This is a genomic window from Dactylosporangium sp. NPDC049140 (assembly GCF_040648435.1).
Map to the genome: position 1 here is coordinate 154401 of NZ_JBEZDS010000009.1, position 55864 is coordinate 210264.

51 protein-coding genes, 1 tRNA gene and 1 pseudogene (2 of these 53 only partly in view) are annotated in these 55864 nt (G+C 71.3%); 24 read left to right on the plus strand and 29 right to left on the minus strand.

Annotation, left to right across the window (positions count from 1 at the left end; all coding sequences use genetic code 11):
• Both AB0B76_RS17495 and AB0B76_RS17500 read left to right on the plus strand, forming a co-directional pair.
• Window positions 1–64 carry the final stretch of a DUF695 domain-containing protein gene (locus AB0B76_RS17495; RefSeq protein WP_360375751.1) on the plus strand. Its footprint begins 965 nt before the window's first position, so the window shows 64 of its 1029 coding nt (coding positions 966–1029); its start codon lies beyond the left edge, outside the window; its stop codon occupies window positions 62–64.
• A 17-nt stretch (window positions 65–81) separates the two neighbouring features.
• Window positions 82–1305: a cytochrome P450 gene (locus tag AB0B76_RS17500; protein ID WP_360375753.1), complete on the plus strand. Its 1224-nt coding sequence runs from the start codon at window positions 82–84 to the stop codon at window positions 1303–1305.
• On the opposite strand, the gene AB0B76_RS17505 is transcribed toward AB0B76_RS17500, so the two are convergent.
• A complete protein-coding gene (locus AB0B76_RS17505; RefSeq protein WP_360375755.1) occupies window positions 1271–1555 on the minus strand; it encodes a TfoX/Sxy family protein in 285 nt (94 codons plus the stop codon). The two genes, AB0B76_RS17500 and AB0B76_RS17505, sit on opposite strands and share 35 nt — an antisense overlap.
• An 18-nt stretch (window positions 1556–1573) precedes the next feature.
• Between AB0B76_RS17505 and AB0B76_RS17510 the strand changes: the two genes are divergently transcribed.
• From AB0B76_RS17510 to AB0B76_RS17520, 3 genes are all read left to right on the plus strand, one after another.
• Window positions 1574–2155 carry a phosphoesterase PA-phosphatase gene (locus tag AB0B76_RS17510; RefSeq protein WP_360375757.1) on the plus strand — a complete coding sequence of 194 codons (582 nt, stop codon included), beginning with the start codon at window positions 1574–1576 and terminating at the stop codon, window positions 2153–2155.
• Between the two features lie 111 nt (window positions 2156–2266).
• On the plus strand, window positions 2267–4291 hold the full coding sequence (thrS, locus tag AB0B76_RS17515) for a threonine--tRNA ligase (RefSeq protein ID WP_360375759.1): 2025 nt from the start codon (window positions 2267–2269) through the stop codon (window positions 4289–4291).
• Between the two features lie 50 nt (window positions 4292–4341).
• Window positions 4342–4815, plus strand: coding sequence for an HIT domain-containing protein (locus AB0B76_RS17520; protein ID WP_360375761.1), 474 nt, complete (start codon window positions 4342–4344; stop codon window positions 4813–4815).
• Between the two features lie 334 nt (window positions 4816–5149).
• Here the strand turns inward: AB0B76_RS17520 and AB0B76_RS17525 are convergent, their stop codons facing one another.
• Both AB0B76_RS17525 and AB0B76_RS17530 read right to left on the minus strand, forming a co-directional pair.
• Window positions 5150–7570 (minus strand): VIT domain-containing protein, encoded by a 2421-nt coding sequence (locus tag AB0B76_RS17525; protein ID WP_360375763.1) that lies wholly within the window; start codon window positions 7568–7570, stop codon window positions 5150–5152.
• Window positions 7567–8529 carry a MerR family transcriptional regulator gene (locus AB0B76_RS17530; RefSeq protein ID WP_360375765.1) on the minus strand — a complete coding sequence of 321 codons (963 nt, stop codon included), beginning with the start codon at window positions 8527–8529 and terminating at the stop codon, window positions 7567–7569. The genes AB0B76_RS17525 and AB0B76_RS17530 overlap by 4 nt, the downstream gene beginning before the upstream one ends.
• 59 nt (window positions 8530–8588) lie before the next feature.
• On the opposite strand from AB0B76_RS17530, the gene AB0B76_RS17535 reads away from it, so the two are divergent.
• The gene (locus AB0B76_RS17535) at window positions 8589–9143 is read left to right on the plus strand and encodes a cysteine hydrolase family protein (protein ID WP_360375767.1); all 555 of its coding nucleotides are present in this window, start codon (window positions 8589–8591) and stop codon (window positions 9141–9143) included.
• A 457-nt stretch (window positions 9144–9600) separates the two neighbouring features.
• Here AB0B76_RS17535 and AB0B76_RS17540 read toward each other — a convergent pair whose 3' ends face one another.
• Both AB0B76_RS17540 and AB0B76_RS17545 read right to left on the minus strand, forming a co-directional pair.
• Window positions 9601–10950: an ATP-binding protein gene (locus AB0B76_RS17540; protein ID WP_360375769.1), complete on the minus strand. Its 1350-nt coding sequence runs from the start codon at window positions 10948–10950 to the stop codon at window positions 9601–9603.
• A gap of 85 nt (window positions 10951–11035) precedes the next feature.
• Window positions 11036–11692: a response regulator transcription factor gene (locus tag AB0B76_RS17545; RefSeq protein WP_360375771.1), complete on the minus strand. Its 657-nt coding sequence runs from the start codon at window positions 11690–11692 to the stop codon at window positions 11036–11038.
• Window positions 11693–11790: 98 nt separating this feature from the next.
• Between AB0B76_RS17545 and AB0B76_RS17550 the strand changes: the two genes are divergently transcribed.
• Entirely contained in the window at window positions 11791–12909 is a 1119-nt protein-coding gene (locus tag AB0B76_RS17550) for a hypothetical protein (RefSeq protein ID WP_360375773.1), read from the plus strand.
• Between the two features lie 24 nt (window positions 12910–12933).
• Here AB0B76_RS17550 and AB0B76_RS17555 read toward each other — a convergent pair whose 3' ends face one another.
• The gene (locus AB0B76_RS17555; RefSeq protein WP_360375775.1) at window positions 12934–13785 is read right to left on the minus strand and encodes an MHYT domain-containing protein; all 852 of its coding nucleotides are present in this window, start codon (window positions 13783–13785) and stop codon (window positions 12934–12936) included.
• Between the two features lie 86 nt (window positions 13786–13871).
• Between AB0B76_RS17555 and AB0B76_RS17560 the strand changes: the two genes are divergently transcribed.
• On the plus strand, window positions 13872–14081 hold the full coding sequence (locus AB0B76_RS17560) for a hypothetical protein (protein ID WP_360375777.1): 210 nt from the start codon (window positions 13872–13874) through the stop codon (window positions 14079–14081).
• 6 nt (window positions 14082–14087) lie between these two features.
• On the opposite strand, the gene AB0B76_RS17565 is transcribed toward AB0B76_RS17560, so the two are convergent.
• On the minus strand, window positions 14088–14279 hold the full coding sequence (locus AB0B76_RS17565; protein ID WP_360375779.1) for a hypothetical protein: 192 nt from the start codon (window positions 14277–14279) through the stop codon (window positions 14088–14090).
• Window positions 14280–14345: 66 nt separating this feature from the next.
• Between AB0B76_RS17565 and AB0B76_RS17570 the strand changes: the two genes are divergently transcribed.
• Entirely contained in the window at window positions 14346–15446 is a 1101-nt protein-coding gene (locus AB0B76_RS17570) for a winged helix DNA-binding domain-containing protein (protein ID WP_360375781.1), read from the plus strand.
• Window positions 15447–15662: 216 nt separating this feature from the next.
• The gene (locus AB0B76_RS17575) at window positions 15663–17570 is read left to right on the plus strand and encodes a CocE/NonD family hydrolase (protein WP_360375783.1); all 1908 of its coding nucleotides are present in this window, start codon (window positions 15663–15665) and stop codon (window positions 17568–17570) included.
• A 325-nt stretch (window positions 17571–17895) separates the two neighbouring features.
• On the opposite strand, the gene AB0B76_RS17580 is transcribed toward AB0B76_RS17575, so the two are convergent.
• Entirely contained in the window at window positions 17896–19335 is a 1440-nt protein-coding gene (locus AB0B76_RS17580) for a DUF6745 domain-containing protein (protein WP_360375784.1), read from the minus strand.
• Window positions 19336–19369: 34 nt separating this feature from the next.
• Window positions 19370–19690, minus strand: a complete 321-nt coding sequence (locus AB0B76_RS17585) for a hypothetical protein (protein ID WP_360375786.1) — start codon at window positions 19688–19690, stop codon at window positions 19370–19372.
• Between the two features lie 331 nt (window positions 19691–20021).
• Here AB0B76_RS17585 and AB0B76_RS17590 point away from each other — a divergent pair, with 331 nt between their 5' ends.
• Together AB0B76_RS17590 and AB0B76_RS17595 are read left to right on the plus strand one after the other, a co-directional pair.
• Window positions 20022–21038, plus strand: a complete 1017-nt coding sequence (locus AB0B76_RS17590) for a TerC family protein (protein WP_360375788.1) — start codon at window positions 20022–20024, stop codon at window positions 21036–21038.
• Between the two features lie 82 nt (window positions 21039–21120).
• Window positions 21121–22113 carry a hypothetical protein gene (locus tag AB0B76_RS17595; RefSeq protein WP_360375790.1) on the plus strand — a complete coding sequence of 331 codons (993 nt, stop codon included), beginning with the start codon at window positions 21121–21123 and terminating at the stop codon, window positions 22111–22113.
• A gap of 155 nt (window positions 22114–22268) precedes the next feature.
• Here the strand turns inward: AB0B76_RS17595 and typA are convergent, their stop codons facing one another.
• A complete protein-coding gene (typA, locus tag AB0B76_RS17600; RefSeq protein ID WP_360375792.1) occupies window positions 22269–24134 on the minus strand; it encodes a translational GTPase TypA in 1866 nt (621 codons plus the stop codon).
• Window positions 24135–24235: 101 nt separating this feature from the next.
• Here typA and AB0B76_RS17605 point away from each other — a divergent pair, with 101 nt between their 5' ends.
• The gene (locus AB0B76_RS17605) at window positions 24236–25108 is read left to right on the plus strand and encodes a transglycosylase SLT domain-containing protein (protein ID WP_360375794.1); all 873 of its coding nucleotides are present in this window, start codon (window positions 24236–24238) and stop codon (window positions 25106–25108) included.
• Between the two features lie 4 nt (window positions 25109–25112).
• On the opposite strand, the gene AB0B76_RS17610 is transcribed toward AB0B76_RS17605, so the two are convergent.
• Window positions 25113–25442: a hypothetical protein gene (locus AB0B76_RS17610; protein ID WP_360375796.1), complete on the minus strand. Its 330-nt coding sequence runs from the start codon at window positions 25440–25442 to the stop codon at window positions 25113–25115.
• A gap of 37 nt (window positions 25443–25479) precedes the next feature.
• Between AB0B76_RS17610 and AB0B76_RS17615 the strand changes: the two genes are divergently transcribed.
• Window positions 25480–26031: a TIGR03086 family metal-binding protein gene (locus tag AB0B76_RS17615; RefSeq protein WP_360375798.1), complete on the plus strand. Its 552-nt coding sequence runs from the start codon at window positions 25480–25482 to the stop codon at window positions 26029–26031.
• Here the strand turns inward: AB0B76_RS17615 and AB0B76_RS17620 are convergent.
• The 7 genes from AB0B76_RS17620 to pnuC are packed head-to-tail and all read right to left on the minus strand — an operon-like array spanning window position 26009 to window position 32631.
• A complete protein-coding gene (locus AB0B76_RS17620; RefSeq protein WP_360375800.1) occupies window positions 26009–26869 on the minus strand; it encodes an STM4011 family radical SAM protein in 861 nt (286 codons plus the stop codon). The genes AB0B76_RS17615 and AB0B76_RS17620 overlap by 23 nt on opposite strands.
• Window positions 26866–28161 carry an STM4012 family radical SAM protein gene (locus AB0B76_RS17625; protein ID WP_360375802.1) on the minus strand — a complete coding sequence of 432 codons (1296 nt, stop codon included), beginning with the start codon at window positions 28159–28161 and terminating at the stop codon, window positions 26866–26868. Before AB0B76_RS17625 ends, AB0B76_RS17620 begins: the two co-directional genes overlap by 4 nt.
• Window positions 28155–28949: an STM4013/SEN3800 family hydrolase gene (locus AB0B76_RS17630; protein ID WP_360375804.1), complete on the minus strand. Its 795-nt coding sequence runs from the start codon at window positions 28947–28949 to the stop codon at window positions 28155–28157. Before AB0B76_RS17630 ends, AB0B76_RS17625 begins: the two co-directional genes overlap by 7 nt.
• On the minus strand, window positions 28946–29980 hold the full coding sequence (locus AB0B76_RS17635) for an STM4014 family protein (protein WP_360375806.1): 1035 nt from the start codon (window positions 29978–29980) through the stop codon (window positions 28946–28948). Before AB0B76_RS17635 ends, AB0B76_RS17630 begins: the two co-directional genes overlap by 4 nt.
• A complete protein-coding gene (locus AB0B76_RS17640) occupies window positions 29977–30912 on the minus strand; it encodes an STM4015 family protein (RefSeq protein ID WP_360375808.1) in 936 nt (311 codons plus the stop codon). The genes AB0B76_RS17635 and AB0B76_RS17640 overlap by 4 nt, the downstream gene beginning before the upstream one ends.
• Before the next feature lie 10 nt (window positions 30913–30922).
• Window positions 30923–32017: an AAA family ATPase gene (locus tag AB0B76_RS17645; protein WP_360375810.1), complete on the minus strand. Its 1095-nt coding sequence runs from the start codon at window positions 32015–32017 to the stop codon at window positions 30923–30925.
• Entirely contained in the window at window positions 32002–32631 is a 630-nt protein-coding gene (gene pnuC / locus AB0B76_RS17650) for a nicotinamide riboside transporter PnuC (protein WP_360375812.1), read from the minus strand. Before pnuC ends, AB0B76_RS17645 begins: the two co-directional genes overlap by 16 nt.
• Before the next feature lie 16 nt (window positions 32632–32647).
• Between pnuC and AB0B76_RS17655 the strand changes: the two genes are divergently transcribed.
• Window positions 32648–32941: an antibiotic biosynthesis monooxygenase family protein gene (locus AB0B76_RS17655; protein WP_360375814.1), complete on the plus strand. Its 294-nt coding sequence runs from the start codon at window positions 32648–32650 to the stop codon at window positions 32939–32941.
• Here AB0B76_RS17655 and AB0B76_RS17660 read toward each other — a convergent pair.
• On the minus strand, window positions 32938–33861 hold the full coding sequence (locus AB0B76_RS17660) for a hypothetical protein (protein ID WP_360375816.1): 924 nt from the start codon (window positions 33859–33861) through the stop codon (window positions 32938–32940). The genes AB0B76_RS17655 and AB0B76_RS17660 overlap by 4 nt on opposite strands.
• 91 nt (window positions 33862–33952) lie before the next feature.
• On the minus strand, window positions 33953–34153 hold the full coding sequence (locus AB0B76_RS17665; protein ID WP_360375818.1) for a hypothetical protein: 201 nt from the start codon (window positions 34151–34153) through the stop codon (window positions 33953–33955).
• 185 nt (window positions 34154–34338) lie between these two features.
• Between AB0B76_RS17665 and coaE the strand changes: the two are divergent.
• Window positions 34339–34908, plus strand: a pseudogene (gene coaE, locus AB0B76_RS17670) (dephospho-CoA kinase); the annotation flags it as partial.
• A 306-nt stretch (window positions 34909–35214) separates the two neighbouring features.
• A complete protein-coding gene (uvrB, locus tag AB0B76_RS17675) occupies window positions 35215–37374 on the plus strand; it encodes an excinuclease ABC subunit UvrB (RefSeq protein WP_360375820.1) in 2160 nt (719 codons plus the stop codon).
• A gap of 384 nt (window positions 37375–37758) precedes the next feature.
• On the opposite strand, the gene rpsA is transcribed toward uvrB, so the two are convergent.
• Window positions 37759–39255: a 30S ribosomal protein S1 gene (gene rpsA, locus AB0B76_RS17680; protein ID WP_360375822.1), complete on the minus strand. Its 1497-nt coding sequence runs from the start codon at window positions 39253–39255 to the stop codon at window positions 37759–37761.
• 262 nt (window positions 39256–39517) lie between these two features.
• Between rpsA and AB0B76_RS17685 the strand changes: the two genes are divergently transcribed.
• Window positions 39518–40333 (plus strand): class I SAM-dependent methyltransferase, encoded by an 816-nt coding sequence (locus tag AB0B76_RS17685; protein WP_360375824.1) that lies wholly within the window; start codon window positions 39518–39520, stop codon window positions 40331–40333.
• Window positions 40334–40943: 610 nt separating this feature from the next.
• On the opposite strand, the gene polA is transcribed toward AB0B76_RS17685, so the two are convergent.
• Window positions 40944–43643: a DNA polymerase I gene (polA, locus tag AB0B76_RS17690; protein ID WP_360375826.1), complete on the minus strand. Its 2700-nt coding sequence runs from the start codon at window positions 43641–43643 to the stop codon at window positions 40944–40946.
• A 297-nt stretch (window positions 43644–43940) separates the two neighbouring features.
• Here polA and AB0B76_RS17695 point away from each other — a divergent pair, with 297 nt between their 5' ends.
• The gene (locus tag AB0B76_RS17695) at window positions 43941–45203 is read left to right on the plus strand and encodes an ABC transporter substrate-binding protein (RefSeq protein ID WP_360375828.1); all 1263 of its coding nucleotides are present in this window, start codon (window positions 43941–43943) and stop codon (window positions 45201–45203) included.
• A gap of 411 nt (window positions 45204–45614) precedes the next feature.
• On the opposite strand, the gene AB0B76_RS17700 is transcribed toward AB0B76_RS17695, so the two are convergent.
• From AB0B76_RS17700 to AB0B76_RS17720, 5 genes are all read right to left on the minus strand, one after another.
• Window positions 45615–46436 (minus strand): ABC transporter ATP-binding protein, encoded by an 822-nt coding sequence (locus tag AB0B76_RS17700; protein ID WP_360375830.1) that lies wholly within the window; start codon window positions 46434–46436, stop codon window positions 45615–45617.
• Window positions 46433–47443, minus strand: a complete 1011-nt coding sequence (locus AB0B76_RS17705) for an ABC transporter ATP-binding protein (protein ID WP_360375832.1) — start codon at window positions 47441–47443, stop codon at window positions 46433–46435. Before AB0B76_RS17705 ends, AB0B76_RS17700 begins: the two co-directional genes overlap by 4 nt.
• A complete protein-coding gene (locus AB0B76_RS17710; protein ID WP_360375834.1) occupies window positions 47433–48434 on the minus strand; it encodes a branched-chain amino acid ABC transporter permease in 1002 nt (333 codons plus the stop codon). Before AB0B76_RS17710 ends, AB0B76_RS17705 begins: the two co-directional genes overlap by 11 nt.
• 10 nt (window positions 48435–48444) lie before the next feature.
• Window positions 48445–49737, minus strand: coding sequence for a branched-chain amino acid ABC transporter permease (locus AB0B76_RS17715; protein ID WP_360375836.1), 1293 nt, complete (start codon window positions 49735–49737; stop codon window positions 48445–48447).
• A 153-nt stretch (window positions 49738–49890) separates the two neighbouring features.
• A complete protein-coding gene (locus AB0B76_RS17720) occupies window positions 49891–50502 on the minus strand; it encodes a response regulator (protein ID WP_360375838.1) in 612 nt (203 codons plus the stop codon).
• 83 nt (window positions 50503–50585) lie between these two features.
• Here AB0B76_RS17720 and AB0B76_RS17725 point away from each other — a divergent pair.
• Window positions 50586–50662: transfer RNA gene (locus AB0B76_RS17725), tRNA-Leu, on the plus strand.
• Window positions 50663–50742: 80 nt separating this feature from the next.
• Here the strand turns inward: AB0B76_RS17725 and AB0B76_RS17730 are convergent.
• Entirely contained in the window at window positions 50743–51558 is an 816-nt protein-coding gene (locus AB0B76_RS17730; protein ID WP_360375840.1) for a fused MFS/spermidine synthase, read from the minus strand.
• A 24-nt stretch (window positions 51559–51582) separates the two neighbouring features.
• On the opposite strand from AB0B76_RS17730, the gene AB0B76_RS17735 reads away from it, so the two are divergent.
• From AB0B76_RS17735 to AB0B76_RS17750, 4 genes are all read left to right on the plus strand, one after another.
• Window positions 51583–51939 (plus strand): hypothetical protein, encoded by a 357-nt coding sequence (locus tag AB0B76_RS17735; protein ID WP_360375842.1) that lies wholly within the window; start codon window positions 51583–51585, stop codon window positions 51937–51939.
• 71 nt (window positions 51940–52010) lie between these two features.
• Window positions 52011–52904 (plus strand): hypothetical protein, encoded by an 894-nt coding sequence (locus AB0B76_RS17740; RefSeq protein WP_360375844.1) that lies wholly within the window; start codon window positions 52011–52013, stop codon window positions 52902–52904.
• 66 nt (window positions 52905–52970) lie between these two features.
• Window positions 52971–55058 (plus strand): hypothetical protein, encoded by a 2088-nt coding sequence (locus AB0B76_RS17745; RefSeq protein ID WP_360375846.1) that lies wholly within the window; start codon window positions 52971–52973, stop codon window positions 55056–55058.
• Between the two features lie 42 nt (window positions 55059–55100).
• Window positions 55101–55493 (plus strand): DUF5713 family protein, encoded by a 393-nt coding sequence (locus AB0B76_RS17750; RefSeq protein WP_360375848.1) that lies wholly within the window; start codon window positions 55101–55103, stop codon window positions 55491–55493.
• 66 nt (window positions 55494–55559) lie between these two features.
• On the opposite strand, the gene AB0B76_RS17755 is transcribed toward AB0B76_RS17750, so the two are convergent.
• Window positions 55560–55864: the 3' portion of a hypothetical protein gene (locus tag AB0B76_RS17755; protein WP_360375850.1), read on the minus strand. Its footprint extends 277 nt past the window's final position; the window shows 305 of its 582 coding nt (coding positions 278–582); its start codon lies beyond the right edge, outside the window; it ends in the stop codon at window positions 55560–55562.

The window sequence follows — 55864 nt, forward strand, 5'->3', positions numbered from 1 at the left end:
CGGCCGGGCCCGCGTCGAGCGGCACTTCGACCCGGCCCTGGAGCGCATCGGCCACTTTCGCTGAGCCGTTAAGGTGGACGCGTGGCGGACATCGTGCAGGACGACGAGGTACTCCGGATCCTGGACGAGCTCACCACGATGACCGGGCGGGCCGACCCGTACCCGCGCTACGCCCGCCTCCGCGAGATCTCCCCGATCGTGCGGGCCGAGGACGGCGCCCTGGTCGTGACCGGCTACGGCGACTGCCAGACCGTGGTCCGCGACGGCCGGCTCGCGCACCTGCCGCCGGACATGCTGGCCTTCATCGGCTTCCCCGACTGGCGCGAGCGCCCGGCGCTGATGCAGCTGTTCACGAGCATGCTCACGCTCAACCCGCCGGACCACACCCGGCTGCGCCGCCTGGTCAGCTCGGCGTTCACGGCCCGGCGGGTCGCGGCGCTGCGGCCGGCGATCGAGCGCCTGGTCGCCGAGCTGCTCGACGGGCTCTCGTCCTCCGGCGAGCCGGTCGACTTCGTCGCCCATTTCGCGTTCCCGCTGCCGGTCGCCGTCATCGGGGAGCTGCTCGGGGTGCCGGCCGCGGACCGCGCCGGCCTGCAGCAGCTGGTCGGCGACTGGACCCGGGTGCTCCAGGTGATCACGCCGGAGGTGCTGGCGAAGGCCGATCCGGCGGCCGCCCGGCTGCGGGAGTACCTCGCCGGCCTGCTCGACGAGCGGCGCAAGGAGCCGCGCGACGACCTGCTCAGCGCGCTCGCTCAGGCCCAGGCCGCCGACGACCGGCTCACCGACGACGAGGTGCTCAGCAACGCCGCGCTGCTGTTCGCGGCCGGCTTCGAGACCACGACCAACCTGCTGGCCAACGGGCTCGTGGCGCTGCTGGAGCGCCCCGGATCGCTGGCCCGCGTCACCTCGCGCGCCGCCGACCCGGCGGTCGAGGAGCTGCTGCGCTTCGACAGCCCGGTGCAGATCGTCAGCCGGATCGCCACCGCGCCCGTCGAGCTGGCCGGGCGCACCATCGACGAGGGCGAGCGCGTGGTGGCGTACCTCGGCGCCGGCAACCGCGACCCCGAGCGCTTCGAGGCCCCGGACGAGCTGCGACTGGACCGGGACAACAACGCGCCGCTGTCCTTCGGCGGCGGGATCCACTACTGCCTCGGCGCGCCGCTGGCCCGGCTCGAGGCCCAGGTCGCCCTGCCGGCGCTGGCCGCGCGGTTCCCGGACCTCGCCCTGGCCGGCCCGCCGGAGCGGCGCGACAGCCTGAGCCTCAAGGGCTTCACCCGGATGCCGCTGCGGGGTACCACTCGTTGATTCGATCCGGCTCGACGAGTACAAAACCCCGGGTTTTTCGCTCTGCCATGGCGAACGGGCGCACGCCGGGCCGCGCCAGAGCCTCGGCCATGCCCTCGGCGCCCACCCGGACGAGCAGGTCGGACCCGTAGACCCCGGCGACGATCTTGCCGTCGCGCAGGTAGACCAGGCCGCCGAACATGCGCTTGGCCGTCACCCCGGCGCCGAGGCGCGGCCGGAGCCGCGCGGCCAGGGTCTCGTCGTACGTCACCCCCGGTAGTGTGCCCCCGTGGTCAAGCAGCGCGTTGCCCGGTGGCTGACGGAGGCGTTCGCGCCCGCGGTGCTCGTGTCGGTGCTGCTCGTGCTCCTCGGCGTGCACACGGAGCCGGGTCTTGCGCGGGGGCTGGCCCTCGGATCGGTGGCCGCGCTGTTCGAGAGCGTGCTGCCCTACCTCTACATCCTGCGCGGCGTCCGCTCCGGGCGCATCACCGACCACCACATCGGCGACCGGCGGCAGCGACTCGTGCCGCTGCTGGTCGGGATGGGGTCGGTGCTGGCCGGGCTCGTGGTCCTGCTGCTCGCCCACGCGCACCGCGAACTGCTGGCCGCGGTCGGGGCCGGGGGCATCGGGCTGGTCGTGGCCGCCCTGGTCAACCACTGGTGGAAGATGTCGATCCACGCCGCCGTGGCGGCCGGGTCGGTGGTGATCCTCTGCCTGGTGTACGGCTGGATCCTCATCGTCGCCGCCCCGCTCGTCGGCGCCGTGGGGTGGTCGCGGGTGGTGCTCAAGGACCACACCGCGGCACAGGTGGCGGTCGGCACGGTGGTGGGCGCTCTGGTCGCGGGTCTCGTCTTCGCGGCCTTGCGCTGAGCGCTGCGTCTTTGCGTTGCGGGTCTGGTCTTCGCGGCCCTGCGATGAGCGTCGCGGCGCGCTCGATAGCATCGGTGTGAAAACCGACCCTTTTGATGCTGGGAGCAGCCCGTGTCCGCAGTGCGCTCGAATACCGAAGCCCCACCGCGCATCGTGGTCACGGCGGGCACGACGGCGGCCGCCGCGGTCGCCGCGGCCGGGCTGCCCACCAGCGGCCCGAAGGCGATCGTCGTGGTCCGCGACGGCGACCGGCTGCGCGACCTGGACTGGACGCCTTCCGTCGACACCGAGGTCGACGCGGTCGACATGTCCAGCCCCGACGGGCTCAACGTGCTGCGCCACTCGACCGCGCACGTGCTCGCCCAGGCCGTACAGGATGTGTTCCCCGACGCCAAGCTCGGCATCGGCCCGCCGATCGAGAACGGCTTCTACTACGACTTCATGGTCGACAAGCCGTTCCACCCCGACGACCTCGGCAAGCTCGAGAAGCGCATGCAGGAGATCATCAAGACCGGCCAGCGCTTCCGCCGGCGGCGCTTCGACTCGGTCGAGCAGGCCAAGGCGGAGCTCGCGAACGAGCCGTTCAAGCTGGAGCTCGTCGACGTCAAGTCCGACGTCGACACCTCCGAGGTGATGGAGGTCGGCGGCGGCGAGCTGACCATCTACGACAACCTCGACGCGCAGTCGGACAAGGTCTGCTGGTCCGACCTGTGCCGCGGCCCGCACCTGCCCTCGACGCGCTTCATCCCGGCGTTCAAGCTCATGCGCAGCGCCGCCGCCTACTGGCGCGGCTCCGAGAAGAACCCGCAGCTCCAGCGCATCTACGGCACGGCGTGGCCGACGCGCGACGCGCTCAAGGACTACCAGAAGCTGCTCGAGGAGGCCGCCCGGCGCGACCACCGCAAGCTCGGCTCCGACCTCGACCTGTTCAGCTTCCCGGACGAGCTCGGCTCCGGCCTCGCCGTGTTCCACCCCAAGGGCGGGATCATCCGGCGCGAGATGGAGCAGTACTCGCGGCAGCGCCACCAGGAGTCCGGCTACGAGTTCGTCAACACGCCCCACATCAGCAAGGCGAACCTGTTCCAGACCTCGGGGCACCTGCCGTACTACGCCGACACCATGTTCCCGCCCATGGAGATGGAGGGCGCGGAGTACTACCTCAAGGCCATGAACTGCCCGATGCACAACCTGATCTTCCGGGCCCGCGGCCGCTCCTACCGTGAGCTGCCGCTGCGGCTCTTCGAGTTCGGCACTGTGTACCGCTACGAGAAGTCGGGCGTGGTCCACGGCCTCACCCGCGTGCGCGGCATGACGCAGGACGACTCGCACATCTACTGCACCAAGGAGCAGATGGGCGGCGAGCTGCGCTCCCTGCTGCAGTTCGTGCTCGACCTCCTGCGCGACTACGGCCTCGACGACTTCTACCTGGAGCTGTCCACCCGCGACGACTCCCCCAAGTTCATCGGCGACAACGCCGACTGGGAAGAGGCGACCGAGGCCCTGCGCACCGCGGCCGAGGCCTCCGGTCTCGACCTCGTGCCGGACCCGGGCGGCGCGGCGTTCTACGGACCGAAGATCTCCGTGCAGGTGAAGGACGCGATCGGCCGCACCTGGCAGATGTCCACGATCCAGGTGGACTTCAACCAGCCGAAGCGCTTCGGCCTCGAGTACCAGGCCTCCGACGGTTCCCGCCAGCAGCCGGTCATGATCCACCGCGCGCTCTTCGGCTCGATCGAACGCTTCTTCGGCGTCCTCACCGAGCACTACGCGGGCGCCTTCCCGGCCTGGCTCGCCCCCGTCCAGGTCGTCGGCATCCCGATCCGCTCCGACCACGCCGACTACCTGTTCGTCTTCGCCGACCTCCTGCGCAAGGAAGGCATCCGCGTCGAGGTCGACCACTCCGACGAGCGCATGCAGAAGAAGATCCGCAACGCCCAGCAGCAGAAGATCCCCTTCATGGCCATCGCCGGCGACGACGACGTCGCGAACGGGACGGTGAGCTTCCGCTACCGCGACGGCTCCCAGCGCAACGGCGTACCCCTGGCCGAGGCCGTGGCCCACGTCGTGGACGTGGTCCGCTCCCGCGTGAACGTCGGCCCGTCCGCCCCCGCACCCACGCCAGGGGCGCCCGAGTGACCAACCCCGGCGAACCGGACGAACTCGACCGCTTGTGGACGCCGCATCGCATGGCGTACATCAAGGGTGAGGACCGGGCCGACGACCACGACCAGCCGACCGGGTGCCCGTTCTGCCGGGCCCCGGGCCTGCCCCCGGACGAGAGCCTCGTCGTGGCGCGCGGCGAGGTCGTGTACGCGATCCTCAACCTCTACCCGTACAACCCGGGCCACCTCATGGTCGTCCCGTACCGCCACATCGCCGACTACACCGACCTCACCCTCGCCGAGACGTCCGAGGTGGCATCGTTCACCCAGACGGCGATGCGAGTGATCCGCCGCGTGAGCGGCGCGCACGGCTTCAACCTGGGCATGAACCAGGGCGCCGTGGCGGGCGCCGGGATAGCGGCCCACCTGCACCAGCACATAGTCCCGAGATGGGGCGGCGACACGAACTTCATGCCGGTGGTGGGCCGCACAAAGGTCCTGCCGCAGCTCCTGACCGACACGCGCAAACTCCTGGCCGAGGTCTGGCCGACGGCCTGACCCCCCGCCTTCATCTCTCCCACCCGCAGGCCGAACTCATCCCCGACAGCACATCACCACACATCACCGAGGTCTGACCGCCGGCCCGCCCGTCATCTCCCACTCACAAGCCGCTCGCACCGACGGTCTGGCTCTCCTCTGCCGCAAGCCGCTCACATCGACAGCCAGGCCGAGGTCGGACCACCGGCCCGACCCCATCTCCCCCGCTTACCACTCCTCGCGGCGGCGGTCTGACCCTCATCTCTCTCCCCCGCCGGTCCGTTTATACCGACAGCAGGAAGGTCCGGGCGCCCAACGACACCCGGACCCTTCGCCATCTCGCACTACCTCGGCATCAGCGCTTCCAGAACGCCTTACGCTGCGGCCGGCCCCCGCCACCGCCACCCGCAACCCGGTCCAGCTCCGCCAGCGCGAACTCCCACAGCTCAGCCAGCGGACGAGCGGCGATGGACTCCGCGGTCAGGGCCTCAGCCAGCGCCCGAAGCTCCGGCAGCGACAGCGCGGCCAGACGCGACCCGAGGTCCTCGAGGAGCTCCCGCCGCTCGTACTCCGGCCGCCCCTCCGCCTCCCGCAACCGCGCCGCCTCCTGCGTGGCCAGCGTGCGCGCGTCCAGGCCCCCGCCCGCGAAGCCGTCATCGTCCTCGTCCACGTCCTGCATGAAGACCTGCCGGGCGCGCCCGCGGTGCAGCGCCGCCTTGCGCTGAACCGGCCCGCCACCCCCTGGCCTGGCCATCGGCGCTGGGGCCATCGGAGGTGCGGCCATTGGAGGGGCGGCCATCGGACGCGGGGCCGAGAACTGCGGCGCCGCCGAGACCGCGAACGGCACCCCGCCCGCGGCCGTCCCATACCCCGTCGGCATCGAGGCGAGCGTCGGCCGGAGCGGCGGAGGCGGCGCCGAGCGCGCCATCTCCCACCCCGCCGGGCTCTCCACCGGCTGGGTCACCTTGCGCGGGTCGCTGCCCTCGGTGACGACCCGGCTGTCGACGGCCACGAAGGCGGTGAACCGGCAAAGCACCCCGAACCGCAGCGAGATCTCGGTGATCCGCTGCTCCAGCGGGGCGCCGGTGACGTACTGGTCCTCCAGGTCCCGCAGTACGGAACGCGCCCAGACCGCCGTCAGCGCCGTGGAGTCGTGCCGCTCCGCGGTGACCGTCGCCGACCAGGGGCTGCCGTCGCGAGTCGTGCCGCGGACCGCCAGCGCACCCGCGACCGGGCCGCGATAGCGCCCGGTGACCACGTACGGCACGCCCGGGAACACATCCGCCAGCCGCGCCGGCGTGCGGGTGTCGTCGAGCAGGGCCAGCCCCTCCGCGGCGATCGTCACGCCGCTGACCACCGGCGCGCCGATGCGCCGATGGATGCTGTCCATCGCGTCGTCCAGCCGGTCCTCGCTCTCGACCAGCTCGCAGCGTCCCCCGCCGGCGATGGCGAGACGGCCGAGGAAGCCGGCGTTGACGGCCTGGTCGATGCCGACCGTGTGGACCCGAACCCCGTGCAGCGCCGACGACACCGTGCGCAGGATCTGGTCCTCGTTGCCGACCTGACCGTCGGTGACCAGCACCAGAACGCGGTCGCGAGTGCCGTCGGAGCCGAGCAGGCGCAGCCCCTCGAGCAGCGGCTCCAGCAGCTCGGTGCCGCCGCGGGCGTCGACGCGCGCGAGATGCTCCACGGCCCGATAGCGATTCCGGTCGGTACCGCCGGAAAGCCCCGCCCCCAACGACTCCGGCGTCTCGATCCGGTCGTCGAAGGCCAGCACCGCGAAGCGGTCCTGGGACCCGAGGGTGTCGACGATCCGGGCCGCGGCCCGGCGGGCCGCCACCATCTTCCAGCCGCCCATGCTGCCCGAGCGGTCGAGCAGCAGCACCACGTCCCGCGGTCGCGGCGGTGCGTCGGGCTCGGGCGGCAGCACCGTCAGCCGATACGTGCCTTCGTCGCCCTCGGCATCGGGGGCCAGCACGAGGCTCTGCGCCCCCGCGCCGTACGCCAGTCGAAGCACGAAGTCCCGGTTCGCGCGCTCACCGGGGTGTACCGACACATGGTTTTCCGCCTGTTCCACCGCGTGCAGGCTGGACCGCACGTCACCGAGCGGCAGTCCCGCGGGGTCGATGTCGACGTCGATCGACAGCCGCAGCGGGTTGGGGAAGCCGGGCAGCAGCACCGGCGGGCTGATCCGGGAGGCGTCGGGAACCGCGTCGGTGTCCAGCGCGTGCCCGTCGCCGACACTGTCACCGTCGAGCGGCGCCCCGGGGATGTACCGCGGCGCCACCACGAGCGGGAAGCGGAACGTCGCCTCGCCGTCCTCGAACGCGAGCGGCCCCACGAGGGAGAGCTTCACGCTGACCCGCTCGCCGGGCAGGATGTTGCCGACCCGCATGGTGAACACGTCGGGCCGCTCCTCCTCGGCGATCGAGGCGCGCTGCCCGGCAGCGATGGCGTTGTCGTACGCCTCCCGAGCCGCGCCCCGCTCCTGCAGCTCCGCCTCGACGGTCCGGCCGTCGGCGGTCATCGCCATGCTGATCACGGCCGCGCGGTCGGGCAACGGGAAGACGTATGTCGCCTCGAGCGGCTCCCGGTGGACGTTCACGAACTCCTGGGTGAGATCGGTGCGGGCGACCAGGCCGGTGATCGAGGCCCGCACCTCGAGCCTGTCGAGCGGGAGGTTGCCGCGCTCGGTGCGCAGCGCACCCAGCCCGGCCTCGTCCGCGGGCGCGGCGGCCGTGCGCGCCTCGTCCTCGGTCATCGTCGCGAGTCTCATTTTGCGTTCCCTCTCCTCGTCGTCGTCTCGTCCGGTGTGACAAGTCCCCGGGTTGCGAGCAGGTCCATGAGCTCGCGGGCCGCGCCTTGAATGGCCTCGAGGTCGCCCTCGGTCGGTGTCGTGTTCAGCAGCAGTACCGCTCCTCCGCCCAGCGGCACCCCGCTGAGCAGCCCCGCAACGGCCGGCCCCGCTTGCTGGTCCGGCCTCCCCCGCTCCGGAGGCACGCGCTCCACCGGCCCAGAGCCCGACTCCGGCCCGACGTGACCCGGCTCGATCCGCATGCGCCCAGCCTCGGGCCGCTCCAAGTCCGACTCCGGCCCGAGGTGACCCGGCTCAATCCGCACGCGCCCCACCTCGGGTCGCACATGCCCCAGTTCGGGCCGCTTACGACCCAGTCCGGGCCGCACGCCGTCCAGTTCGGGCCGCACATCCCCGGGCTCCGGCCGTGCATGCCCCGGCCGTGCCGGTTCGGACGGCTTCCGCCGGGCCAACTCAGGTCCGTCCCCGTCCCCGTCCCCGTCCGCGTCCCCGTCGTCCCCGTCCTCGTTGTCTTCCTGTTCCAGGCCCGGCTGGGTTCGTGCGTAGTCGGCGGGCCGCTGCACCCAGAAGCGGCGCGGGGTGGCCGTCGACTTGGCGTTGACGTCGGTCAGATCCGCGATGCGCTGGAGCACCTCATCCGGAGCCTCGGCCAGTTCCGCCTGGATCTCCGCGATCTTGAAGCCCTGCGACTGCCGCCGCTTGATCGCCACCAGTTGGGCCAGGTGCCGAGGCCCGTACCAAGCCGTCCGTCCGCGCATGACGGGCCGGTCAACGAGGCCGATCGTGGTGTACCACCGGACGGCTCGGGCATCGGGAACCTCCCGCACCCTGCCGTTCGGCGCGCCCGCGTAGGCGGTGTCGTCGAGCCGCTCGGCAACCTTGCCGATCAGCTCGTCGAGCGTCCATTCCTGTGCGGTCATGCTGTAATACTGACACTGTCACCTTGACACTGTCAAGGTCTGGGTCTAGGTTCATTGGCATGACGACATTGCCTGACCGGCCGCACACCGCGCTCCTCGTCATCGACGTTCAGAACGGCACCGTCAACGGCGCGCACAACCGTGACAGCGTCATTGCCAACATCAACGCACTGCTCGACAAGGCCCGCGCCGAGAACGTGCCGGTGGTGTGGGTGCAGCACTCCGACGGCGAGCACCTCCACCGCGACACGGAAGCCTGGCAGATCGTCGCCGAGCTGGTGCGGCAGGAGTCGGAGCCCCTGGTGCACAAGGGGTATTCGGACGCGTTCGAGGACACGGATCTGGAACAGCGGCTGGCCGAGCGGGGTGTCGGGCGGCTCGTGGTCACCGGTGCGCAGACCGACACCTGCATCCGCGCGACGCTCCACGGGGCACTCGTGCGCGGCTACGACGCGACTCTGGTCGGGGACGCGCACACGACGGAGGACCTGACGGAGTGGGGCGCGCCGGCGCCGGCGCTGGTGATCGCCCACACCAATCTGTACTGGGCGGACGAACGGGCCCCGGGGCGGCGCGGCGGAACCGCGGCGACGAAGGAGGTCACCTTCGGCTGAGGAGGGGGACCGCGCCGAACGGGTCAGGTAGCGCTGCCGGACCGCGGACTTCGTGGCGACCGCAGAACGCGCGCTGTACGGAGTTATCAGGCAGACAACGGCAGGTGGAGCAGAGATACGCAGGCCGGCGAAGTGTGCCATGCATGGTGCTGTTCGGCAGGCCCGGCAGGCGGAGCACTGACCTGCACAGCGCAGGACGTGCGCTGCCTGGTGCTGTCGGGTAGGCGGGGCAAGTGGAGCACCGACCTGCACACCGCAGGACGTGCGCTGCACGGTGCTGTCGGGTAGGCGGGGCAAGTGGAGCACCGACCTGCACACCGCAGGACGTGCGCTGCACGGTGCTGTCGGGTAGGCGGGGCAGTGGAGCACCGACCTGCACACCGCAGGACGTGCGCTGCCTGGTGCTGTCGGGTAGGCGGGGCAGTGGAGCGCCGACCTGCACTCCACAAGGCGTGTGCTACATAGTGCTGTCGGGCAGGCGGGGTAGGCGGACCTCGGCACGTACGCCGGGGCGGGCGTCGTTCAGGCGAACTGTGCCGCCGTGGCGGCGGGTCAGTTCGCGGACGATCGCCAGGCCCAGGCCGCTGCCGCCCGCGTCGCGGGCGCGGCCGTCGTCCAGGCGGGCGAAGCGGTCGAAGACGCGTTCGCGCAAGGGAGCCGGAATGCCCTCGCCGTCGTCGGTGACCGTTACCAGGACCTCTGACGTGCCCTCCGGTACGGCGGCCAGGGTTACGCGGCTGTGGGCGTGGCGTACCGCGTTGTCGACGAGGTTCAGCACGATGCGGAGCATCGCGTCCGGGTCGCCTTCGGTCCACAGGGACTCGCCGGGCTCGACGGTGACAGTGTCGTAGCGCTTGGCCAGGGAGTTCAGCAGCGTTCGCAGCTCGACCGGCTCCACGGCCGCCCGGCGTGGGTCCGAGGCGTCCGCGCGGGCCAGGAGGAGCAGGTCCTCGACCAGGCGGGCCAGGCGGTCCAGGTCGGCGATGACGTCGTCGGAGACCGCGGCCCAGTCGCCGAGCTTCTGGGCCACCTCGATCTGGATGCGGATCGAGGCCAGGGGGCTGCGCAGCTCGTGGGCGGCGTCGGCGATGAAAGAGCGCTGGCGGGCGCGGGAGACGGCCAGGCGGTCGAGCATGTGGTTCAGGGTGATCGCCAGGCGCTGGATCTCGTCGCTGGAGGGCGGGACCGGGAGGCGCTCGTCGGTCGCGGCGCCGGTGATGCGCTCGGCACCTGAGCGCAGGCGGTCCACCGGGGACAGCGCGACGCCCACCACGCGCCAGGCCACGGCGACCAGGACGGCGATCAGGGCCGGGTACGTGACCCAGAGCGCGTTGCGCAGCAGTTCGAGGCTGCGGTGGTAGTCGGCGAGCGGGACGGCGACGAGGATGATCCGGCCGTCGGCGGCCTGACGGGCGGTTACGCGCAGGCTGTCGGGCTGGACCGCCCGGTCGCCGGGGACCTCCACGCGCTCCCCGCGCAGGGCGCGCTCGACCTCCGGTCCGCGCAGGATGGGTACCAACAAATCGGCATTTCGATCACCGGCCACGACGCCGCGCCGCTGGGGGTCGAGGATCTGCACGACCTGGTTGGCGGGGGCCGGGAGGGCCTCGGGGAGCTTGCCGCCCTCGTCGAGCAGCGAGGCGATCTCGGCCACCGTCGCGTCGGCGGAGCGGTCCAGGGAACCGCGGAAGCTGTACGTCATCGCGAACGCCATCGCCGCCCCAGCGATGCTCAGGCCGACGACGAGGCCGGTGGTGCCGAGCAGCACCAGGCGACCGCGCAACGAAAGTGACGCCCACCACCTCATGCCGAAACCTCGCTTCGCTCGGCAGCGGCCTGAGGTCCACCCCGTGCTTCCAGGCGCCCAGCCCCGTCGCTCCGCTCCGGACTGGTCACGTGCGCAGCCTGTAGCCGGCGCCGCGGACGGTCTCGAGGAGGTCGCGGCCGAGCTTGCGCCGCAGGTACCCCACGTAGACCTCGACGGCGTTGGGCGCGGTGTCGACGCTGGCGTCCCACACGTGGTCGAGCAGCTCCGTCTTGGAGACCACCTGGCCGGGGCGGCGCATGAGGTACTCCAGCAGCGCGTACTCCCGCGCCGTGAGCACGATCTCCTCGCCCGCGCTGGCCACGCGGCGCCGGGCGGGGTCGAGGGTCAGCTCCCCGACCGTGAGCACACTCGGCCGCTCGGGCGCGCCGCGGCGCAGGAGCGCGCGCAGGCGGGCCACGAGCACGACGTAGGAGAACGGCTTGGTGAGGTAGTCGTCCGCGCCGCAGTCGAGCCCGTCGGCCTGGTCGTACTCTCCGTCCTTGGCCGAGAGCATGAGCACCGGCACCCAGTTCTTCTCGGCGCGCAGGGTCTGCACCACCCGATACCCGGACAAGCCGGGCAGCATGATGTCCAGGATCACCGCGTCGTACCCGCCGTGCCGGGCCATCTCGAGCCCGTTCGGGCCGTCGCCGGCCACGTCCACGGCGAAGCCCTCCGCCTGCAGGCCACGCTGGAGCGCGTTGGCCATGCGCATCTCGTCCTCTACTACCAGCAGCCGCACGCGGTACAGCGTGGCATGCTCAACTGAGTCACGGCACAGACGGTCTCAGCGATGTCACAGCCGTATCACCGCACCATGGTTGGCAGGAGGTGCAACCAATGTCGAACTTCACGTCACGACCCGTCCTTCGGTGGGCGGTGCCCGCGGCTGCTGCGGTCGCTGTGGTCGGTGCTGGCGTGGCAGCGAAGACGCTCGCCGTCGCCGCCGAGCCGAACCTGCCGCCGCGGACCGCGGCGCAGTTGCTGGTCGACCTGCAGACGGCCACGCTGGACGGACTGTCCGGCACCGTGGTCGAGCGGGCCGATCTCGGGCTGCCGGCGATTCCGCTGCTGACCGGCGACCAGAGCGCCAAGCTCACGTCGCTCGTTTCGGGCAAGCACACCCTGCGCGTGTGGTACTCGGGCCCCGACAAGGCCCGCGTCTCACTCCTGGGCACGCAGGGACAGAGCGACATCATCCACAACGGCAACGACACCTGGGTCTGGGACTCGCAGGCCAAGGAGGCGCAGCACTTCACCGGCAAGCCCGGGGAGAGCGAGGGGGGCGCCCAGCCGTCGCCGACCGACCTGCCGAAGTCGCCGCAGGAGGCCGCCGACCTGGCGCTCAAGGCGATCGACCCGACCACGCAGGTCTCCACCGGCACGTCGGCGAAGATCGCCGGCCGTGACGCCTACGAGCTCGTGCTCCGGCCCCGCGACACCTCGTCGCTGGTCGGGGAGGTCCGCCTGGCGATCGACGCCAAGGAGAAGCTGCCGCTGCGGGTGCAGGTCCTGCCCCGCGGTACCGCCAACCCGGCGTTCGAGGTGGCGTTCACCTCGGTGAACTTCGCTCGCCCGGACAGCGCCGAGTTCTCGTTCAACCCCCCGGCCGGCACCAAGGTCACCGAGGGGAACTCGGACGAGAAGGCGGATCAGGCGAAGCAGCAGATGCAGCAGAACGGCAAGGCCGCTGACAAGCCGAAGACCGCCGTCATCGGTACCGGCTGGGCCTCTGTCGTGGTGCTGCGGAACTCGAACGGGGCCTCGGGGGCGGCCTCCGACGACGAGAAGAAGGCCCAGGACGCCATCTCACAGCTGCCCACCGGCAACGGGGGCCGCACGTTCAACAGCAAGCTGGTGAGCGTCCTGTTCACCGACGACGGCCGGGTGCTCATCGGCTCGGTCACGCCGGAGCGGCTCGTCCAGGTGGCCGCCGACCCGGCCGCCGCGCTGAAGTAACGCTCGGCGCCGGGCTCAACGGTGTCAGGGGACCGCGGTCTGACCGCGGTCCCCTTCGCGTTGCCGGCGGCGGTGCGCGGCGGCGCGGCTGAGGGTCGCGATCGGGTACATGTCCCGGGCCCGGCGCAGCAGCGCCTCCTCGCCGGCGGTGTCCTGACGCACGGTGAAGCCGACGGTACTGTAAGCAAGCCCCGCCAGCACCAGACAGGCGGCGACGCACACCGGCGCCAGCATCGTGAACAGCGTGACGCCCTCGACCCCGGCGCCACTCGGCGCGAGCTGCACCCGCAGCGCGGCCATGACCAGGTAATGCGTGCCGCACACGGCCAGCGCCATGATCACCGAGGCGCAGAGCATGGCGGCGGTACCCCGGACGACGCACGCGCACCACAGCGTCATGATCGCCCCGACGATCGCCGCGCCGGCCGCGACGAGCAGCGTGTGGGCGTCGTAGGCGATGGTCGCGGCGACGCGCATGGACAGCGGCCCGGTCGCGTACACCGCGGTCAGCCCGATGCCCGTGAACAGCCCGGCCGGGAGGATCTTCCACACGCTCGGGCGGCCCCAGCCGACGATGTAGAGCCCGAGGCAGTAGACGACCACCGCGATGCCGAGCCCGAGGGCCGTGATCGGGATGTCGTACCGCACGTCGGTGCCCGGCACGTCGACGCCGAGCATCGCCATGAAATGGGGCACCCAGGTCCCGGTACCCCCGATGGACAGCGCCGAAAGGGTCAGCCAGCGGGCCCGGCTGCCGCCGTTGGACGACCGGGAGCGGCTGGTCAGAAACGTGCCGAGCAGGCAGCCCAGGATCGACATAGCGAGGGCGAGCGTCGGCGTGATCCAGCCATAGGCAAATTGCTCAACCGAAGTCACCCGGCGATTCAGCCAGGCCGGGTGTACCGCCGGTCGGACAATCTGTGCGCGGTTTGCCCGTTCGTGGCACGGGTAGGCCTGCAGGTATGAACGAATTCAACCACTCGCTCATCGGCTCCGGCGCGGCCGGGCGGGCCACCCAGGGCGAGACCGACGAGGCGCTGGACGACGAGCGCAAATCCGAGTGGGCGCCGCCCGACTCGACCCCGCCGTCGGCCGCGACGACCCCGCCGGACACCGACATGACCGACGACCCCGAGATGCCTGACCCCGACGGCTCCCATCACCGCATCTGACGCGGACTACGAACTGCCGGCGCCCGGCTGCAGGGCACGTTGCTGCTCGATGCTGTCGCCGACGTCGATCCACGCCCGCGGCGGGTCGGTCTCCTCGAGCTCGACCCGGTCCTCGGGCCGCACGCGCGCCGGTAGCTCACCGAAGCGGGCGTGGCGCAGGAACGCCATCTCGGCGTCCGTGAAGGTCTCCTCCGCCATATATCGATCGTGCACCCGCGCGGGGGTGGCGGGCAAGGGCCCGGCGCGGCGGGCGAGAATGGCGCCATGAGCAGTGGGCCGGTGATCGGGCGGGCGCAGGTCATGCGGTACCGCAGCGTCATGAACGGCCTCCACGAGCGCCTCGGCGGCGACCCGGCCGGCCTGGGAGTGCTCGACCTCGGCGTGCCCAACGTGCCCGCGGGCACCGCCCGGCAGGCGCTCGCGGCGCGCTGCACGGACCCGCTCGCCGGCGACCTGACCCTGGCCTGGACCACCCGCGGCGCCCCGCACCTGCACCGCCCGGCCGACCTGCCCGCGCTCGCCCGTGCCCTCTGGCCGCTCTCCGACGCCGACGCGGCGGCCCGGTTCGCGACCGGCCAGCTGCCGAAGGGCGCGTTCGAATTGGGCCTGGAGGCGTTCCGCGCGACGGCGGCCGCGCTCCGCGAGGTGGTCCGCGCCCCGACGGCGAAGGGCGACGTGAGCCGCGCGGTCAGCGACCGGGTCCCGAAGGAGCTCACCTACGACTGCAAGCCCTGCGGCGCCCGCCACATCTCGGGCGGCCTGTTCCAGCAGGCGGGACTGGGCGGCGGGGTACGCCTGGAGGAGGACGCGGCCAAGACGGTGCTCGCCCCGCTCGACCCGCGCCCGCCACTGCCCGGGCCGGCGTCCGGGACGGCCGGGTTCGTGCGCGCGTACCTGCGCATCCTCGGCCCGGCGACGCCCGGGGACGTCGCGAAGTACCTCGGGACGACGGTCACCGCGCTGAAGCCGATCTGGCCGTCGGACCTGGCGCCGGTGTCCGTCGACGGCCGCAAGGCCTGGCTGCCGCCCGAGAACCTGGACGCGCTGCTCGACCCCCCGCCGGTGCGCGGCGTCCGGCTGCTGCCGCCGTCGGACCCGTTCCTGCAGGCGCGCGACCGCACCGTGCTGGTGCCGGACAAGGCCCAGGCCAAGGAGGTCTGGCGGATACTCGGCAATCCGGGCGTACTGCTGCTGGACGGCGACATCGCGGGAACCTGGCGCGCCCGGGCGGCGGCTCGCAGGCGCCTCGACGTGACGGTGACACCCTGGGTTCCAGTTACGGCCGCGACACGAACGGCACTCGATGAGGAGTCCACCAGACTCGCTGGAGTGCGCGGCCTGGAGTCCGCCGCGGTGCACCTGTAGCCGTGTGGCCCCGAAAAGTCGGGCGCTCCGCGCCACGACTTTTCGCATTTATACCCCGCCAGGGCATAAATCCGACATGTCGCGGCGCGGAGCGCCCGACATGTCGTTTTGCGTGGCCTGCACGCGGCGTCGTGCGTGGACTCCGGGCTGCTGAGGTACAGCCAAGCCGTGGTCACGTCGCGGGGGCGGTTGGGGCGGGCACTACGCTCGGGACGCATGAGGCTGGATCCCGTTGGTCGTCTGCTCAAGCTGCCGCCCGCGGTGTCCGGGCGGGTCCGGGTGACGCGAGGCGTCCCGATCCGGATGCGCGACGGAGCCAACCTGCGCGCCGATCACTACGCGCCCGCGATCGACGGCGAGGTGCCGACGGTGCTCGTGCGCACGCCCTACGGTCGCGGGGCGCCGGTCAACATCCTCTGCCGGGCCGTCGCGCAGCGCGGCTTCAACGTGCTCATCCAGTCCTGCCGGGGAACCGGCGACTCCAGCGGTACCTTCGAGCCGCTGCTCCAGGAGCGCGAGGACGGGCTCGACACGCTCGACTGGCTGCGCCGGCAGCCGTGGTACGACGGGCGGCTGCTCACGTACGGGCCGAGCTACGTCGGGTTCGTGCAGTGGGCCCTCGCCGCCGAGGCCGGCGACGAGCTCAAGGCGATGGCGACCATCGTGACCGCCTCGGACTTCGGGCCGCCGACGTACGCGGGCGGAGCGTTCTCGCTCGACACGGTGCTGACCTGGTCGGCCCTGCTGGAGGCGCAGAGGGGCCCGCGGCTGGAGAACGCGGTCGAGCTCCTGCGCGGCCAGCCCCGGCTGCAGCGCGGCCTCGCGCGCGTGCCCATGGCCGAGGCCGACCGCGTGACCGTCGGCGCCGAGATCGAGTTCTTCCAGCGCTGGCTGGCCGAGGCCGACCCGGCGTCGTCGTACTGGACGCAGCGCGGCCACGCCCACCGCCTGCCACACGTAGCCGCCCCGGTGCTCATGATCGGCGGCTGGTACGACATCTTCCTGCCCTGGCAGCTCGCCGACTACACGGCGCTGCGGGCGGCCGGGCAGCGGCCGCACCTCACGATCGGCCCCTGGCACCACGGCAGCGCCGGCCTCTTCCAGCACTCCGCGGCCGAGGCCGTCGCCTGGTTCCGCGCGCACACCGGCGGTCCCGAGCAGATTCGCGACCGTCCGGTACGCGTCCACGTCGGCGGTGCCGAGGGCTGGCTCGAGCTCGCGGACTGGCCGCCCCCGTCGAGCACCCCGCAGCGCTGGCACCTGGCCAAGTCGGCGGCCCTGACGCCCGACGACCCGGACCTGCTCACGCCCGACGAGCTGGGCTGGCCGACCCCCTCCCCCGCGACGGCACCCCGCTCCGCCGACCCGGCGCCGGCCCTCTCCCCCGCTCCGGCCCAGGCCCTGTCGCCCACCTCGGCGCCGACCCTTTCTCCGGCCATCTCGCGCGCGTCGCTGCCCGACCCGGACGAATCGGACTGGCCCACCGCGACCCCGGCGCCCGCGAACGGGACAGACCCCGACGAACTGGACTGGCCCACGCCAACCGCGTTCGTCGCGACGCCGGCCCGGCACAGCGAGGGCGACGTGCTCGACTCCTTCGTGTACGACCCGAAGGACCCGACGCCGGCCCTGGGCGGCCCGAGGCTCATCGGAAAGATCGCCGGGCGGCGGGACAACCGGCCGCTCGAGGCGCGGTCCGACGTGCTGACGTTCACATCGGCGCCGCTGGTCGAGGCGCTCAACGTGGTCGGCCCGGTCTCGGCCCACATCACGGTGCGCGCGACGACGGCGGGACGGGACGAAGACGCTCCCGCGGCGTACTTCGACGTGTTCGTCCGGCTCTGCGAGGTCGACGACCAGGGCCGCTCCTGGAACATCTGCGACGGACTGGCCCGCGCCACCACCGACCGCGACCCGGCCGCGCCGATCCATGTGGACCTGTGGCCGACCGCGTACCGGTTCGCCGCGGGCCGCCGCATCCGCATCCAGGTGAGCGGCGGCGCCCACCCGCGCTTCAGCCGCAACCCGGGCACGGGCGCGCCGCTGGGGCACGAGCTCGAGCTGCGCAAGGTGCGGCAGGAGATCCTGGCGCCCTCGTACGTCCTGCTGCCCGTCGCACCCTGATCGGACGCGCTGCCGGGCCGACTCCACGCCGGCGTGCCGGCAGCGTGCGCAGGCCGGGGTCAGATGGCGCCGCAGGGCCGTGACCGGAGTGCGCGACCTGGCCGGAGCGGCTGCCGGCCGGCGCGCTCGAAGCGGTGCCAGGGGTGCGCGACGTGGGCGAGACCGACTCCACGGCAGCGACATGGCCATCCCCGACTCTGCGCCGGCCCCGACCCCGGCAACGAAGTTCGGGGCAGGGGCGCGCGGACGGCGGCGGGTGCCGGCCGACCGCCCCGCGCGCTCCCAGTCAGCCGGCAGCCGTGGGCTCCGGAGGTGAAGGTATGGGTCAGGTCTGGATCAAGGGGTGGTACTCGGCCTCCGTCAGGCCGAAGGTCCACGCCACGCCCTCGCGTGGGGTTCGGGTTGTCGGGGGGACCCGGAGCCAGTAGACGCGGCTCGTGCCGTCCGGCTCCGGGGTGCTGTTGATGACCTCGACCATGACCAGGGGCTCGTCGTCGTTGAAGTTCAGGCGCCACAGGACGCCGGCCTCGTCCTGGGCGACCCGCTGCGCGCCGGCCTCGCGGAGGTAGCGCTCGTAGCCGAAGTGTTCCAGCATCACGCGGCGGAGCTCGGCGTTGCGTTCGTCGGCGATCTGGCGGTAGGTCAGGCGGCCCAGGCGCTCGACCAGGTCCGACGGGATGGGCATGCCCCGCCAGGCGTGCAGGGCGTAGCCGTCGGTGTAGTGCAGGGCGGGGGTGTCGGCGGCGTGGAGGCGGCCGATGTTGTCGCGGTGCACGGCGTCGGGGCGGTCGGTGAGGATGGCGACGCTGGCGTAGGGCCACCACCAGCCGGCCGAGCGGGCCACCCCGGCCAGGCCAGCCAGGCGCTGCACGGCGTGCAGGGCCGCCTCGCCGGGGACCGGGCCGGTCGTGGCCCATACGGCGCCGACCGGGCCGGCGCTGAACACAGGCGCGGGGGCGGCGTCCGGAGAGGAAGGCGTCGAAGCGGCGGGTCGAGTGGTGGCCCAAGCGGCCGCGCCGACGGGGCCCGCACTGAACTGGGGCTCCGGCGGTGCGGAAGACGAGGGCCCAGCGGAAGACGAGGGCCCAGCGGACGAGACCGACCCGGCAGGAGAAGCCCAAGTCGAGGAAGAAGGCGCCCCAGCAGAGGGAGTAGCGGGCGTGGGCGCCGGCACATACGGAGCCGCGGCCGCGTCGAACGCGGCCAGCCAGCCCGCGTCGTGCTGCCCGCCCACCGCGTCCAGCAGCACCGCCCGCGCGTGAACCGGCAGCTCCCCCCGCAGATGCGTGCGCAGCGGTGTGGCGAGACGGTCGTTCACCAGGCGCCACACGTCCGCCCCGCACGCGGACCACAGGCCGGCCCACCCGTCCGGGCCCAGCAGCTCGTGCGCCTCGGCGCGGGCCGCGGCCCACGGGTTGGTGCGGACGGCGGCGCGGACCGACGGGCCCGCCGAGCCGTGCACCGGGGGGCAGCCCTGGGCGCGCAGCTCGGCCTCGACGACGGCGTCGGCCGCGTCGGGGGTGGCGCCGGGCAGGCCGCGGCGGCCGGTCAGGAGGGCGGCCGCGCGGGCGCCGGCGAGGGGCGACGCGAACCAGACGATGTGGCGGGGCTCCGGGAGGCCGGCCGAGCGGTAGGCGAGGCGGACCGCTTCGGCGGCGGCCTGGCGGTCGGCCGGGGCCGTGGACAGGCCCGCGGCCAGCCACTTGGCCGAGACCGCGCCCAGGGCGGCGGCCCGGGACTCGGGGGTGGCGAGGGTCGAGGTCATTGGGCGGCCATCCAGCTGGGAAGGGGCGGGAGCATCAGTCGGCCACATAGCGGAAGGCGCCGGGGACGTACTCGCGCTGGCGGACGATGCGGTAGGAGCCGGCCGGGATCGTGATCGTGCCGTGCTCCTCGTGGACGACCCGCGCCTTGGTGACGATCCTCACGAAGAGGCGGTCGATGTCGTCGCGGTCGGCCAGGAGGTGGGTGTCGGGGCCGACGATCACGTGGGCGTGGCCGGTCGCCTCGCCGCGGGCCAGGACCATGCGGCCCGCGCGGTCGCGAGGTGCGGGAACGGCGGTCGCGGGCACCTCCGCGGCCGGGACGGGCACCAGCAGGACGTCACCTTGTCGATACACGATCGCACTCCTCTCGACGGCGCGGACGTGAGTGAGCGTTGGAAAAACCCCCACCTGCCCGCACGATAGACGTGGGGTACGACATTTTTTCGGCCCCGCGCGTCGGGACGTGGCGGCCGGGTGGACAATGGTTGACGAGCAACAGGAGGGGAGTATTCCCCAGCGGCGGTCGTCGTCAGCACGGTGCCCACGGTGACGTGGGGCTCACACCCGGCGCCGCCGGTCATCCGGCTAACGCGGATGGCGGAAGAGACCTCCGGTGTCAACTACACAGCTCACGCGGCCCTCCGGGTCGGCGTGGCCTGTGGTGTGTCTACCGGAGGATTAACACGTGGACGTTGCCGGATGGATCTGGACAGCGACTCTCGTCGGGCTCGGCGCGATACTGCTCTTCGATCTCGCGATCGTGGCGCGCCGCCCCCATGAACCATCGATCAAAGAGTCGACGATCTGGGTCACGGTGTACGTCGGGCTCGCCCTGCTCTTCGGCCTGTTCGTGCTGGCCCAGTGGGGCGGCAACTACGCCGGGGAGTTCTACGCGGGCTGGCTGACGGAGTACAGCCTCTCCGTCGACAACCTGTTCGTCTTCGTGATCATCCTGTCGCGGTTCAAGGTGCCGCGGCAGTACCAGCAGAAGATCCTGCTCATCGGGATCGTGCTCGCCCTGATCATGCGCGGCGGGTTCATCGCGATCGGGTCGGCGGCGATCGCCCGGTTCTCGTGGGTGTTCTACATCTTCGCCGCGTTCCTCGTGTACACCGCGGTCAAGCTCGCCATGCAGGGCGAGACCGAGGAGGAGGACTTCAAGGAGAACGCGCTGATCCGCTGGTCGCGGCGGGTGCTGCCGATGACCCCGAAGTACGAGGAGTCGCGGCTCACGGCACGTGACGAGCGCGGCCGCCTGCACATGACGCCGATGATCGTGGTGCTCATCGCGATCGGGACCACGGACCTGATCTTCGCCCTCGACTCCATTCCGGCGATCTTCGGCCTGACCGCCGAGCCCTACCTGGTCTTCACCGCCAACGTCTTCGCGCTGATGGGACTGCGGCAGTTGTACTTCCTGATCGGCGGCCTGCTCGACCGGTTGGTGTACCTCTCCATCGGCCTCGCCGTCGTGCTCGGCTTCATCGGCGTGAAGCTGTTCCTGGAGGCTCTCGCCGACAACAACCTGCCCTTCGTCAACGGCGGCAAGCACGTCGGGTGGGCCCCGCACATCGGCATCCAGGCGTCACTCGCGGTCATCATCGGCACCCTCGCCATCACGACCGTCGCCTCCCTGGTCAAGTCGAGGCGCGACGCGCGTGCAGAACATGCACAGGCGGACAAGGCTCACAAAATCCGATAAACGCCCACCGGGGGGTCGCGCTGCGCGTGTTTCGGCGCGACGATGAGATACCACGGCGGGCGGGTGATGCATCTTGCACGAAATGACGTACCGGGGCGAACTCGCGTCCCCTTCGGTGCTGTGCCCGTTCACGCCCGCGATCTCTCCGCACGCCGACGCCGTGCAGCGCTGGTCGCTGCACTGGGCGACCCGGCACGGACTGCTCGAGCGGCCCGGTGCCCGCGCGGCCTTCGCGCGGGCCAAGTTCGCCAACCTCATGTGCCGCGCCCACCCCGACGCTGACGAGCCGGAGCTACGCCTGGCCACGGCCTGGCTGATCAGCATCTTCGTCCTCGACGACCTGCTGGAGCGGGCCCTGGTGCGCGATCCGGAGCCGCCCCGGGCGGCGGTCACCGAGGTCGTGCGGCTGCTGCGCGACCAGCAACCGGCCCCGATCCTCCGCGCGGCGCTGGGCCGGCCGCTGGCCGCGGCGCTGGGCGAGGTGTGGCGGCGCACCGAACCGCGGGTCAGCGCGGCCTGGCGGGAGCGGTTCGTCGGGCACGTCGCGGACTACCTGGCCGGCACGCTGTGGGAGGGCGGCAACCGGACCGCGGACCGGCCGCCGCGGCTGGACGAGTACCGCAAGATGCGCCACCACAGCGCGGCCACCGACATGTTCTTCGACCTCATCGAGCCCATGTATGGCATCGAGCTGCCCGCCGGGCTGCTCGAGGACCCCGACTTCGCCACCGCGCGGCGCGCCGCCGGCACGGTGATCGGGATCTTCAACGACCTGATCTCGTGGCCGAAGGAGGCCGCGGTCGGCGACCACCACAACATCGTCTTCTCGTTCCAGCGGGAGCACCGGCTGTCGCTGGACGAGGCGGTACTCGCCGCCGTGGCCGAGCACGACGAGCGGGTGCTCGAGTTCCAGGTCGCCCGCGACCGGCTAGAGGCGCGCTGGTGGGACGACCCGACGTGCGTCGTCGGCATCGGCGACCTCGTCCACTGGATCCGCGGCAACGTGGACTGGTCGCTCGAGTCGGGCCGCTACACCCCTGCGGAGATTCCCACTCAGCGGCGCCCTGTCGACTAGGGTCTGTTTCCTCACTGCGGCCGGCCGCAGTGAGGAAACAGACCCTGGAGCGCCGCCGTTCTTGCCACCTCGGACGCCGGGATTTCTGGCGGGAGCAACGGCCCGCAGGTGACGCGGGCCCGAGCCATGGAATTTCGCCCTTCGGGCGTTCTTCTTTACGCGTGGGCCCGCTTGCGGGCCGACCGCTCGCGGTCCTTCTGGTCGAGCATGACCTTGCGGATACGGATCGCCGACGGCGTGATCTCCACGCACTCGTCCTCGCGGCAGAACTCCAGCGCCTGCTCCAGTGAGAGCTTGCGCGGCGGGATCAGCTTCTCCGTCTCGTCCGCGGCCGACGAGCGCATGTTCGTGAGCTTCTTCTCCTTGGTGATGTTGACGTCCATGTCGTCGGCGCGGGAGTTCTCGCCGACGATCATGCCCTCGTACACCTCGGTGGTCGGCTCGACGAACATCGAGCCGCGCTCCTGCAGGTTCATCATCGCGAACGGCGTCGCCACGCCCGCGCGGTCGGCGACCAGCGAGCCGGTCGCGCGGGTGCGCAGTTCGCCGTACCACGGCTCGTACGACTCGAAGACGTGGTGCAGGATGCCGGTGCCGCGGGTGTCGGTGAGGAACTCGGTCCGGAAGCCGATCAGGCCGCGGGCCGGGACCAGCCACTCCATGCGGATCCAGCCGGTGCCGTGGTTGACCATCTGCTCCATGCGGCCCTTGCGCGTCGCCAGCAGCTGGGTGATCGCGCCGAGGTACTCCTCCGGCGCGTCGATCGTGAGCCGCTCGGTCGGCTCGTGGATCTTGCCGTCGATCTCCCGCGTCACCACCTGCGGCTTGCCCACGGTGAGCTCGTAGCCCTCGCGCCGCATCTGCTCCACCAGGATCGCCAGCGCCAGCTCGCCGCGGCCCTGGACCTCCCACGCGTCCGGGCGCTCGGTCGGCAGGATGCGCAGCGACACGTTGCCGACCATCTCGCGCTCGAGGCGGTCCTTGACCAGGCGGGCGGTGACCTTGGTGCCCTTGACCTTGCCGGCCAGCGGCGACTGGTTGGTGCCGATGGTCATCGAGATCGCCGGCTCGTCCACGGTGATGCGCGGCAGCGCGATCGGGTTCTCCGCGTCGGCGAGCGTGTCGCCGATCATGATCTCGGCGATGCCGGCAACGGCGATGATGTCGCCCGGGCCGGCCTCCTCGGCGGGCTTGCGCTCCAGGCCGTCGGTCATCAGCAGCTCGGAGATGCGCACGTTCTGCTGGGCCCCGCCGTCGCGGCACCAGGTGACCGTCTGGCCCTTGCGGATCGTGCCCTCGTGCACGCGGCACAGCGCGAGCCGGCCCAGGAACGGCGAGGCGTCGAGGTTCGTCACGTGCGCCTGCAGCGGGGCGCCCTCGTGGTAGGAGGGCGCCGGGATGGTGCCGAGCAGGGTGGCGAACAGCGGCTGGAGGTTGTCGCTGTCCTCGGGGACCGTGCCGTCCTTGGGCTGGGTCAGCGAGGCGATGCCGTCGCGGGCGCAGGCGTAGACGATCGGGAAGTCGATCTGCTCCTCGTCGGCGTCGAGGTCGAGGAAGAGCTCGTAGGTCTCGTCGACGACCTCCTTGATCCGCGCGTCGGGGCGGTCGACCTTGTTGATCACCAGGATGATCGGCAGGCGGGCCTTGAGGGCCTTGCGCAGCACGAACCGGGTCTGCGGCAGCGGGCCCTCGCTCGCGTCGACCAGCAGCACCACGCCGTCGACCATGGTCAGGCCGCGCTCGACCTCGCCGCCGAAGTCGGCGTGGCCCGGCGTGTCGATGATGTTGATCGTGACCGGGCCGCCGCCGTCCTGGGGGACGTAGCGCACCGCGGTGTTCTTGGCGAGAATGGTGATGCCCTTCTCGCGCTCGAGATCCATCGAGTCCATGACCCGGTCGGTGAGCTCGGCGCGGGCGTGGAACGCGCCGGACTGCCGCAACATCGCGTCGACGAGTGTGGTCTTGCCGTGGTCGACATGGGCGACGATGGCCACGTTGCGGAGGTCTGAACGGGTCTGCATGCCCTCCATTGTTCCAGGCGCCCTGTCATGGAAACCGGGGGTCCCGCGCGTCTACTAGTTGCGGCTAACCTGACGGGCACGGGGGAGGAGAACAGCTGTCAATGGATGATGACACTGCGGAGTTCGAGGCTTACGAGGAGCCACGGAAGCGGAAGCGAAATCTCGGGGCGATCCTGCTCTCGGTCGCGGTGGCCGTGGTGCTGATCGGCTGCGGGGTGATCGGAGCGACCCTGGTCAAGGGCGTGGGCGGGGCCAAGCCGGCCGCGCAGGAGCGCCAGCACGACGGGTCCGTGCCGATCGCGCCGGCCTCGGTGCCGCCGCCGACCAGCGAGGTGCCCGTCGCCGTCGTCGAGACGACCACGGCCGCACCGACGTCGAAGGCCGCGACGCCGACCAGGAAGCCGACCAAGAAGCCGTCGCCGAAGGTCACCGAGACGGCCACGCCGCCGGCCCCGCCGCACAGCACGTGCGCGCCCGTGCGCGGGACTAACCAACTGCCGAAGGCCCAGGTCAAGGGGTACCTCGACACGGCTTCGACAAAGCATTTCTGGGGCACCGCGACGGACCCGGACTACGAGCCGATCCTGGTGCCGCAGCGGCTGCTGTACGCCGTGGCCGAGCAGGAGAGCGGCTGGCAGACCGACATCACGGCCTGTGACGGGGGCCTCGGAGTGATGCAGGTCATGCCAGGCACGCAGACGTTCGTCAACACGCGGTTCGGCACGAGCTGGGATCGCACCAAACCCGACCAGAACGTGATGCTCGGGGCGAACTACCTCGCCTGGCTCATCGCGTATTACGGGCCCAAGCTCGGCACGTACGACATGACCGACACCAAGCTGCTCAACGCGGTCATCTCCGCCTACAACTGGGGCACCGGCGGCGTCGACTACGCGGGCGGGGTCTACCCCAACCCGCAGTACGTGCAGAACGTCCGCGCCCTGATGGTGGCCAGCCGCGCCGGGAACTACTGAGGGGTCAGTCCTCCGGGATCGAGGGGCCGACGTCGGTGTACTGGCCGGCGTCGGCGTCCCACTCGAACTGGCGGCCCTCCGAGCCCTCGGCGACGATCTTGCCGAACGCCGGGTAGCGCTCCAGCAGCCAGTCCAGCTCGGGCATGAGGAGCTCACCCGCGTCGGCCAGCTGCTCGTCGGTCTCGTCGCCGACGAGGAGGTTCCAGCCGCTGGCCCGGCGTCCTTCGGGGCCAGGTGGCAGCGTGGCGTCCTCCGGATCGTGGTACACGTATCCGGGGGTCAGCGACGCGTCCTCCACCAGCCGCCGCGACGCGAACGCGATCAAGTTACCCATGCCGACCAGTATGGCTGCTGCTCTCCAGGAGGCCTCGATGACCACCGCCGCGCAGGACCACCGCGAGACCGCCGCCCACTTCACCGCGCTCGTGCAGGGCACCACCGACTGGTCCGCGCCCGCGCCGGTCGACGGATGGACGGCCCGGGATGTCGTACGTCACCTGGTCGAGTGGCTCCCCTCGTTCCTCGAGTCCGGGGCCGGGGTGACGCTGCCCGCCGGCCCGTCCGTCGACGACGACCCCGCCGGCGCGTGGCAGGCACACGCGGCCGGGGTCCAGGCGCTGCTCGACGACCCCGCCTCGGCGGACGTGCCGTTCACCAACCGGCACACCGGCCAGATGCCGGTGCCGGACGCCATCGCGACCTTCTACACCTCCGACGTGTTCCTGCACAGCTGGGACCTGGCCCGCGCGACCGGGCAGGACGAGCGCCTCGACCCGGACCGGTGCGCGGCGATGCTCGAGGGGATGCTGCCGCTGGACGAGCTGCTGCGCTCCAGCGGCCAGTACGGCCCGAAGGTCGAGGTGCCCGCGGACGCCGACCCGCAGACGAAGCTGCTCGCGTTCATCGGCCGCAACCCGCGCTAGGGATGCGCTCGTTTGGGATGCGCTCCAGTACGCCGCCCGCGAAGACGTCGTACAGCGGGAGCGTCCGCAGGTGCACGTACCCGATGTGGCAGTCGCAGGTCGCGTTGGGGCAGGGCCGCTCGCCGCGCCGGGCCGTCCACGAGCCGTCGTAGAGGTTGCCCAGCGTCTCGGGCACGAAGTGGCAGCGGCGCACGGTGCCGTCGCCGAGCACCGAGACGACCTCGTCGCCGGTGCGGCACGACCGGCCGAGCGACAGGTGCGGCCGGACGCTGTAGCCGAACAGCGGGTCGATCGCCGTCCACGCCGCCTCCTCCTCCGGGCCGTAACGGTGGCCGTCGGCGGCGTTCACCCACAGGTACACCTCCGGGTCGAGCCTTCGCCGCAGCTCGACGGCGGGCTCGAGGTGCTCGGGCAGGCCGACGATGCCGACGGAGTGCCGGATGCCGTGGCGGCCGAGGGTGGCGCTCGCGGCCAGGAACCGCTCCTGGGTCGTCTGGCCTGGGTGGTACGTGCACCACAGCGCCAGCTTCGCGGGGTCCGCGTCCTGCACCCAGCCGAGCCGGGCGGACAGGTTCGTCTGGATCGCGACGCGCCCGACGTGCGGCAGGTGGGACAGCTCGATCAGGGCGCGGCGGTACCAGCTGCGGGTCAGCCCCTCGCCCCAGGGCGTGAACAGCACCTCCACCGGCTCGTCGGCGCCGCGGACCCAACCGGTGAACCGCTCCAGCGCGGCCCGGTCTTCACGTAACAGCTCGGGCGGGTCGCGGCGCTTCGCGAACGGGCAGTACGGGCAGTCGTAGTTGCAGCTGGCGAGCGGGCCGCGGTACAGGATCTTCATCGCGTCACGTGCCCGGCCATGGCTTTTCGGACGCCTTCCGAGACCAGCCACGGCCCGATGGCGTCGGAGTGCGCCAGGCCGTCGGCGGTGAGGCGGTGGCCCTCGGCGTAGCCGGCGTCCCGGAGCCGGGCCAGGGCCGGGAAGTCGTCGTCGAGCCCGGCGCCGAACCGCGCGGCGTACGCCGCCGGGTCCGCGCCCTCGGCCCGCAGCAGCGACTTGAGCAGCCAGCGGCGCCGCTGCTCGGCCGCGTCGAGGGCGAACCCGACCTCGGCGACGTCGAAGTCCGCCGCGGGGCGGGCGAGGTAGTCGGCGAGGATGCCGCGCACGTGCCGGACGCCGACCGCGTAGTCGAACGAGTAGTGCAGGTCGGTGGTGTACGAGCGGGCGCCGCAGCCGAGGCCGACCATGCCGTCGTCCTGGCAGGAGTACTCGTCCACGGCCTCGTGGTTGCCGGGCCGGCGGAACTGGCGCATCGAGAGCTGCTCATAGCCCTCGGTGCGCAACCGCTCGGCGGCGTGGCGGTAGAGCTCCAGGCGCTGGGCGTCCCAGTCCGGGTCTCCGGGCGTGGCCCGGCGGCCGAGTCCGGTCATCGGGCGGACGTAGAGCGGGTACAGGTACAACTCCTCGGGTCTCCACCGCAGCGCCGCGCTCAGGGACTCGTCCCAGGTGGCCCGGTTCTGCCCCGGGATGCCGTAGATCAGGTCGATGTTGAGCGCGGCCGGGCCCGCCGCCCGGATCGCGTCCAGGGCGCGGTCGACCTCGGCCCGGTGCTGCGGCCGGCCGGCGGCGTGGGCCTCGGCGTCGAGGAAGCTCTGCACGCCGATGCTGATCCGGCTCGCGCCGCGCTCGTTGAGCACCGCGAGCCGGTCGGGGGTGGCGGTGGCCGGAGACGTCTCGACCGAGAGCGGCCCGCGCTCGAGCCCGGTGGTCCGCTGGAGCAGGTCGAACAGCTCGGCGAGCTCGGGGGCGGTGAGGTAGGTCGGGGTGCCGCCGCCGATCGCCGCCCGCGCGAACCGGGCGCCGGGGATCGCCGCCGCGACCCTCGCCGCCTGCCTCCCGAGCTGGGCGAGGTAGGCGGTGACCTGCTCGTGCGGCGGGTTGGCGCGGGTGAAGAGGTTGCAGAAGCCGCAGCGCATCTCGCAGTAGGGCACGTGCACGTAGAGGAACAGCTTCGCTGTGTCCTCGCCGGCCCACACGTCGGCCAGGCGGGGCCGCGGGTCGAGGGGGCGGTAGGCGGTCTTGTGCGGGTACGCGTACAGATAGCCCTGGTACGGCGAGCCGAGGTTCACCATGCGCCCGCCTCCAGCGTGAACTGCGCGTAGGGCACGGTCCAGACGACCTCGTGCGCGACGCGGTGCCCGGTGTGCCCGTCCTCGCCGTAGGCGGTGCCGTGGTCGCTGCACATAATCACGTGGCACGGGCGGCCCCGCGAGGTGACCAGGCGCAGCAGCTCGGGCAGGTGCCGGTCGACGTACTCCAGCGCCGCCCCGTGCGAGGCGAGCGAGTCCTCCGCGGCGCCGGGCAGGTAGTGCCGGTTGGGCTGGTGCAGCGCGGCAACGTTGACGAAGGTGAACAACGGCCGCTCCGGCGGCAGTACCGTGGCCAGGGTCTCGAGCTGGGCCTCGAAGCAGGCCGGGTTGGTGACGCCGAACTCGCGCGTCCAGTGCGCCTCGTCGAACAGGCCCGGCAGGACGCTGCCCTGCGGCGAGGTCATCGCGAAGAACCCGACGCCGCCGAGGCAGACGGTGTGGTACCCCTCGGCGCGCAGCCCCGTGACGACGTCCGGCGCGTCGAACTCCCAGGTGTCGGCGCCGACGGTGGTGCTGCCGGGGAACCGGGCCGCGAACGGGCGCTCGTGCGGGCCGGGCGTCACCGGCGTGGGCAGGAAGCCGCCGAAGAACGCGTGGTGGGCCGCGTAGGTGAACGAGGCCGGGGTGTGCCGCCGCTCCCACGCCCCGCCCGGCAGGACCTTGGCCAGGTTGGGGGTGCGACCCGCGGCGAGCAGGTCCGCGGCGACGTCGTGGCGCAGCGTGTCGAGCGTGACGAGGAGCAGGTCGTGGGTGCCCAGCAGCGATCTCATGCCGGCACCGCATGTCTCGGGAGGGCCGCGACCTCGGCGGCGTACGTGTCGCGGCCGTCGACGAGCAGGCCGGGCAGCAGGTCGCCGAACGCGTTGACCTCGGCCACGGCGTGCTCGGCGAACCCGGGCGCGAACATGAGGTCGACGCCGGCGTGCAGGCTGCCGGGGAAACAGGCGGCGGCCCGCTCGCAGGTGTCCATCGCGGCCGCCCAGCGCTCCTCCCCCGCCGCGGCCCGGATCGCGGCCAGGTCGCCGCGGGCGTTGCCCAGGTGCAGGTTGGTGAGCGGGGTCGCGCTGGTGCGGGCGACGACGTGGCTCGCCCGCCCCGCGATGACCACCACCCGCAGGTCGAACACCTTGCCGCCGTGGGCCGCCTTCGGGAACCAGCGCTCGACGTGCAGGCCGTCGGCGCCGAGCCGGTCGACGATCGCGGCGACCGTGCGCTCGTCGGTGTAGTGGTGCACGCGCAGCTCGTTGTAGATCTTGTCGCCGTCGAGGGCGGCGGAGGTGTGCGCGCTGACCCGGTCGCCGTTGAAGGCCAGCGCGACGACGCCCGACGCGGAGCTGCCGTGGGCCGGCTTCACGAAGACCCGCGGCCAGCCGGCCGCGCGGACGTCCTCGTAACCGCGGGCCGCGAACCCCGGCGGGACGGGCACGCCGCGCTCGCGGAGCAGGGCGTGGCAGCGGCGCTTGTCGAACATCACGGCGAGCTCGTCCACGGGCGTGGTGAGCGGGCCGGTGGCGGCGCGCTCGACCTTGCGGGCGGCGGCCAGGAACCCCGCGTACCAGGCGGCGAGGCCGACGATCTCGCCGTGCTCGGCGGGGCGGTCGGCGCCGCGCAGCAGCCGGTCGACCTCGGCGTCCTCCCCCGGCGACTCCAGCCGCACCAGCGAGCCGGGCGCCAGGGCGAAGTCGCCGGCGCACACGTCGCGCCAGCCGACGACCGCGGGCTCCGGGTGCCCGGCGGCGACGGCGGCGGCGCGGAACAGCTCCACCCGCCGGTGCCCCGGTATGCCGACGACGGTGATCATTCCGCGACCGAGACGTATCGGAAGCCGCCTTCGTCGATGTCCTGCTCGTCGGAGACGTCGACGCGGACCCCGGGCAACTCCTCGGCGAAGCGGGCGGCCAGCTCCGGCGACATGAAGTGGTGCGACAGGTCGAGCGAGCGCAGGTGGGTCAGCGGCTGGCCGAGCAGCAGCGCCTCGGCCCCGGCGTCGGACAGCGCGCCCATCGACAGGTCGAGGCTCTCCAGGCGGGCCACCACGGGCGCGGCGGCCAGGGCGGTCGCGACGTCGTCGGCGATCTCCGCGTTGCGTAGGGCCAGCCGCTTCAGCGCCGGCAGCTCGGTGCCGGTCATGATCGGCGCGAGGTCGTCGACGACCGCGTCGCCGCCGTATTCCCGGGTGCCCAGCCACAGCTCCAGGTCGGCGAGCGCCGGGAACGAGGAGTCGGTGAAGCCGCGGATGAACGAGGCCGGCAGCCCACCGCTCTCCACGCACAGCTCCCGCAGCCGGCGATGGCGCACCGGGGCGAGCCCCAGCCCGTCGGCGCCGCGGATGTGCAGCACCTCCAGGGCCGGGAAGGCGCCCAGCAGCGGCGCGTACTCCCCCTGGTTGATCCAGGAGATCTCGCACTCCTCGTAGGTCATCTCGCCGACGAAGAGGGCGCGCAGCTCGGTCAGCCGGTCGCGGGCGGCGGTGAGCAGGTTCAGCGGCGGGCCGGAGTCGTGCGGCTCGCCCCACGCCCCGATCACCAGCGCGGTGATGTTGTGCGCGCCGACGCTGTCCAGCAGCGCGTCGAGCGTGTCGGCGAAATCCTGCGGACCGTCGTCGTAGCCGACGCCGATGCGCCATGCGGCCTTCTCGCCGCGGCGGGGACTGTCCCGCCGGCCTCGCGGCCCGACCTCGAACCGCCGGACCGGGAGGCCCGCGAAGGTGGTGACGTTGCTGCCGATCGTCATGGCCGGGAACTTAGCAGGACCCCCCGACAATTCTGTTCGCGTCGGCCGGGAGCAGCGGCGATGCCAGATTCCAGCCCGCCGCAAACAGATCGTCGATCGCCTTGACGGCCCGGGTGAGGCGGTCGCGGTACGACCCGGTCAGCTCGATCCACGGGACGCCGCAAGCGCCGAGCTCGTCGCGGAACCGGCCCGTCATCCAGGCGCGCAGGTGCTCGCCGTCGCGCATGCCGTCGTCCTCGAACGGCACACCCTCGTCGCTCGTCAGCAGGTAGAGCGCGGGTCGTCGCGCAGCGTCACGGACGGCTGACGATGCGTTGCCCAAATAGCGCTCCTCCCAGACCGAGGTGGCAAAACTGTCGGTGTCGCAGAGCAGAATGGGCCCACCGGATCGGGCGGCGGCGTCCTCCGCGGCGTTCTGTTCGCGGGCGACGGCGACGAAGTCCTCGCGCGTCCACACGAGGTCCTCCATGGTCTGACCCGGCGCCAGGCCGGCCATTTTCAAGGAGGTCAGCGTGCGTCCGTACTCCTCGACCCAGCAGGTACCGGCGAAAACCCCTCCGCGCAGGCGAAGATGCGCGGCCAGGGCCCGGGTCAGGGTGGTCGTGCCCGTCGACTCCGCGCCGACGACGACCACGCGCCTGACGAACCAGGCGCGCACCGGCGGCGCCAGCATGCCCCAGTGCGCGACGGGGTCGGCGCGCACGGCGGTGCCGGAGACGGGCACGGCGCCCCGGGCCGGGTCGACCGGCACGTGGACGGCGCCGAAGCGGCGGGCCAGCTCCTCGCCGTACGCCTCCGAGGAGAAGACCCGGTCGACCCGCCGGGCGCCGACCGCCGTGCGGAACGTGGCGGTGTGGGCGTCCCAGGCCGCCTCGGATCCGTAGTCGATCGGGGTGTCGTCGTAGATCCCGACGAACCGGACGTGGGGCGAGCGGGCGTGCACCTCACGCAGCCACGCGACCCGGTCCTCGAGCGGAATCGACTCCACTGTGGACGGTGCGACCACCACGGTCACCTCGTCGCAGGCGCGCGCGGCGGCGTCGATGAGGTGATGGTGGCCGGCGTGGGGCGGGTAGAACTTGCCGATGACTAGTCCGTGGACCACGCCGGACTCCCCAGCGGCGCGGTGCGCAGCTCGGCCCGCCAGGCCCGCAGGCCGAAGACGCACAGCGTGAGGAACACCAGGTACAGCAGCGCCGTGAGCCACAGGTCCTTGTAGCCGTAGAGGGGGATGTAGACGACGTCGACGGAGATCCACAGCCACCAGCTCTCCAGCAGGCGGCGGGTCTGGCCGTAGGTCGCCAGTAGCGACACCGCGGTCGTGATCGCGTCGGGCGCGGGGACCGTGGATTCGGTGAAGCGGTCGAGGTACCACCACAGCGCCACGGTCAGGAACACGCCCGCGATCGCGAGCCACCACCACTCGACCCTGGTCGTGGTGCGCACCTTCTGCTGCAGCCGGCCGGTGCTCCAGCACCACCATCCGTAGGCGCCGAGCGCAACGTAGACGACCTGGAGCCAGGCGTCGCCGAAGAGCCCGACGTGCCAGAAGGCGACGATGAAGAGGAGGTTGTTGGCGATCCCGACCGGCCAGTTCGCGATGTGCTGGCGCACGACGAGATAGACACACAGCAGTCCGCTGGCGAATCCGAGCAGCTCAGCCCACGTGGTCGGGGCGCCGAAGGCGTGGAACGCCGCGGAGGTCAGCCAGTCGAGCACGGTCTACCCTAGCTGGATGGTTCTGGAAGTCGCACTGATCGACGTGCTCGAAGGCCGCGAGGACGAGTTCGCCGCCGCGTACCGCAAGGCCCACGAGGTACTCGCCACGACCCCGGGGTGCCGCTCGGTGCGTATGACCCGCGGCATCGAGAGCGCGTCGCGGTTCGTCCTGCTCGTGGAGTGGGACTCGGTCGACGCGCACCTGGACAACTTCCGGGCGACGGACCGGTTCGGGCAGTGGCGGGGGCTCATCGGGCCGTACTTCGACGGAGCCCCCCGCGTGGAGCACTTCAACGACGTGGCGGTCTAGTCCCCGCTCTTCTTGTACACGACGAAGTCCAGGTTCGAGGTGTAGAGCGCACCGGTGACGAGCTCGCCCGCCCGGGTCATGAACCAGGCGTAACGGTTCTCGCTGGTGCGCATGCACACCCGCGCCCCCGGTACGAGGCTGCCGATCACGACCTGGCCGACCCAGCGGTCGGCGGGCACCGCGGAGCAGACGGCCAGCGACGGGGTGTCGTCGGTGAGCAGCACCGCGAACGTCGCGCCGTTGGCGGCCGTGATGCCGATCGCGCCCGCGGTGGCGTCGGCGCCGGCCGCCTGCTTGGTGGCGCTGTCGAAGTCGTACGCGTCGTCGGGCTGGCCGGCCAGCACCACGAACTGGGCCGTGCCGGTGCGCAGGATGCCGCTGCTGGGCACCGCGGCCGGCGTGCCGGCCGGTGCACTGGCCGGTGCGCTGTTCGCCGCGCTGGCCCCCGCGCTCGGGGCAGCGCCGGTGTCGCCGCTCCGGGTGGCGTCGCTCGGGGTCGCGCTCACGGTTTCGACGACGACCGGAAGGGCCGGGGCCGTGGTCTCCGTGGCCGTCGCGGTCGCGGCGTCCGTACGCTCGTCATTGCCCGAGCTCTTCTCGCGCGTGGCCAGCACCCCGCCGACGGCCGCGATGACGAGCACGACGATGCCGATGATGAGCACGCCGATCCGGCCCTTGCGCGCGGGCCTCTCCGGCTCGGGCGACGGCCCCGGCTCCCGCGCCAGCTCCGGCATCGGTTCCGGAGCGGGCCTGGGCTCCTCTCGGGCCGGCGTCGGCTGGCGGGGCACGATCGAGTACGCCGACGTGGGCCAGCCCGAGCCGCCGTCCAGCGGCGAGTCCGACATCCAGCCGCGCCGGCTCTTCGGCTTCGGCGGTGGTGGCGACCCGTTGACCTGGTCCTGGCCGTTCTCCGGCTCCATGCAGCGTGTCCTTCTGGTCCTGGCAGATGTGCGGTTGCCCGGCAGAGTATCGCTGACCGCCCACGGCGCGCGCCACGGCGGAACGGGTCGTCTAGCGGGCCGGCACCTGCGCGACCGCGTTGGCCCCGCTGGCCGTATACCAGCCGCTCACGGCCAGCATTCCCAGCACCGCGGCGGCGACCAGGAACGCCCAGCCGTCGGAGGACCCGCGCCGGCGCGCGTTGATGCGGCGGTGGCGTGCGCGGCACGCGGGCCGGCGACCGACGGGAGCGGTACCGCCACCCTGCGGCATGAAGCCTGCCCAATCGCGGTGCGCCAGGCCCGGCTGGCCCAGGCTGTGTCGCCCCACTGTCACGATTTACCCCCGTGATCTTCCCTTGAGTCGGAAGGTATCTTGACAAACCGAGCATTCCGTGCAAACCACGCCGTCCTGACCCCGGCGGCCCGTCGCGATTCACCGTCAGGTGTGATTGCGGCATGAAGATGGTGGGGCTCACGGGCGGAATCGGGGCCGGCAAGAGCGCGGTGGCCTCCCGGCTCGCGGCGCTCGGCGCCGTGATCATCGACTCCGACCGGCTGGCACGCGAGGTCGTGGCGCCGGGGACCGAGGGGCTCGCCCGGGTCGCGGAGGCGTTCGGGCCCGGGGTGCTGGACGGCTCGGGGGCGCTCGACCGGCCGGCGCTGGGCCGGATCATCTTCGCGGACGCCGAGGCGCGGCGACGGCTGGAGGAGATCACGCATCCGCTGGTGCGGGCGCGGTCGGCCGAGCTGGTCGCGGCGGCGCCACCCGACTCGATCGTCGTCCAGGACGTCCCACTGCTCGTGGAGAAGGGCCTTTCCGGGTTGTACTCGTTGATCCTGATCGTGTTCGCGACGCTGGACACCCGGCTCGACCGGTTGATGCGTATCCGGGGCATGTCGCGCGACGACGCCATGGCGCGGATCTCGGCTCAGGCGACCGACGAGCAGCGCCGTGCTGTCGCGGACATCGCCATCACCAACGACGGCACGCCGGAGGAGCTCGATCGTCAGGTGGCCGCGGCGTGGGAGCAGATTCTGGCGGCTTAGCCCGTTTGGGCGTTCGAGCCGTGGTTAGGCGCTCGCGGCGGCCGGTCGCGCGATTCGCGCGATCTCGCTCGGTGCGCTCGCCGACCGTGACGGGCCGGGGCTGCAACCGTGCGCCGGGAGGGCCTGCGTGATGGGCGGGCCGGCTCTCCGGTCGGCCGCCGCGAGCGGCCTACGGCATCTACCGTAGTCCGGTGATGTTCCCCACACAATCGCCAGGTTGAATACGATCGGCCACCGAGCGCGAGGACCCGGAAAGTGTCATACCCCCCGCGTACGGTTGGGGACATGGCGCTCGACATCCCACGCTTGGACCGCCGTTTCGAGGTGGTCAGCGAGTACGTACCCTCCGGCGACCAGCCGGCGGCGATTGAGGCCCTCGCGAAGCGTGTGCGGGCCGGTGACCGGCACTCGGTGCTGCTCGGCGCGACCGGCACCGGCAAGAGCGCGACCACGGCCTGGCTGGTGGAGCGGCTGCAGCGGCCGACGCTGGTGCTCGCCCACAACAAGACCCTGGCCGCGCAGCTGGCCAAGGAGTTCCGCGATCTGATGCCCAACAACGCGGTCGAATACTTCGTCAGCTACTACGACTACTACCAGCCCGAGGCCTACATCCCGCAGACCGACACCTACATCGAGAAGGACTCCTCGGTCAACGAGGAGGTGGAGCGGCTGCGGCACTCGGCCACGATGAGCCTGCTGACCAGGCGCGACGTGATCGTGGTGGCGACGGTGTCGGCGATCTACGGGCTCGGCACGCCGGAGGAGTACCTGGACCGCGCGGCCAAGGTCAGCGTCGGCGAGGAGGTCGACCGGGACAAGCTGCTGCGACGGCTGGTCGACATTCAGTACACGCGCAACGACATGGCGTTCAACCGTGGCACGTTCCGGGTCCGGGGTGACACCCTGGAGATCATCCCGGCCTACGAGGAGCTCGCGATCCGCATCGAGTTCTTCGGCGACGAGATCGAGCGGCTGTCCTACCTGCACCCCCTGACCGGCGACGAGATCCGCCAGACCGACGCGCTGATGATCTTCCCGGCAACGCACTACGCGGCCGGGCCGGAGCGCATGGAGCGGGCGATCGCCGCGATCGAGATCGAGCTGGAGGAGCGCCTGGCCGAGCTCGACCGCGAGGGCAAGCTGCTGGAGGCGCAGCGGCTGCGGATGCGCACGACATATGACGTCGAGATGATGCGCCAGGTCGGGTTCTGCAACGGCATCGAGAACTACTCCCGTCACATCGACGGGCGCGAGGCCGGCAGCCCGCCGCACTGCCTGCTCGACTACTTCCCCGACGACTTCCTCACCGTCATCGACGAGTCGCACGCGACGGTGCCGCAGATCGGCGGCATGTACGAGGGCGACGCCTCCCGCAAGCGAACCCTGGTGGAGCACGGGTTCCGGCTGCCCAGCGCCCAGGACAACCGGCCGCTGCGCTTCGACGAGTTCGAGGAGCGGGTGGGGCAGGCCGTGTACCTGTCGGCGACCCCGGGGCCGTGGGAACTCGGCAAGGTCCAGGGCGACGTCGTCGAGCAGGTGATCCGCCCGACCGGCCTGATCGACCCCGAGGTGGTGCTCAAGCCGACCAAGGGCCAGATCGACGACCTCATGCACGAGATCAAGCTGCGCACCGAGCGCGACGAGCGGGTGCTGGTCACGACGCTGACGAAGAAGATGGCCGAGGACCTGACCGACTACCTGCTCGAGCACGGCATTCGGGTGCGCTACCTGCACTCCGAGGTCGACACGCTGCGCCGGGTCGAGCTGCTGCGGGAGCTGCGCCGGGGCGAGTTCGACGTGCTGGTCGGCATCAACCTGCTCCGTGAGGGCCTCGACCTGCCGGAGGTGAGCCTGGTCGCGATCCTCGACGCCGACAAGGAGGGCTTCCTGCGCTCGGGCACGAGCCTCATCCAGACCATCGGCCGCGCGGCGCGCAACGTGTCCGGGCAGGTACACATGTACGCCGACAAGATGACCCCGTCGATGGCCCAGGCGATCGACGAGACCAACCGGCGGCGGGACAAGCAGCAGGCGTACAACAAGGCCAACGGCATCGACCCGCAGCCGCTGCGCAAGAAGCTCGGCGACATCCTCGACGACATCTACCGCGAGTCCGAGGACACCGCCGGCGTCGTGTCCGGCCACGGCCCGGGCGGCGCGGTCGTCATCGGCGGCGGCCGCCAGATGAGCCGCGGCAAGTCCCCGGAGAACACCCGCGCCCGCCAGAAGGGCGGCGGCACCAAGGGCGCCGCGTCCGGCGGCCCGGCGATCCCGGCCCGCGCGGGCATGGCCCGTGCCGAGCTCGCCACCCTCATCCAGGACCTGAACGACCAGATGCTGGGCGCGGCACGCGAACTGCAGTTCGAGCTGGCCGCCCGCCTGCGCGACGAGGTCTCCGAACTGAAGAAGGAACTCCGAGCCATGGACGTAGCCGGCGTGAAGTAACACCGACCGCCACCCGCCGGGGCCCGCGCACTACCCACCACGCGCGCCCGGCGGGTGCTGTCCCTCCCCCGCACCCCGGTCGCCGCACGCGTTCCAGCGGGTGCAGGCCCTTCCCCCGCCCGTCGCCATACACGTTCCGGCGGGCGCAGGCCCGCCGCGTCCGGTCGCCGCGCGGCCCAGCGGCGCAGGCCCCCGCGTTCACCCGTCGCATCCCCCGAGTGTGGTGGAGCCGCATCCGGCCGGCTGCCGAGCGCAAATCGAGTCCGACAACTGCGCTCATCCGGCGTTCGTCCCCGGGGTGGGTTTTGGTGGGTGCGGGCACGGGAAAGCCCCGGTCCCTTGCGGGTACCGGGGCTTTCTCGCGTTGCTAGGGCTTGCTGCGGGTCAGCTCTTGCCGCCGGCAAGCTTCTCGCGCAGGGCGGCCAGGGCCTCGTCCGTGGCCAGGGTGCCCGAGGGCTCCTCCGGCGCGCGGGTCGCGGTCGGGGTCGACGACGAGACCGAGCCGCTCTGCGGGGCTGCCGCGGCGGGCTCGGCGGTCGCATCGGCCTGACGCGCCGTCTGGACCTGCTTGGTGTGGGCCTCCCAGCGCTGACGCGCCTCGGCGTACTGCTGCTCCCACGCCTCGCGCTGCTTCTCGAAGCCGGACATCCACTCGGCGGTCTCCGGGTCGAAGCCCTCCGGGTAGATGTAGTTGCCCTGCTCGTCGTAGGTCGCCGACATGCCGTAGAGGGTCGGGTCGAAGTGCTCCTCGCCCTCGACGAAGCCCTCGTTGGCCTGCTTGAGCGACAGCGAGATCCGGCGACGCTCAAGGTCGATGTCGATGACCTTGACCATGACGTCCGAGCCCACCTGGACGACCTGCTCCGGGATCTCCACGTGGCGCTCGGCCAGCTCGGAGATGTGCACCAGGCCCTCGATGCCGTCGTCGACACGGACGAACGCACCGAACGGGACGAGCTTCGTGACCTTACCGGGCACGATCTGCTGGATCGCGTGGGTCCGGGCGAACTGACGCCACGGGTCCTCCTGGGTCGCCTTCAGCGACAGGGAGACGCGCTCACGGTCCAGGTCGACGTCGAGGACCTCGACCTCGACCTCCTGGCCGACCTCAACCACCTCGGACGGGTGATCGATGTGCTTCCAGGACAGCTCGGAGACGTGAACCAGGCCGTCGACACCACCGAGGTCGACGAACGCACCGAAGTTGACGATCGAGGACACAACGCCCTTGCGGACCTGGCCCTTCTGCAGCTTGTGCAGGAACTCGGTCCGGACCTCGGACTGGGTCTGCTCGAGGTAGGCCCGGCGGGACAGCACCACGTTGTTGCGGTTCTTGTCCAGCTCGATGATCTTGGCCTCGAGCTCCCGGCCGACGTACGGCTGGAGGTCGCGCACCCGGCGCATCTCGACCAGGGAGGCCGGCAGGAAGCCACGCAGGCCGATGTCGAGGATGAGACCACCCTTGACGACCTCGATGACGGAGCCGCGGACGACGCCGTCGTCCTCCTTGATCTTCTCGATCGTGCCCCAAGCGCGCTCGTACTGCGCGCGCTTCTTCGACAGGATCAGACGGCCTTCCTTGTCCTCCTTCTGGAGAACCAGGGCCTCGATGTGGTCACCAACCGACACGACCTCAGCAGGGTCGACATCGTGCTTGATCGACAGCTCGCGCGAGGGGATGACACCCTCGGTCTTGTAGCCGATGTCGAGCAGGACCTCGTCCCGATCGACCTTGACGACGGTGCCTTCGACGATGTCGCCGTCATTGAAGTACTTGATGGTCTCATCGATCGCGGCGAGGAACGCCTCCTCGGAACCGAGGTCGTCGATGGTGACCCTGTTGCTGCTGGCGCTCGAGGTGGCCTCGATGCTGCTCGTCATGTGGGCTGTTGCTCCGGTCGGTGGATTGGCCTGGTGACTCTGCGCGCTCCCGCGGACCCGTCGTCGGGCACAACCCGCCTGTCGCAGTGCAGGATCAGTGCATTGGAAGCCCAGGTATGTGTTCGGCGACCGTGAGCCTGCTCCATGCCGAGGCGCCACAAACCCACGAGTGCACCGATCAGCCTACCCTGCGCAATACCACATGGTCCAACCCTCCCCCAGACCCGATCTGCCGACTTTCGCGGGCCTACCGTTGCTCCCCATGGAATCGTCACCTGACGCAGGCGTCACACGACGCGCCGTGAGCCCCGCCGAGAGCCGCCGGGCGAGCCGGCGCTGGTGGGACGGCGACGCCGACGCCTACCAGGAGGAACACGGTTCCTTCCTGGGCGATGCCGACTTCGTGTGGTGCCCGGAGGGCCTGCGCGAGGCCGACGCCCACCTGCTCGGCGAGGTCAGGGGCCGTCGGGTCCTCGAGATCGGCTGCGGCGCCGCGTCCTGCTCGCGCTGGCTGAAGACCCAGGGCGCCGAGGTCGTGGCGTCCGACCTCTCCGCCGGCATGCTCCGCCACGCCCAGAACGGAGCCACCCGATCGGGCGTACCGGTCCCGCTCCTGCAGGCCGACGCGAGCGCCCTGCCGTTCGCCGAGGGCGTATTCGACATCGTCTGCACGGCGTTCGGCGCCATCCCTTTCGTGGCGGATTCTTCCCGCGTGATGCGCGAGGTGTACCGCGTCCTGCGCCCCGGCGGCCGCTGGGCCTTCTCGATCACCCACCCCATGCGCTGGGTCTTCCTCGACGACCCGGGCGAGGGCGGCCTGGTGGCGGTGCACTCCTACTTCGACCGCCGCGCGTACGTCGAGGAGGACGAGCAGCACGTCCCCACGTACGTCGAGCAGCACCGCACCCTGGGCGACCGAATCCGCGAACTGGTGGCCGCGGGCTTCGTGCTGAACGACCTGATCGAACCGGAATGGCCGTCCGAGCACGACAAGGAGTGGGGCCAGTGGAGCCCCATGCGCGGACGAATCTTCCCGGGCACGGCCATCTTCGTAGCCACGAAGCCCACGAAATCATGAAATATCCGAAAAGTCGCGGCGCGGAGCGCCCGACTTTTCGGACACCCGCGCCCAGCCAACGCCCCCCGCCACGAACTCGCACAAACTGGCAGAACGCGATAGGCCAGGCACGCGAGGCTCCGGCATGTCGGACTTAACGAGCGTCAGGCGAAAAATCCGATAAGTCGCGGCGCGGAGCGCCCGACTTATCGGTGAACCACTCGGACCCGTAAGGCAAGTCGGCCCAGGGCACCAGCGGCTCCAAGGCGAGCGCTGGCAGAAGAGTCGAGCCATGACGTCCGGGCGGAGCCAAAGGCCGCCGCGTCGAGCGGGTGACGCTGCGGAACTTGAAGGGGCCTGAGCTCGGTTCGGCGCCGGGCACCGGCGCCGAACTGGCGAACGGGTTGCAGCCGAGAGTTGGGGCAAGCGCCAAAGGACTCGACGGGGCGTGAGCTCGGTTCCTCGCCGGGCACGTTCCAGCCGAGAGTTGGGGCAGGCGCCGAAGGACTTGAAGGGGCGTGAGCTCGGTTCGCCGAGACGGGCGTTGGCAAGGCCTGAGCCTCGGAGTCCGGGCGGGCCTACGGCCGCAGCGTCGGGGACGGTGACGCTGCGGGCCTTGACGGGGGTTGGCTCAGTGGTCGGCGGCGTTCCAGTCGGAGCCGATGCCCACCGAGACGCCCAGGGGGACGTCCAGGGGGTAGGCGCCGCCCATGGCGTCGCGGACCAGGATTTCCAGGGGCTCGCGCTCGCCCGTTGCCACCTCGAACACCAGCTCGTCGTGGACCTGCAGGAGCATTCTCGAGCGCAGGGCCGAGTCGCGCAGGGCGGTGTCGACGCGCAGCATGGCGACCTTGATGATGTCCGCGGCGGAGCCCTGGATCGGGGCGTTGAGGGCCATGCGCTCGGCCATCTCGCGGCGCTGGCGGTTGTCGCTGTTGAGGTCGGGCAGGTAGCGGCGGCGGCCCAGGACGGTCTCGGTGTAGCCGTCGCGGCGGGCCTGGGCGACGATCGAGCGCAGGTAGTCGCGCACGCCGCCGAAGGTGGCGAAGTACTCCTCCATGAGCACCGTCGCCTCGGCCGGGGTGATGCCGAGCTGCGTGCCGAGGCCGTAGGAGGACAGGCCGTAGGCGAGGCCGTAGTTCATCGCCTTGATCTTGCGGCGTTGGTCGGGCACGACCTCGTTGACGGGCACCGAGAAGACCGAGGACGCGGTCGCGGCATGGAAGTCGAAGCCGGAGTTGAAGGCCTCGATGAGCGCCTCGTCCTTGGACAGGTGCGCCATGATGCGCATCTCGATCTGGCTGTAGTCGGCGGTCAGCAGCGTCTCGAAGCCCTCGCCCACGATGAAGGCGCGGCGGATGCGCCGGCCCTCCTCGGTGCGGATCGGGATGTTCTGCAGGTTGGGGTCGGTGCTGGAGAGGCGGCCGGTGGCGGCGACGGTCTGGTAGTACGTCGTGTGGATGCGCCCGTCGTCGCTGATCGACTTGAGCAGGCCGTCGACGGTGGTCTTGAGCTTGGCGACGTCGCGGTGGCGCAGCAGGTGCTCCAGGAGCGGGTGCTGGGTCTGGGCGAACAGGCCCTGGAGGGCGTCGGCGTCGGTGGTGTAGCCCGTCTTGATCTTCTTGGTCTTGGGCAGCGCGAGCTCGTTGAAGAGGATCTCCTGCAGCTGCTTGGGCGAGCCGAGGTTGAACTCGCGCCCGATCACCCCGTAGGCGGCCTGGGCGGCGCCCTTCACCCCGCCGGCGAACTGCGACTCGAGCTCGCCGAGGTATTCGGTGTCGGCCGCGATCCCGGTCCGCTCCATCTCGGCGAGCACGTAGACGAGCGGCAGCTCCACCTCGGCCAGCAGGCGGGCCGACGAGTCGCCGTCGCGGTGCAGCTCCTCGCCGATCGCCTCGGCGAGGTCGAGGGTGGCCCGGGCCCTGAGCATGAGGTTTTCCTCGGCCTCGCCGGTGTCGTCGCCGAGCCCGTCGAGGGTCAGCTGCCCGTTGCCGTTCGCGGGGGCGTCGACGCGCAGCTCGCGCTTGAGATAGCGCAGGGCGAGGTCGTTGAGGTCGTAGGAGCGCTGGTCGGGCCGGGCCAGGTAGGCCTCCAGGGCGGTGTCGCTGACCACCCCGGCCAGCTCCGTCCAGCCGCGGGCCAGCAGGGCCAGGCGGGCCGGCTTCACGTCGTGCAGGACCTTGGGCCGGTCGGCGGCGGCGAGCCAGGCCCCCACCGCGGCGTCGTCGGCCGGGTCGAGGGCGGCCGGGTCGAACCAGGCCGCGGGGCCGCCGGCGACGGCGAGCGCGATGCCGGTGAGGGTGCCGGTGCCGCGGCCGAACTTCCCGGCGACCGCCACGCCGGTGCGCGTGCCGGCCGGGGCGTGCTGGTCGAGCCAGGCGCCGACGCCGCCGTGCAGCACCTCGCCGGACAGGTCGAAGCCGGACTCGGCCTCGGGCTCGACCGCGTCGAGGTACTGGTAGAGCCGCTCCCGCAGCACCCGGAACTCCAGCGAGTCGAAGATCTGGTGCACGGCCTCGCGGTCCCAGCCCCGCCACTTCACGTCTTCCGGGCCGATCGGCAGCTCGAGGTCGCTGCGGAGCTCGTTGAGCCCGTAGTTGCGGATGATCTCGGGGATGTGGGCGCGCACGTTCTCGCCGGCCTTGCCCTTGATCTCGTCGACGCGGGCGATGATCTGATCGAGCCCGCCGAACTGCACGATCCACTTGGCCGCGGTCTTGTCGCCGACCCCGGGGACGCCGGAGAGGTTGTCGCTGTCCTCGCCGACGAGCGCGGCCTTGTCGCGGTACCGCGACGGCGGGATCCCGTACTTCTCCTCGACCTTGGCCGGGGTCATGCGGTCCATCTCGGTGACGCCGCGCTTGAGATACAGCACCGTGACGACGTCGGTGACCAGCTGGAACGCGTCGCGGTCGCCGGTGATGATCGAGGTCGGCAGGCCGAGCTCGGTGGCCTGCCGGGCGAGCGTGGCGATGACGTCGTCGGCCTCGAAGCCGTCCTTCTCCACGAACGGGATCCGCAGCGCGTTGAGGATCTCCTTGATGAGGGGCACCTGGCCGGCGAACTCGGGCTGGGTCGCGGCGCGGTTGGCCTTGTACTCCGCGTACTGCTCCAGGCGGAACGTCTTGCGCGAGACGTCGAAGGCCACCGCGATGTGCGTGGGCTGCTCGTCGCGCAGCATGTTGATCAGCATCGACGTGAAGCCGAAGACGGCGTTTGTCGTCTGGCCCGTCACCGTAGAGAAGTTCTCCTTCGGCAGGGCGTGGTACGCCCGGTAGGCGAGCGAGTGCCCGTCGAGCAGCAACAGCTTGGAGTCAGTCGAACCCGTCACGCCAGCGAGCCTAGTCCGGGGGTATGACAAAAACCGCGGAGCCCCTCACGGCGTTTCACGCGTATTGTCCGATTCGCCCCACCGGCGGCACTTGCCGGGAAGCCCGCCGCGAAAACTTCGGACAAAGCGATTCGCGTTGCGGTTGCGAACAGGAAGATTACGACTGCGCAACTTCCTTGGGCGTGTTGGGCCGAAGGCCTAGTGCCGCGCAGGCAGTGTCATTAGGTTGTGCGTTCATCAGCGTCTTGGCATCTAGGCGCAACCACGCCTACCGCGCTGTTAAAAAGGAGACAGGTGATGATCCGCCCCAATCTCGGATGGCGCTCGGTCGCCGTGCTGAGCGCCGCCTGCCTGGCGCTCAGTGCCTGCGGCGATAACAAGGCCGACAGCCCCTCGGCGGCTGCCACCAGCGGCGGCGCCGCGGCGGCCGGCGACGGTGTGCTCAAGATCGGCACCATCCTGCCGCAGACCGGCTCGCTGGCCTTCCTCGGCCCGCCGGAGTTCGCCGGCGTCGACGTGGCGATCAAGGAGATCAACGACAACGGCGGCGTCCTTGGCAAGCCGGTGCAGATCCAGCACATGGACTCGGGCGACACCTCCACGGACATCGCCACCCAGTCGGTGAACAAGCTGCTCACGGACAAGACCGACGTCATCATCGGCGCGGCCTCGTCCTCCGTCTCGCTGTCCGTCATCGACAAGATCACGGGCGCCGGGGTTGTGGAGATCTCGCCGGCGAACACCTCGACGGCGTTCACCGCGTACAACGACCACGGCCTCTACTTCCGCACCGCGCCCCCGGACACCCTCCAGGGCCGCGTGCTCGGCGACCTGATCGTCCAGGACGGCAACGCCACCACCGGCATGCTGGTCCTCAACGACTCCTACGGCACCGGCCTCGCCGAGAACGCCAAGAAGGAGATCGAGAGCGGCGGCGGCAAGGTCGTCGCGTCGGTGACCTACGACCCGAAGGCCGCGGACTTCAGCGGTGAGGTCGGCCAGATCAAGCAGGCCAACCCGGACGCGATCGCGATCATCGGCTTCGACGAGACCAAGAAGATCGTCCCGAAGCTGCTCGAGCAGGGCCTGAAGAACAAGAAGTGGTACTTCGTCGACGGCAACATCGCCGACTACTCGAAGGACTTCCAGCCCGGCACCCTGACCGGCTTCAAGGGCACCCAGCCCGGCGCCGAGACCAAGGCCGACTTCAAGCAGCGCCTGCTGGGCGTCAACAAGGACCTGAAGGACTTCAACTACGCGGTCGAGTCCTACGACGCCACCATCCTCTCGGCCCTGGCGGCCGAGGAGGCCGGCAGCGACAACCCGGGCGAGATCGCCAAGCACCTGACCACCGTCTCCAAGGGCGGCGAGAAGTGCACGGGCTACAAGAAGTGCCTCGACCTGATCAAGGCCAAGAAGGACATCGACTACGAGGGGCTCTCGGGCCCGATCTCCTTCAACGACGCCGGTGACCCGGCCGAGGCCACCATCGGTGTCTACACCTACGGTCCGGACAACAAGCTCCTCCCCGAGGTCAAGTACCAGGCCGGCAAGATCTGAGCCTGACGGCCCCGAAGGCCCCCGCCGCGCAAGCGGCGGGGGCCTTTTCGTGCGCGGAAAAGAGCGGAAAAGAACGGACGAAAGACCCAAAAGTCCGGGCTCGGGCCCGCGTCACCTGCGGACCGTCGCTCCCGCCAGACAAAGGCCGGCCCTGCAGGCCTGCGGCCGGAGAGGGCCGGCCAGCCGGGTCCGCGGTGCCACGAACGGAACGGGCTGGCGCCCGTCGCGGATACAACCTCGGAACTATCGTTCCGCGAGCGGAACAATAACCGCATTATCAAGATCGACGTTGATATTTCGGAACGCAAGACCACCATTGTAAAAACGCCGTGAAATCAGCCAGGAGGCGTAACGAAAAAATCCCGCGCCCCCGTGGGAGGCGCGGGATTTCCGCGGTGCAAAAACGATGGTTCAGGCGCGCGCGAGCGTCCCGAGGTACAACTCGATGACCCGCGGGTCGTTGATGAGGCCCTCGCCCGAGGCCGTGTAGGCGTTGCGCCCCTGGTCGAGCACATACCCGCGGTCGCAGATCTGCAGGCACCGCCGCGCGTTCTGCTCGACCATCACGACCGTCACGCCGGTCGAGTTGATCTGCTTGGTCCGGAAGAACACCTCGTCCTGCAGCGCCGGCGAGAGGCCGGCCGACGGCTCGTCCAGCAGCAGGACCGTGGGCTCCATCATGAGCGCCCGGGCCATGGCCACCATCTGCCGCTCGCCGCCCGACATGAGCCCGGCCCGCTGCTTGCGCCGCTCGGCCAGGGTCGGGAAGAGCTGCGTGACGAAGTCGAAACGCTCCTTGAACCGCTTGGGCCGCAGGAACGTGCCCATCTGCAGGTTCTCCTCGATGGTCAGCGCGGCGAAGACGTTGTTCGTCTGCGGCACGAAGCCGATGCCCCGCTCGACCAGCGCGTGCGCCTTGAAGTTGGTGATGCTCTCCCCGCGCAGCGTGACCGTGCCCGAGCGGATGTTCACCAGCCCGAACATGGCCTTGAGCAGCGTCGACTTGCCGGCGCCGTTCGGCCCGATGATGCCGACGAGCTCGCCATCGTGCACGTAGAGGTCGGCGCCGTTGAGGATGTTGACGCCCGGCAGGTACCCGGCGACGACGTCGTCGGCGCGCAGGACCGCCCCTTCGGCCTTCGACACGTGCTCGGTGCGGTCGACGATCTCGTTGCTGACGGGCGCCGCTTCCTCGTCGTCGGGAAGCTCAGGAATTTCGCTGGAAACGGTCACGACCGGTCCTTTCCGTCGGCGTCGGCGGAACTGCCGTCCGCCGCCGCCTGCTCCTGCTCGAGCTCGTCGACGGCGCCGATGAGCGCCACCTCGCCGCCCTCGGCGAGGTCGCCGGCGTCGTACTCCTCGCCGCCGACCGTCTTCACCGCGCCGTCGTGGTGGGCGCCCAGGTAGGCGTCGATCACTCGGGGGTCGGCCATGACCTTGTCCGGGGTGCCCTCGGCGATCACGCCGCCCTGCCCCATGACGATGATCCAGTCGCTGATGTCGTGGACCATGTCCATGTCGTGCTCGACGAACAGCACCGTCATGCCGTCCTCGCGCAGCTGCTTGACGTGGCCGAGCAGCGACTGCGTCAGGGCCGGGTTCACGCCGGCCATCGGCTCGTCGAGCATGACCATCTCGGGCTGCACCATGAGGGCCCGGGCCATCTCCAGCAGCTTGCGCTGGCCGCCGGAGAGGCTGCCGGCGAAGTCGTCCTTCTTGGCGATGAGCTTGAAGCGGGTGAGCAGGTCCTCCGCGCGCGCGGTGACCTCGGCCTCCTGCTGCCGGTAGATGGCCGGGATCAGGGCGCGCCAGAAGGTCTCGCCCTTCTGCCCGGTCGCGCCCAGCCGCATGTTGTCCATGACGGTGAGCTTGGACAGCGCCTTGGTCAGCTGGAAGGTGCGGACCATGCCGGTGCGGGCGACCTTGTGTGCGGCTACACCCGAAAGGCTCTTGCCGTTGAACGTCCAGGAACCCTCGTCCGGCACGTCGAAGCCGGTGAGCAGGTTGAAGAACGTCGTCTTGCCGGCGCCGTTGGGCCCGATGAGCGCGGTGATGGAGCCGCGCTGCACCTCGGCGTGCTTGACGTCGACGGCGGTGAGGCCGCCGAAGCGGCGCACGACGCCGTCGGCGACGAGGATCGGGTCGGGCTTGGGCACGCCCGGCTCGCACGGAACGTCGGCCAGGGCCGCCGTGGCGCGCTGCTTGGCGGTGCCGGTGGCCTGCGTGGGCTCAGCGGACATCGAGCATGACCTCCCTCTTGTCGCCGAAGATGCCCTGCGGGCGGTAGATCAGCAGCAGGATCAGGCCGATGCCGACCAGGATGTACCGCACCGAACCGGCCTGGTTGGTGCTGATCAGCCACGACGGGATGTCCTTGTTGTTGATCGCCTCGGACAGCGTCGCGTCGATGAAGACGAGCAGCACCCAGAAGATCGCCGCGCCGACGACGGGGCCGAAGACCCGCGCCGCGCCGCCGAGGATGACGATCGTGTACGCGAAGAACGTGAACTCGGTGCCCCACGTGTCCGGCTGCACCGCCGCGCGGTCGAGGGCGAAGACGAAGCCGCCGAGGCAGCCGATGACGCCGCCGATGACCAGCGACTGCATCTTGTACGAGAAGACGTTCTTGCCGAGGCTGCGTACCGCGTCCTCGTCCTCCCGGATGGCCTTGAGCACGCGGCCCCACGGGCTCTTCATGAGCAGCCACACGACCAGGCAGGACAGCGCCACCAGGGTCCAGCCGACCAGCAGCACCCACAGCTCACGGTCGGTGAACGTGATGAGGTCGCCGAAGAGGCTGACGCCCTTGCTGCCCTGGAACGGGCTCAGGTCGTAGAAGTCCTGCGAGAAGCCCTGCAGGCCGTCGGAGGCGCCGGTCCACTTGTGCAGGCCCGTCGCCCGGTAGATGAGCCGGATGATCTCGGCCGCCGCGATGGTGACGATGGCCAGATAGTCCGCGCGCAGGCGCAGCGTCGGGATGCCGAGCAGCAGCGCCAGGATGATCGCCGCGGCCAGGCCGATCGCCACGCCGAGGAAGAACGGCAGGTCGAACGTGGAGACGGTGATCGCGATGCCGTACGCGCCCACGCCCAGGAACGCCGACTGCCCGAAGTTCAGCAGGCCAGTGTAGCCGAAGTGGACGTTGAGGCCGATGGCCGCGAGCGCGTAAGCAATAGTGGTGGACCCGATGATCGCTTCCAGCGAGACGCTGAAGATGGAGTGCCAGTTCATCGTGTCCCCCTCAGCCGATCCGCGTCCGGCGGCCCAGGATGCCCTGTGGCCGGAAGAGCAGGATCACGATCAGTACGCCCAGCGCGCCAACGGTCTTGAGCTCCGACGGAATCCACAGCGTCGACAGCTGCACGAACAGGCCGATCACGAGGCTGCCCACCAGGGCGCCCCAGGCGGTACCGAAGCCGCCCAGCGTGACGGCCGCGAACACCAGCAGCAGGATCTGGAAGCCCATCTGGTAGCCGACGTTCTGGTAGGTCCCCAGGAGCACGCCGGCCAGCGCGGCCAGGGCGCCGCCGATGGTCCAGACCAGCCGGATGATGCGGTCCACGTTGATGCCGGAGGCCGCCGCGAGGGCCGGGTTGTCGGCGACCGCGCGGGTCGCCTTGCCCAGGCGGGTGCCGAGCAGCGCCCAGGACACGGCCACGATGGCCACGATGGCGACCACGTCGCAGACGAGGTTCTTCGGCGCGATCAGGAACGGCCCGTACTGATGGCCGGGCTGGCCGTTGTACTGGGCGAAGGCGCGGGTCTCGCCGCCGAAGAAGTACAGGAAGATGTACCGCACCGCGAGGGACAGGCCGATCGAGATGATCATCGTCGTGACCATGTTGGTGCGGCGCCGGCGCAGCCAGCCCCAGAACGCCCGGTCCTGCGTGTAGCCGAGCAGGCCGCCGATCACGACGGCGATCAGGCCGGACAGGACCAGCGGCAGCCCGATTGTCACGTTGAACAGGAAGGTGATCAGCGCACCGAAGGTGACCAGCTCGCCGTGGGCGAAGTTGGTCAGGCCGGTGGTGCCGAAGATCAGCGAGACGCCGAGCGCGGCCAGCGCGATGATGAGCGCGAAGTGCAGTCCGCTGTAGAGCAGGTCGGCGTACCGGTCCAGTTCCGACGGCGCCTTGGGCGCGTTCGGCTGGTTCTGACCGGTCGCCCCGCCCGCCCCGCCGAGCGGGAACAGCACGTTACGGGCCTGGCCGTCGGCCACCTGCGGCGTCAGGCTGGGCCGGTTGTTGGTCAGGGTGACGCCCGCCGGCAGGGAGGTCTGATCGAGGTCGACCCGGTAGGTGCCGGGGCCCGGGACCGGAATACTCCATTTGCCCTGAGCGTCTGAGGCTGCTTCGCCGACGGGCGCGCCGTCCTGGGTGAACGCTTTGATCTTGACTCCGGCGACGGGGGCGTCGCCGTTCTTCAGCGTTCCCTGTAGTGCTTCGCCCTCGGCCCAGGCGCTTGTGGCGCCCACTCCGAAGGAGAGCATCACGCAGGCCAGGAAGGCCGTGAGCATGATCACGGCTCTACGCAATGGTGCTCCTCGAATCAACGGTGACTGGCTGTGATCCCGAGCCTCGGGACTGGCGGATCATAGCCCGGCCCTCAAGGCAATAGCGGGCCGTTACCAAGCCGTTATTCGATGTCCAGCAAGCTGCCGCGAAACACGCCGTGCGCAGGTAAAAGGTCAGGACTCGGCGATTACGGTGGTGTTTCCCCCGGCGGTTTCGGCGATGATCCGGTCGGCCACTTCCCGCATCGTCATGCGGTGGTCCATCGCGGTGCGCTGGATCCATTTGAAGGCCTGCGGCTCGTTCATGCCGTAGGTGGCCATGAGCTGGCCCTTGGCGCGCTCCACGACCTTGCGCGTCTCGAGCCGCTCGGTAAGCGTGGCGACCTCGGACTCGAGCACCGACAGCTCCGCGTACCGCGACACGGCGATCTCCACCGCCGGCACCAGGTCGCTCTTCTGGAACGGCTTGACCAGGTAGGCCATCGCGCCCGCGGCGCGCGCCCGCTCCACCAGGTCCCGCTGGCTGAACGCGGTGAGGATGACGACCGGCGCGATCCGCCCGCCGGCGATCTTCTCGGCCGCGGCGAGCCCGTCCATGATCGGCATCTTGATGTCCAGGATCACGAGATCCGGCTTGAGCTCCTCGGCGAGCCGGACAGCCGTTTCGCCGTCGCCGGCCTCGCCGACGACGTCGTAGCCCTCCTCGACGAGCATCTCCCGCAGGTCGAGGCGGATGAGCGCCTCATCTTCCGCGATGAGCACCCGACGGCTCTGTGCCTCGGCCACAAGCCTCTCCCGATCCGATCCGACGTGTCCGACGGCGGTTACCGTCGCGATCAGAGTAGTGGGTACCCTAGTGCGGCGTACTCGTCCCGGTATCCCAATCGGCAGAGGAACGGAGCTCAAACCTCCGACAGTGTGGGTTCGAATCCCACCCGGGGCACCAAAACGGCACACAAGCCCCACGAGAACGTGATGCCGGACACGGTCACGTGTGCGTAACTCCCACCGCGGCAGGACTAGGGCCTAGTCGAGGCGGACCGGATCGGCGCCCTCGGTCAGCAGGTCCAGGCCCGCGCCGGTCACGACCTGAGCCGGCTGGCGGTCCCGCCCGGCCAGCGCGGCCAGCCGGGCGATCGGCAGGCGGTCCGGTTCCACCGCGCAGGCGAAGACCACGTTGCCGAAGCGCCGCCCGCGCAGCAGGTCCGGCCGCACGATCAGGCACACGTCGGCGAACGCCGTGCGCAGCGTCGCCCCCTGCGACCGGGAGAACGCGAGCGGGGCCAGGTCGGCCACGTTGAGCGCGTAGACGCCGCCGGGGGCCAGCAGCCGGGCCACGGCGGACGCGAAGACGACGTCGGACACGCTCTCGGGCATCTGCGCCGCGTCGTACACGTCGCCGATGATCAGGTCGTAGGCGCCGGCGTCGAGCTCGGCGACGGTCGCGCGGGCGTCGCCGAAGCGCAGGTCGATGCGCGCGTCCGGGGGCAGCGGCAGGACGCGCTGGACGAACGCGGCCAGCCGGCGGTCGCGCTCGACCACGAGCTGCTCGGAGCCCGGGCGGGTCGCGGCCACGTACCGCGGCAGCGTGAACGCCCCGCCGCCCAGGTGCAGCGCGCGGATCGGCCGGCCTTCCGGGAACGCGGTGTCGACGACCGAGCCGACGCGGCGCGTGTACTCGAAGTACAGGTGGGTCGGGTCGAGCACATCGACGTACGACTGCTGCACCTCCTCGACGAGGAGCGTCCAACCGCCCTTGCGGCGGGGGTCTCGCACCAGGCGGGCCGCCCCGTACTCCCCCTGCTCGGCGATCCCGTCGATGATCTCCCGCCAGCTTCCCATTGGGGCACAACCTACCGCGACTGGGTGTGCCAGGCGACGGCGTACCGCACCGCCCTCGACGCCGGCCTGCCGTTCGGCCTGACCCTGTTCGTCAACGCGGAGCCCGCCGCGCTCGGCGTTGCGTGCCCGCCCGACCTGGCCCCGACGATCCTCGACGCCCAGCTGCGGCTGCGGGTGGTGGTCGAGATGGGAGCGGGCCATCGGCGCCGACCCGGCGCGCCCCTGCTCAGCGCGGCCGAGGCGTGCCGCGGCGCGGGCTGGGGCGTGGCCCTGGACGACGTGGGCGCCGAGTGGTCGGCCCGCACTTCGCGGGCGCGCTCGTGGCCCGGGACCCGGCCGACACCGGCCCCGAGGAGCAGCGGCGGTTCACGCACGCGCTGACGTACGACCGCGACCTGGTCCTCGACGCGGCCCGTGCGCTCCTGCAGTGGATTGTGCCAACATAGGCGCCCATGAGGCGCATGCTGCTCGTCGCGCTGCTGGTGCTGGTCTCCCTCGGCGGCGCGGCACTGTCCGGGCACGCCCCCGACGCCGCCGGGACCGCGGCGCCCGGCGCCGACCCGATCAAGGTCCGGGTGGAGCTGACCCAGGGTCGGGTCGACGAGGTCCGGCACACAGTGCAGATCTCGATGCACAACGACGGGCCGGCCAAGCTCGTCGTGCAGCAGATCGAGCTGCGGGCGCCGTCGTTCAAGGGCGTCGGGCCGGTCAAGGCCGACGCGTGGCTGCCGCCGGGCGGCCTGCAGGTCGACGTGCCGGTGGCGTACGGAACCGGCATCTGCACCGGCGACGACCTGCATCCCCGCGCGGCCGCCGCCACCGTGGCGCTGCGCGTGCAGACCGAGAACGGCCAGGTGAGCGACGTCCAGGTGCCGCTGGCCACCCCGAACCCGATGCTCGACAAGTTCCTCGCGATCGACTGCCAGCAGGCGTACCTCGACCGCCAGGCCACGTTCACGTTCGGCCCGTGGACCCACCTGCCCAGCGGCTGGGTCCAGGGCACCGTTGTGGTTCACCGCACCGGCTTCAAGGGCACGATCACGCTGCAGGAGTTCGTCGGCAGCATCCTGCTCGAGGTGCTGCCGACCCCGCTGCGGGAGGCGACCCCGAAGCCGTACGGCGTGCTCCCGCCCGGCACCGGCGAGCTGAAGATCCCGATCATCGTCGACGGCGAGCGCTGTACCCCGCACGCCCTCGCCGAGATCAAGAAGCCGTACGTGTTCCCGGCGTGGGTCAGCCTCGACGGCGGCCCGCTGCTGTACACCGAGCTCAAGATCACCGATGCCGAGGTCGCCGCGTTCAAGCCGGTCATCGATGCCTGCGCGGCCGGGCACACGCAGATGTGAGCCCGGAGTTTTAAGCCAGCTTTAGGCCGGTTGCGACGAATGACGCCTGGTGCCATGCTCCCAGCCATGTCCGAGGCCGGTCGGCGGGCCCGCGCCGCTCTCCCCGCGGTCGCCCTGCTGGTCCTCGCGACCGCGGCGACGCTGGGCCTGTCCACGCTGCTCGGCTTCGCGCCGCGGCCGCCCGCCTGGCGGATCGTGCTCACGTTCGCCGTCGCGCTCGCGCTCGCCCTGGTCGCGGCCGACCAGGTCCGGGCCGCGCTCACCGACTGGCAGGGCGCGGCCGCCGCCGAGTGGGGTGCGCACCGCCGCCCGCGGCGCAACCTGGTCACCGGCGACGTCACGCAGCCCCGGCGCGACGTGGACGAGTACACCGGCGAAATGAAGAAGCCGGAGCGCCTGAAGGTGCGCCGTCCGTCCTGGGTGCGCCTCGGGGTCACCGTGCCCCTCGCGCTCGTCCTCGCCGCCCTGCTGTGGGTGCCGCAGCTGCCCGGGCACGCTGGAGCGCTCAAGGTGACGTCGTTCTTCTTCGGGTACGCCGCCTACGCCCTGCCCTTCCTGCCCCTGCTGCTCGCCTGGCCGCTCCCCCGCCTGCCCCGCGAGCCCTGGCCCGGCCGGCTCCTGCTGGTCCCGGTGGCCGACCGGCGGCTGTGGCGCGGCGCCGAGCTCGCCACGCTCGGCTCGGCCACCCTGCTCTTCCTGCGCGAGCGGGTGCTGACCCGGGCCACCGGCATCGTCGTGGCCGCGCTCGGCCTGCTGCACCTGGTGCGCGGCAACCCCGCCGTGCTCGACGGCGGCGCGGCCCGGGCCGGCGGCCTGTTCGGCTTCCTGATCGCCGAGCCGCTGGCCTTCGTACTCGCCGCAGGCGGGGCGATCGCGCTGCTCGGCGGCGTGCTCGGCGTCGCCGCGGGGATCATCGCGGCGTCGGTCGGGCGGGCCTGGGGCACCGTGACCGGGTACGCCGTGCTGGCCGTCGTGGTCGCGGGGCCGCTGGGCGCGGTGGGCGCCGGGCACTGGTACGGCTTCGAGTACTACCTGCGCACCGAGAACGGGCACGTGGTCGTCGTGGCCGGGCTCTCACCCACGCACCGGCAGGCGGTGCACGACACGAACCTCGCCGTCGACGGGCTCTCCCCCTCGCTGCGGCAGCTGTTCGCCGACGGGCTGCCCGTCGCCGACTACGCCGACGGCGACCGGATCGCCAAGGCCCTCGCCGCGCCGTCGACCGCCGCCGCCGACGCCTACGCCGGGGAGCAGTTCGACCTCAAGACCGGCGAGTGCTTCGACTGGATCGGCGGGTCGTCGCAGCTGCGGTACGTCGCGCAGTGCAACGCCGCGCACGTCGGCGAGGTCACCTTCGTCGGGCACCTGCCGTTCACCGTCGACCCGGGCGCCAAGGCGGTGGACACCGCGACGCGGGCGATGTGCGAGCAGTCCTACGGGGACTATCTCGGCGTACCGTTCGGGCAGTCCTTCCTGCCGCTGGAGAAGCCGCTCCTGCCGCCCGGCCTGGACAAGACCTGGCACGCCCGGCCGGTCATCGCCTGCTGGCTCAACTCGGTCGGGCCGTGGCCGCTGAAGGGCACCAGGACGGTGGCGGCGCTGCAGCAGAAGGCGTCCTGGGGCCCGTCCGGCGGCTGCAAGATCGAGGTGCCGGACGCGCTGCGCATCACCGCCGAGCAGCCGAACGTACGCTGCCTCGCGCCCGGCCCCGAGCAGCGCCTCAGCGTGCCGGGGGGCGGCTTCAACATCGACCTCGAGTTCGCCGCGATCGGCAAGTCGGCCGGCGGGGCGCGCATCGGCGCCGGGTGCTTCGACGGGGCGAACCTCGCGAACGGGTACAGCTTCGAAATCAACGCCGACGGGGTCATCGAGATCTACAAGCACGCCGGGGACCAGCACCCCAAGGTGGCGGCGTCGGCCAAGCCGAAGAACGCCGGCCCGCCGACGACCGCCTCGACGCCCTTGCAGGTCACGTGCAAACCGACGGGCGACGGCGGGGTGGAGCTGACCGCGTTCTCGACGGGCAACCGCAAGGCGACCTGGGTGGACAAGGAGAACCCCTTCACGTCCCTGAGCCCGAGACTGGTCCTGGCGAACGCCGCCACGGGCGGCGTGGTGATGACCACGATGATCTTCAGCGCCACGAGGCTGTGATTGCGCGCCCGTACCCGTCGGCGGGCTGCCTACGCTGTCGGCATGATCGAGCGGCTGACCCAGCGGTGGCGACGAGAGACGGCGGAGCAAGCGGCGGCGGTGGCCGCGGGAACGTTGCCGGCGGATGGGGCGTACGCGCCGACGGCATTCCCGCCGGAGTTCGTCGCCGCGGTCGACACGGCCCTGGAGGCGTACGAGCGGGAGATCACCGGCCTCGAGCCGCGCACGGACGAGGCAGTGTGGGCCGCGGTCGAACGGGTCGTGGTCGCCCTCAACGAAGCCGACCTGGAGTTCGGCCACCCCATCGAGACGATCACCCGGGAGGAGCTGAGCGAGTACATCGAGGAGGTTCTCGATGCGGCGGGCATCGACGTCGAGGCGTTGCTGGAGCGCCGCGGCGCCGACGAAGCCGCCGGCGAATGGCGCGACTGGTGACGGCGAAAACGCGGGCGCTACCGCAGGCGTAGGTGTGCGCCCCACGCGACCGGTTGCCGGCCCGGGTCAGGCGGCGGTCATCGCCAGCAGGAGCTGGCCGCCCGGGCGGGTCGACATGCGCACCGGCAGGGCCATCATGCGGCCCGCGCGGACCAGTACCGTCGCGGTGTCCAGGTCGGCCACGCGCAGGCCCGGGGAGCCGCTGCGCGCCGGGCCCGAGACCATGAGCACGCTGCGCCAGGCGGCCTCGGCCAGGCGGCGCGAGTGGCGCACCTGGCGGGTCGAGCGCGGCTCGGCGGGTGCGGCGCACAGGTCGGCGTACCCCTGCGCCCACGCGCGGTCGAGGAACGTGCCGGCCCCCGGGTCGGCGA

Excerpts from the sequence above, each read along its gene's own strand:
- AB0B76_RS17520 (WP_360375761.1), top strand. The coding sequence starts at position 4,342 with ATGGCGTACATCAAGGGTGAGGACCGGGCCGACGACCACGACCAGCCG.
- AB0B76_RS17525 (WP_360375763.1), bottom strand. The coding sequence starts at position 7,570 with ATGAGACTCGCGACGATGACCGAGGACGAGGCGCGCACGGCCGCCGCG.
- AB0B76_RS17530 (WP_360375765.1), bottom strand. The coding sequence starts at position 8,529 with ATGACCGCACAGGAATGGACGCTCGACGAGCTGATCGGCAAGGTTGCC.
- AB0B76_RS17535 (WP_360375767.1), top strand. The coding sequence starts at position 8,589 with ATGACGACATTGCCTGACCGGCCGCACACCGCGCTCCTCGTCATCGAC.
- AB0B76_RS17540 (WP_360375769.1), bottom strand. The coding sequence starts at position 10,950 with ATGAGGTGGTGGGCGTCACTTTCGTTGCGCGGTCGCCTGGTGCTGCTC.
- AB0B76_RS17550 (WP_360375773.1), top strand. The coding sequence starts at position 11,791 with ATGTCGAACTTCACGTCACGACCCGTCCTTCGGTGGGCGGTGCCCGCG.
- AB0B76_RS17560 (WP_360375777.1), top strand. The coding sequence starts at position 13,872 with ATGAACGAATTCAACCACTCGCTCATCGGCTCCGGCGCGGCCGGGCGG.
- AB0B76_RS17565 (WP_360375779.1), bottom strand. The coding sequence starts at position 14,279 with ATGGCGGAGGAGACCTTCACGGACGCCGAGATGGCGTTCCTGCGCCAC.
- AB0B76_RS17570 (WP_360375781.1), top strand. The coding sequence starts at position 14,346 with ATGAGCAGTGGGCCGGTGATCGGGCGGGCGCAGGTCATGCGGTACCGC.
- AB0B76_RS17575 (WP_360375783.1), top strand. The coding sequence starts at position 15,663 with ATGAGGCTGGATCCCGTTGGTCGTCTGCTCAAGCTGCCGCCCGCGGTG.
- AB0B76_RS17580 (WP_360375784.1), bottom strand. The coding sequence starts at position 19,335 with ATGACCTCGACCCTCGCCACCCCCGAGTCCCGGGCCGCCGCCCTGGGC.
- AB0B76_RS17595 (WP_360375790.1), top strand. The coding sequence starts at position 21,121 with ATGACGTACCGGGGCGAACTCGCGTCCCCTTCGGTGCTGTGCCCGTTC.
- typA (WP_360375792.1), bottom strand. The coding sequence starts at position 24,134 with ATGCAGACCCGTTCAGACCTCCGCAACGTGGCCATCGTCGCCCATGTC.
- AB0B76_RS17605 (WP_360375794.1), top strand. The coding sequence starts at position 24,236 with ATGGATGATGACACTGCGGAGTTCGAGGCTTACGAGGAGCCACGGAAG.
- AB0B76_RS17610 (WP_360375796.1), bottom strand. The coding sequence starts at position 25,442 with ATGGGTAACTTGATCGCGTTCGCGTCGCGGCGGCTGGTGGAGGACGCG.
- AB0B76_RS17615 (WP_360375798.1), top strand. The coding sequence starts at position 25,480 with ATGACCACCGCCGCGCAGGACCACCGCGAGACCGCCGCCCACTTCACC.
- AB0B76_RS17620 (WP_360375800.1), bottom strand. The coding sequence starts at position 26,869 with ATGAAGATCCTGTACCGCGGCCCGCTCGCCAGCTGCAACTACGACTGC.
- AB0B76_RS17625 (WP_360375802.1), bottom strand. The coding sequence starts at position 28,161 with ATGGTGAACCTCGGCTCGCCGTACCAGGGCTATCTGTACGCGTACCCG.
- AB0B76_RS17630 (WP_360375804.1), bottom strand. The coding sequence starts at position 28,949 with ATGAGATCGCTGCTGGGCACCCACGACCTGCTCCTCGTCACGCTCGAC.
- AB0B76_RS17635 (WP_360375806.1), bottom strand. The coding sequence starts at position 29,980 with ATGATCACCGTCGTCGGCATACCGGGGCACCGGCGGGTGGAGCTGTTC.
- AB0B76_RS17640 (WP_360375808.1), bottom strand. The coding sequence starts at position 30,912 with ATGACGATCGGCAGCAACGTCACCACCTTCGCGGGCCTCCCGGTCCGG.
- AB0B76_RS17655 (WP_360375814.1), top strand. The coding sequence starts at position 32,648 with ATGGTTCTGGAAGTCGCACTGATCGACGTGCTCGAAGGCCGCGAGGAC.
- AB0B76_RS17660 (WP_360375816.1), bottom strand. The coding sequence starts at position 33,861 with ATGGAGCCGGAGAACGGCCAGGACCAGGTCAACGGGTCGCCACCACCG.
- AB0B76_RS17665 (WP_360375818.1), bottom strand. The coding sequence starts at position 34,153 with ATGCCGCAGGGTGGCGGTACCGCTCCCGTCGGTCGCCGGCCCGCGTGC.
- uvrB (WP_360375820.1), top strand. The coding sequence starts at position 35,215 with ATGGCGCTCGACATCCCACGCTTGGACCGCCGTTTCGAGGTGGTCAGC.
- rpsA (WP_360375822.1), bottom strand. The coding sequence starts at position 39,255 with ATGACGAGCAGCATCGAGGCCACCTCGAGCGCCAGCAGCAACAGGGTC.
- AB0B76_RS17685 (WP_360375824.1), top strand. The coding sequence starts at position 39,518 with ATGGAATCGTCACCTGACGCAGGCGTCACACGACGCGCCGTGAGCCCC.
- AB0B76_RS17695 (WP_360375828.1), top strand. The coding sequence starts at position 43,941 with ATGATCCGCCCCAATCTCGGATGGCGCTCGGTCGCCGTGCTGAGCGCC.
- AB0B76_RS17705 (WP_360375832.1), bottom strand. The coding sequence starts at position 47,443 with ATGTCCGCTGAGCCCACGCAGGCCACCGGCACCGCCAAGCAGCGCGCC.
- AB0B76_RS17710 (WP_360375834.1), bottom strand. The coding sequence starts at position 48,434 with ATGAACTGGCACTCCATCTTCAGCGTCTCGCTGGAAGCGATCATCGGG.
- AB0B76_RS17730 (WP_360375840.1), bottom strand. The coding sequence starts at position 51,558 with ATGGGAAGCTGGCGGGAGATCATCGACGGGATCGCCGAGCAGGGGGAG.
- AB0B76_RS17740 (WP_360375844.1), top strand. The coding sequence starts at position 52,011 with ATGAGGCGCATGCTGCTCGTCGCGCTGCTGGTGCTGGTCTCCCTCGGC.
- AB0B76_RS17745 (WP_360375846.1), top strand. The coding sequence starts at position 52,971 with ATGTCCGAGGCCGGTCGGCGGGCCCGCGCCGCTCTCCCCGCGGTCGCC.
- AB0B76_RS17750 (WP_360375848.1), top strand. The coding sequence starts at position 55,101 with ATGATCGAGCGGCTGACCCAGCGGTGGCGACGAGAGACGGCGGAGCAA.